The 57,671-nt window shown below is 29.9% G+C and carries 56 protein-coding genes (2 of these 56 cut by a window edge); 6 read left to right on the forward strand and 50 right to left on the reverse strand.

Features of this window, described 5'->3' with window-relative positions:
• The 4 genes from ACFO3N_RS14035 to lptB all read left to right on the forward strand — a co-directional run.
• A protein-coding gene (locus ACFO3N_RS14035; RefSeq protein ID WP_379798662.1) for a KpsF/GutQ family sugar-phosphate isomerase crosses the window boundary here: on the forward strand, positions 1-709 show its 3' portion. Its footprint begins 257 nt before the window's first position; only the last 709 of its 966 coding nucleotides appear in the window; its start codon lies off the left edge, out of view; the stop codon is at positions 707-709.
• Positions 709-1,524 (forward strand): twin-arginine translocase subunit TatC, encoded by an 816-nt coding sequence (tatC, locus tag ACFO3N_RS14040; protein ID WP_095929369.1) that lies wholly within the window; start codon positions 709-711, stop codon positions 1,522-1,524. Before ACFO3N_RS14035 ends, tatC begins: the two co-directional genes overlap by 1 nt.
• Positions 1,517-1,867, forward strand: coding sequence for a carboxymuconolactone decarboxylase family protein (locus ACFO3N_RS14045; RefSeq protein ID WP_223708414.1), 351 nt, complete (start codon positions 1,517-1,519; stop codon positions 1,865-1,867). The genes tatC and ACFO3N_RS14045 overlap by 8 nt, the downstream gene beginning before the upstream one ends.
• 160 nt (positions 1,868-2,027) lie before the next feature.
• A complete protein-coding gene (gene lptB, locus ACFO3N_RS14050) occupies positions 2,028-2,768 on the forward strand; it encodes an LPS export ABC transporter ATP-binding protein (protein WP_029272155.1) in 741 nt (246 codons plus the stop codon).
• Positions 2,769-3,091: 323 nt separating this feature from the next.
• On the opposite strand, the gene ACFO3N_RS14055 is transcribed toward lptB, so the two are convergent.
• Both ACFO3N_RS14055 and ACFO3N_RS14060 read right to left on the reverse strand, forming a co-directional pair.
• Complete coding sequence (locus ACFO3N_RS14055) at positions 3,092-3,946, reverse strand: glycoside hydrolase family 25 protein (RefSeq protein ID WP_095929366.1); 855 nt, start codon at positions 3,944-3,946, stop codon at positions 3,092-3,094.
• A gap of 9 nt (positions 3,947-3,955) precedes the next feature.
• Complete coding sequence (locus tag ACFO3N_RS14060; protein ID WP_095929365.1) at positions 3,956-4,672, reverse strand: CDP-alcohol phosphatidyltransferase family protein; 717 nt, start codon at positions 4,670-4,672, stop codon at positions 3,956-3,958.
• Between the two features lie 192 nt (positions 4,673-4,864).
• Between ACFO3N_RS14060 and ACFO3N_RS14065 the strand changes: the two genes are divergently transcribed.
• Entirely contained in the window at positions 4,865-5,932 is a 1,068-nt protein-coding gene (locus ACFO3N_RS14065) for a putative type IX sorting system protein PorV2 (RefSeq protein WP_465254289.1), read from the forward strand.
• A gap of 35 nt (positions 5,933-5,967) precedes the next feature.
• A complete protein-coding gene (locus ACFO3N_RS14070; RefSeq protein WP_379798665.1) occupies positions 5,968-7,104 on the forward strand; it encodes a lipoprotein N-acyltransferase Lnb domain-containing protein in 1,137 nt (378 codons plus the stop codon).
• Between the two features lie 6 nt (positions 7,105-7,110).
• Here ACFO3N_RS14070 and ACFO3N_RS14075 read toward each other — a convergent pair whose 3' ends face one another.
• From ACFO3N_RS14075 to hisF, 48 genes are all read right to left on the reverse strand, one after another.
• Positions 7,111-8,505 carry a sugar transferase gene (locus tag ACFO3N_RS14075; RefSeq protein WP_379798926.1) on the reverse strand — a complete coding sequence of 465 codons (1,395 nt, stop codon included), beginning with the start codon at positions 8,503-8,505 and terminating at the stop codon, positions 7,111-7,113.
• Between the two features lie 64 nt (positions 8,506-8,569).
• Positions 8,570-9,910 carry an O-antigen ligase family protein gene (locus ACFO3N_RS14080; protein ID WP_379798667.1) on the reverse strand — a complete coding sequence of 447 codons (1,341 nt, stop codon included), beginning with the start codon at positions 9,908-9,910 and terminating at the stop codon, positions 8,570-8,572.
• A 10-nt stretch (positions 9,911-9,920) separates the two neighbouring features.
• Positions 9,921-11,009: a glycosyltransferase gene (locus ACFO3N_RS14085; RefSeq protein WP_379798669.1), complete on the reverse strand. Its 1,089-nt coding sequence runs from the start codon at positions 11,007-11,009 to the stop codon at positions 9,921-9,923.
• Entirely contained in the window at positions 11,006-12,124 is a 1,119-nt protein-coding gene (locus tag ACFO3N_RS14090) for a glycosyltransferase (protein ID WP_379798671.1), read from the reverse strand. Before ACFO3N_RS14090 ends, ACFO3N_RS14085 begins: the two co-directional genes overlap by 4 nt.
• Before the next feature lie 15 nt (positions 12,125-12,139).
• Positions 12,140-12,937: a hypothetical protein gene (locus ACFO3N_RS14095; RefSeq protein ID WP_379798673.1), complete on the reverse strand. Its 798-nt coding sequence runs from the start codon at positions 12,935-12,937 to the stop codon at positions 12,140-12,142.
• A gap of 5 nt (positions 12,938-12,942) precedes the next feature.
• On the reverse strand, positions 12,943-13,947 hold the full coding sequence (locus tag ACFO3N_RS14100) for a glycosyltransferase family 2 protein (RefSeq protein WP_379798675.1): 1,005 nt from the start codon (positions 13,945-13,947) through the stop codon (positions 12,943-12,945).
• Positions 13,944-15,488: a glycosyltransferase family 2 protein gene (locus tag ACFO3N_RS14105; protein WP_379798677.1), complete on the reverse strand. Its 1,545-nt coding sequence runs from the start codon at positions 15,486-15,488 to the stop codon at positions 13,944-13,946. The genes ACFO3N_RS14100 and ACFO3N_RS14105 overlap by 4 nt, the downstream gene beginning before the upstream one ends.
• On the reverse strand, positions 15,485-16,648 hold the full coding sequence (locus ACFO3N_RS14110; RefSeq protein WP_379798679.1) for a glycosyltransferase family 4 protein: 1,164 nt from the start codon (positions 16,646-16,648) through the stop codon (positions 15,485-15,487). The genes ACFO3N_RS14105 and ACFO3N_RS14110 overlap by 4 nt, the downstream gene beginning before the upstream one ends.
• Before the next feature lie 2 nt (positions 16,649-16,650).
• The gene (locus ACFO3N_RS14115) at positions 16,651-17,532 is read right to left on the reverse strand and encodes a hypothetical protein (protein ID WP_379798681.1); all 882 of its coding nucleotides are present in this window, start codon (positions 17,530-17,532) and stop codon (positions 16,651-16,653) included.
• Complete coding sequence (locus tag ACFO3N_RS14120) at positions 17,532-18,965, reverse strand: MBOAT family O-acyltransferase (protein ID WP_379798683.1); 1,434 nt, start codon at positions 18,963-18,965, stop codon at positions 17,532-17,534. The genes ACFO3N_RS14115 and ACFO3N_RS14120 overlap by 1 nt, the downstream gene beginning before the upstream one ends.
• A 24-nt stretch (positions 18,966-18,989) precedes the next feature.
• Complete coding sequence (locus ACFO3N_RS14125; protein ID WP_379798685.1) at positions 18,990-20,387, reverse strand: UDP-glycosyltransferase; 1,398 nt, start codon at positions 20,385-20,387, stop codon at positions 18,990-18,992.
• 185 nt (positions 20,388-20,572) lie between these two features.
• Positions 20,573-21,535 (reverse strand): NAD(P)-dependent oxidoreductase, encoded by a 963-nt coding sequence (locus tag ACFO3N_RS14130; RefSeq protein ID WP_379798687.1) that lies wholly within the window; start codon positions 21,533-21,535, stop codon positions 20,573-20,575.
• Positions 21,501-22,199: an acylneuraminate cytidylyltransferase family protein gene (locus ACFO3N_RS14135; RefSeq protein ID WP_379798689.1), complete on the reverse strand. Its 699-nt coding sequence runs from the start codon at positions 22,197-22,199 to the stop codon at positions 21,501-21,503. Before ACFO3N_RS14135 ends, ACFO3N_RS14130 begins: the two co-directional genes overlap by 35 nt.
• Position 22,200: 1 nt before the next feature.
• A complete protein-coding gene (neuC, locus tag ACFO3N_RS14140) occupies positions 22,201-23,358 on the reverse strand; it encodes a UDP-N-acetylglucosamine 2-epimerase (RefSeq protein ID WP_379798691.1) in 1,158 nt (385 codons plus the stop codon).
• A 74-nt stretch (positions 23,359-23,432) separates the two neighbouring features.
• On the reverse strand, positions 23,433-24,476 hold the full coding sequence (locus ACFO3N_RS14145) for an N-acetylneuraminate synthase family protein (RefSeq protein WP_379798693.1): 1,044 nt from the start codon (positions 24,474-24,476) through the stop codon (positions 23,433-23,435).
• A 4-nt stretch (positions 24,477-24,480) separates the two neighbouring features.
• Positions 24,481-25,575, reverse strand: coding sequence for a glycosyltransferase family 4 protein (locus tag ACFO3N_RS14150; RefSeq protein ID WP_379798695.1), 1,095 nt, complete (start codon positions 25,573-25,575; stop codon positions 24,481-24,483).
• A gap of 20 nt (positions 25,576-25,595) precedes the next feature.
• The gene (locus ACFO3N_RS14155) at positions 25,596-26,672 is read right to left on the reverse strand and encodes a glycosyltransferase family 2 protein (protein WP_379798697.1); all 1,077 of its coding nucleotides are present in this window, start codon (positions 26,670-26,672) and stop codon (positions 25,596-25,598) included.
• Between the two features lie 3 nt (positions 26,673-26,675).
• Positions 26,676-27,548, reverse strand: coding sequence for a beta-1,6-N-acetylglucosaminyltransferase (locus ACFO3N_RS14160; RefSeq protein ID WP_379798699.1), 873 nt, complete (start codon positions 27,546-27,548; stop codon positions 26,676-26,678).
• Position 27,549: 1 nt separating this feature from the next.
• On the reverse strand, positions 27,550-28,572 hold the full coding sequence (locus ACFO3N_RS14165; RefSeq protein ID WP_379798701.1) for a glycosyltransferase family A protein: 1,023 nt from the start codon (positions 28,570-28,572) through the stop codon (positions 27,550-27,552).
• 151 nt (positions 28,573-28,723) lie between these two features.
• Complete coding sequence (locus tag ACFO3N_RS14170) at positions 28,724-29,707, reverse strand: glycosyltransferase family 2 protein (protein ID WP_379798703.1); 984 nt, start codon at positions 29,705-29,707, stop codon at positions 28,724-28,726.
• On the reverse strand, positions 29,708-30,628 hold the full coding sequence (locus ACFO3N_RS14175) for a glycosyltransferase family 2 protein (RefSeq protein ID WP_379798705.1): 921 nt from the start codon (positions 30,626-30,628) through the stop codon (positions 29,708-29,710).
• Positions 30,625-31,515, reverse strand: a complete 891-nt coding sequence (locus tag ACFO3N_RS14180) for a glycosyltransferase (protein WP_379798707.1) — start codon at positions 31,513-31,515, stop codon at positions 30,625-30,627. Before ACFO3N_RS14180 ends, ACFO3N_RS14175 begins: the two co-directional genes overlap by 4 nt.
• Positions 31,516-31,616: 101 nt before the next feature.
• The gene (locus tag ACFO3N_RS14185) at positions 31,617-32,459 is read right to left on the reverse strand and encodes a glycosyltransferase family 2 protein (protein WP_379798709.1); all 843 of its coding nucleotides are present in this window, start codon (positions 32,457-32,459) and stop codon (positions 31,617-31,619) included.
• A 19-nt stretch (positions 32,460-32,478) separates the two neighbouring features.
• Complete coding sequence (locus ACFO3N_RS14190) at positions 32,479-33,597, reverse strand: glycosyltransferase (protein ID WP_379798711.1); 1,119 nt, start codon at positions 33,595-33,597, stop codon at positions 32,479-32,481.
• The gene (locus ACFO3N_RS14195; protein WP_379798713.1) at positions 33,578-34,285 is read right to left on the reverse strand and encodes a class I SAM-dependent methyltransferase; all 708 of its coding nucleotides are present in this window, start codon (positions 34,283-34,285) and stop codon (positions 33,578-33,580) included. The genes ACFO3N_RS14190 and ACFO3N_RS14195 overlap by 20 nt, the downstream gene beginning before the upstream one ends.
• Positions 34,282-35,049 (reverse strand): TylF/MycF/NovP-related O-methyltransferase, encoded by a 768-nt coding sequence (locus ACFO3N_RS14200; protein ID WP_172426948.1) that lies wholly within the window; start codon positions 35,047-35,049, stop codon positions 34,282-34,284. The genes ACFO3N_RS14195 and ACFO3N_RS14200 overlap by 4 nt, the downstream gene beginning before the upstream one ends.
• A gap of 2 nt (positions 35,050-35,051) precedes the next feature.
• Complete coding sequence (locus ACFO3N_RS14205; RefSeq protein ID WP_379798715.1) at positions 35,052-36,317, reverse strand: ABC transporter ATP-binding protein; 1,266 nt, start codon at positions 36,315-36,317, stop codon at positions 35,052-35,054.
• On the reverse strand, positions 36,318-37,181 hold the full coding sequence (locus tag ACFO3N_RS14210) for an ABC transporter permease (RefSeq protein ID WP_379798717.1): 864 nt from the start codon (positions 37,179-37,181) through the stop codon (positions 36,318-36,320).
• A gap of 130 nt (positions 37,182-37,311) precedes the next feature.
• Entirely contained in the window at positions 37,312-39,279 is a 1,968-nt protein-coding gene (locus tag ACFO3N_RS14215; protein ID WP_379798719.1) for a polysaccharide biosynthesis protein, read from the reverse strand.
• 84 nt (positions 39,280-39,363) lie between these two features.
• A complete protein-coding gene (gene rfbA / locus ACFO3N_RS14220) occupies positions 39,364-40,248 on the reverse strand; it encodes a glucose-1-phosphate thymidylyltransferase RfbA (protein ID WP_379798721.1) in 885 nt (294 codons plus the stop codon).
• Between the two features lie 78 nt (positions 40,249-40,326).
• Entirely contained in the window at positions 40,327-41,172 is an 846-nt protein-coding gene (gene rfbD, locus ACFO3N_RS14225) for a dTDP-4-dehydrorhamnose reductase (protein WP_379798723.1), read from the reverse strand.
• Positions 41,172-41,720, reverse strand: coding sequence for a dTDP-4-dehydrorhamnose 3,5-epimerase (gene rfbC / locus ACFO3N_RS14230; protein WP_379798725.1), 549 nt, complete (start codon positions 41,718-41,720; stop codon positions 41,172-41,174). The genes rfbD and rfbC overlap by 1 nt, the downstream gene beginning before the upstream one ends.
• 14 nt (positions 41,721-41,734) lie before the next feature.
• On the reverse strand, positions 41,735-42,862 hold the full coding sequence (locus tag ACFO3N_RS14235; RefSeq protein WP_379798928.1) for a DegT/DnrJ/EryC1/StrS family aminotransferase: 1,128 nt from the start codon (positions 42,860-42,862) through the stop codon (positions 41,735-41,737).
• Positions 42,852-43,280 carry a hypothetical protein gene (locus ACFO3N_RS14240; RefSeq protein WP_379798727.1) on the reverse strand — a complete coding sequence of 143 codons (429 nt, stop codon included), beginning with the start codon at positions 43,278-43,280 and terminating at the stop codon, positions 42,852-42,854. Before ACFO3N_RS14240 ends, ACFO3N_RS14235 begins: the two co-directional genes overlap by 11 nt.
• Positions 43,270-44,241 carry an MraY family glycosyltransferase gene (locus ACFO3N_RS14245; RefSeq protein WP_379798729.1) on the reverse strand — a complete coding sequence of 324 codons (972 nt, stop codon included), beginning with the start codon at positions 44,239-44,241 and terminating at the stop codon, positions 43,270-43,272. The genes ACFO3N_RS14240 and ACFO3N_RS14245 overlap by 11 nt, the downstream gene beginning before the upstream one ends.
• Complete coding sequence (locus ACFO3N_RS14250) at positions 44,242-45,141, reverse strand: NAD-dependent epimerase/dehydratase family protein (RefSeq protein WP_379798731.1); 900 nt, start codon at positions 45,139-45,141, stop codon at positions 44,242-44,244.
• 14 nt (positions 45,142-45,155) lie between these two features.
• Complete coding sequence (locus ACFO3N_RS14255; protein WP_379798733.1) at positions 45,156-46,310, reverse strand: glycosyltransferase; 1,155 nt, start codon at positions 46,308-46,310, stop codon at positions 45,156-45,158.
• A gap of 1 nt (position 46,311) precedes the next feature.
• On the reverse strand, positions 46,312-47,262 hold the full coding sequence (locus ACFO3N_RS14260) for an NAD-dependent epimerase/dehydratase family protein (RefSeq protein WP_379798735.1): 951 nt from the start codon (positions 47,260-47,262) through the stop codon (positions 46,312-46,314).
• Between the two features lie 37 nt (positions 47,263-47,299).
• On the reverse strand, positions 47,300-48,178 hold the full coding sequence (locus ACFO3N_RS14265) for a glycosyltransferase family 2 protein (protein ID WP_379798740.1): 879 nt from the start codon (positions 48,176-48,178) through the stop codon (positions 47,300-47,302).
• Positions 48,179-48,271: 93 nt separating this feature from the next.
• Entirely contained in the window at positions 48,272-49,237 is a 966-nt protein-coding gene (locus tag ACFO3N_RS14270; protein WP_379798742.1) for a WaaS/CpsH family glycosyltransferase, read from the reverse strand.
• A gap of 66 nt (positions 49,238-49,303) precedes the next feature.
• Positions 49,304-50,548, reverse strand: a complete 1,245-nt coding sequence (locus ACFO3N_RS14275; RefSeq protein WP_379798744.1) for a hypothetical protein — start codon at positions 50,546-50,548, stop codon at positions 49,304-49,306.
• A gap of 32 nt (positions 50,549-50,580) precedes the next feature.
• Positions 50,581-51,720 (reverse strand): NAD-dependent epimerase/dehydratase family protein, encoded by a 1,140-nt coding sequence (locus tag ACFO3N_RS14280; RefSeq protein ID WP_379798746.1) that lies wholly within the window; start codon positions 51,718-51,720, stop codon positions 50,581-50,583.
• A gap of 81 nt (positions 51,721-51,801) precedes the next feature.
• A complete protein-coding gene (locus ACFO3N_RS14285; protein WP_379798748.1) occupies positions 51,802-52,812 on the reverse strand; it encodes an SGNH/GDSL hydrolase family protein in 1,011 nt (336 codons plus the stop codon).
• A 103-nt stretch (positions 52,813-52,915) separates the two neighbouring features.
• A complete protein-coding gene (locus ACFO3N_RS14290) occupies positions 52,916-53,521 on the reverse strand; it encodes an acyltransferase (protein ID WP_379798750.1) in 606 nt (201 codons plus the stop codon).
• A gap of 56 nt (positions 53,522-53,577) precedes the next feature.
• Positions 53,578-54,714, reverse strand: coding sequence for an MATE family efflux transporter (locus ACFO3N_RS14295; RefSeq protein WP_379798752.1), 1,137 nt, complete (start codon positions 54,712-54,714; stop codon positions 53,578-53,580).
• A gap of 80 nt (positions 54,715-54,794) precedes the next feature.
• On the reverse strand, positions 54,795-56,150 hold the full coding sequence (locus ACFO3N_RS14300; protein WP_379798754.1) for a capsular polysaccharide export protein, LipB/KpsS family: 1,356 nt from the start codon (positions 56,148-56,150) through the stop codon (positions 54,795-54,797).
• 33 nt (positions 56,151-56,183) lie between these two features.
• Entirely contained in the window at positions 56,184-57,425 is a 1,242-nt protein-coding gene (locus ACFO3N_RS14305) for an N-acetyl sugar amidotransferase (protein WP_379798756.1), read from the reverse strand.
• Positions 57,422-57,671: the end of an imidazole glycerol phosphate synthase subunit HisF gene (gene hisF / locus ACFO3N_RS14310; RefSeq protein ID WP_379798758.1), read on the reverse strand. It continues 617 nt past the right edge of the window; the window shows 250 of its 867 coding nt (coding positions 618-867); its start codon lies off the right edge, out of view; its stop codon occupies positions 57,422-57,424. The genes ACFO3N_RS14305 and hisF overlap by 4 nt, the downstream gene beginning before the upstream one ends.

Raw genomic sequence — 57,671 nt, forward strand, 5'->3', positions numbered from 1 at the left:
AGGAATGATTCAAAATGACGACATTATTATCTGCATTTCTAAAAGCGGAAATAGTCCCGAAATCAAAGTCCTTGTTCCTTTATTAAAAAGATTTGGGAATACTTTGATTGCCATTACTGGAAATGTAACTTCATTTTTAGCAAAAGGTTCAGATTTTGTTTTAAATACAACTGTTGACACAGAGGCCTGCCCTATCAATTTAGCTCCGACAAATAGCACAACAGCACAGCTTGTAATGGGTGATGCTTTAGCCGTTTGTCTAATGGAAATGCGTGATTTTAAACCAGAAGATTTTGCAGTTTATCATCCAGGAGGTGCTTTAGGAAAAAAACTATTGCTTCGCGTAAAAGATATGATAGAAAACTCACTAAAACCAGCTGTAGCTCCTGATACATCTGTCAAAAAAGTGATTTTTGAAATCTCTGAAAAAAGATTAGGAGTTACTGCAGTAATTGAAGACAATAAAATTGTTGGAATTATTACCGATGGAGACATCCGAAGAATGCTAAACGACGTAGATACTATTGCGGACTTAACTGCAAGGGATATTATGTCTAAAAATCCAAAAGTAGTTTCGTCTGAAACTATGGCTGTCGATGCTTTAAATATTTTAGAAGACTACTCTATTACACAGCTAATTGTTTCTGACGAAGGAACGTACAAAGGCGTTTTACATTTACATGACATTTTAAAAGAAGGAATCGTATAATGGCAAAAAAAAATCTTGGCGAAATGTCATTTTTGGATCATCTTGAAGAACTAAGATGGTTATTGGTTAGAAGTACACTTGCAACATGCATCATGGCATTTGTTACTTATTTTATTAGTGATTATTTATTTGATCAAATTATTTTAGGTCCGATAAGACCAACATTCTTTACCTATGTTTGGTTTTGCGACTTATCGCATCAGCTAGGTTTTGCTGACAGCATTTGCATCACAGAACTGAATTTTATTATTCAGAATACCGAAATGGAAGGTCAGGTTAACATCTTTGTATGGATGTGTCTTCTGGCTGGTTTCATATTGAGTTTCCCTTATATTTTATGGGAAATCTGGAAGTTCATCAGTCCGGCTCTTTATGAGAAAGAAAGAAAGAATGCAAAATTATTCATTTTTGTCTCTTCATTACTTTTCTTTTTAGGAGTATTATTTGGCTATTTTGTTGTAATTCCGATGTCGGTAAACTTCGTTGCAACTTTCTCTATAAGTGATGTTGTAAAAAACCAATTTACTCTAGAATCTTATATGGGAATGGTTAAAACGAGTATTCTTGGAAGCGCAATCTTTTTTGAACTTCCAATTGCTATTTATTTCTTAACAAAATTAGGATTAGTAACTCCTGAATTCTTAAGAAAGTATTGGAAATATGCTGTAGTCCTTATTTTGGTTATCGCAGCTATTGTTACACCTCCAGATGTAGTAAGTCAAACCATTGTAGCAATTCCGATGTTGATTATTTACGAAGTAAGTATTTTGATTTCGAAAGTTGTTTACAGAAATAAATTAAAAGAAAATGTCTGATATAATTCAAGAATTTAACGATTATCGTTCTAAAATGAACGAAAAACTGCTTGCTGACAATAACAAAATTGTAAAGCGAATTTTTAATCTTGACACTAATGCTTATGCTGAAGGCGCTCTTGATGTAAAAACAAAAGAACTTTTGGGTCTAGTAGCATCAACTGTTTTAAGATGTGACGACTGTGTAAAATACCATTTAGAAACCAGCTATAAAGAAGGCGTTTCTAAAGAAGAAATGATGGAAGCAATGGGAATCGCAACTCTAGTTGGAGGAACAATTGTGATTCCTCATTTAAGAAGAGCTTATGAATTCTGGGAAGCTCTTGAAGAGCAAGGCAAATAATTAGAGAATGAGATAATTAGTCCATTAGATAATTTTCATATGATATGTTAATTCGTTTAATTGATTAATTTATTTTATTTTATTTTGCCAACAGAGATAATAATTATCTCATTATCAAATTGACACATTATCTAATTAAGATATTATCTAATTAAAAAAAATGAAGCTAAGAGCCGATAATTTAATCAAAACCTATAAAGGACGTAGTGTTGTAAAAGGGATTTCTGTTGAAGTAAATCAAGGAGAAATCGTGGGGCTTTTGGGTCCGAATGGAGCTGGAAAAACAACTTCTTTTTACATGATTGTGGGATTGGTAAAACCAAATCAAGGAAACATCTATCTTGACGATTTGAACATTACTGATTACCCAATGTACAAACGTGCACAGCAAGGAATTGGTTATTTGGCACAAGAAGCTTCCGTATTTAGAAAATTAAGCATTGAAGATAATATCTTGAGCGTTTTACAATTGACTAAACTTTCTAAAGAAGAACAGATTGCTAAAATGGAAAGTTTAATCGAAGAATTCAGTTTAGAACACATTCGCACCAACCGAGGCGATTTACTTTCTGGAGGTGAGCGTCGTCGTACAGAGATTGCCCGTGCATTGGCAACCGATCCTAAATTTATTTTATTGGATGAACCTTTTGCAGGAGTTGACCCAGTTGCAGTTGAAGATATTCAGCGAATTGTAGCGCAATTGAAAAACAAAAACATCGGAATCTTAATTACCGATCACAACGTTCAGGAAACATTAGCGATTACCGACAAAACATACTTAATGTTTGAAGGAGGAATTCTTAAAGCAGGAGTTCCAGAAGAATTGGTAGAAGACGAAATGGTTCGTAGAGTTTATCTTGGACAAAACTTCGAGCTTCGTAAAAAGAAATTAGAATTTTAAGAAAAGTGATCAGTGTTCAGATTTTTAGTAATCAGTTCACAAAAATAATTTAGAATCAGTTTTTTAGTATTCAGTTTTGAACTGAGACTAAAAAACTGATTTTTTTTGATAAAGACTGAATACTAAAAACCTAAACTTTTGTAATAATTGTTATTTTAGTTTTTGAAATAAATTTAAAAAAGTGTTCAGTATTCAGATTTTTAGTAATCAGTTCACAAAAATAACTTAGAATCAGTTTTTTAGTATTCAGTTTTGAACTGAGACTAAAAAACTGTTTTTTTTTGATAACGACTGAATACTAAAAATCTGAAAACTGATCACTATTACTCAACTGTAATAAAATGCAATTGCTCTAAATCGCCATTGTAGATATTAACATCAACTCGGTGTTTGATTCCTGGCAGAGAAGCTTTTTCTGTAAACTGCCAAAACAGCCAATCATCTTCAATTTTTTCTCTGTAGAAATTATAATTGGCAATCCAGAAAAGATATTCGCTAAACTCTTCTTTTAAAAAATCTGAATAATATCGTTCTCCAGAATAAATTATTGGACGAACTTGGTAGTGTTTTTCGACTTTATTCAACCAACGTTTCAGCCCTTTTTTCAAACTATCTAAAGGCTGATTTTTAGGTAATTTTTCGATATCTAAAACTGGCGGAAGATCTCCCTTTTGTAATTTTACTGTTTTGATAAAAAGATCTGCTTGTTCTATAGAATTTTCGTTAGGACGATAATAATGATATGCGCCACGCATGATTTTATTTTCTTTTGCTCCTTCCCAATTTCTTTTGAATTGTCTATCTACACGATCATTCCCTGCAGTTGCACGAATAAAAACAAATTGAACTGGGTATTTTTCATCTAAAATTTCGACTTCTTCCCAATCGACTTTTCCCTGAAATTCGGACACGTCGATTCCAATTACTTTTCCTTTATGATTTTCAAGAACTCGAATATTTCGAACATCAGAAAGGTGCTTGTCAACCGCATCTTCATCTAAAACCTTTTCTGTTTTAAAACCTAAATAATAAGCAAGCCCTTTGCGATAATGATAAATTATCCCAATGAATAAAAGTCCGAAAAAAATCAATAAAAGTCCTCGAAAAAGTCTGCTCAGAAAAGATCTTCCAGCTGGTTTTCTTGAATATGTTTTACGATAAGTCGTTTTTCTTGCCATTAAACAGAATTACTTTTTCAGAAATAGATTATTGATAATAGACAGTAAAACGTAGAAAACAATAATCAGCGGAATTGCGATGTAGTGAAGTAATACCCCTAACAATACTGAAACAATCAAAAATACGATTTGAAGTGCATTGTCTTTTAAGCTGAATTTTTTAATTTTTAAAGAAAATAATGGAATTTCAGCATTCATAATGTAAGCGCTACCCAAAGTAACAAGTAATAAAACCCACTGATTTGTCAATAATTCAAGAATTACAAGAGACGAATCTGCATACATATCCAGAACTATTTGCAAACTAATAATAAAAATGGCATTTGCAGGAGTTGGCAAACCAATAAACGAATCTGTCTGACGAGTATCGATATTAAAGTTGGCTAATCTGTAGCAGGCACCTAAAGTTATAATAAATCCTAAAAAGGGAACAATTGCTTGATTTCCTAGTTGATCACCGCCTCTAGCAAACATACTGTACATGACGTAACCTGGTACAACGCCACTTGTTACCATATCTGCCAAAGAATCCAACTGTAACCCAAGCGGACTTGAAACTTTAAATAATCTGGCAAAAAAACCATCGAAGAAATCAAAAAAAATTCCTAAGCAAACCATGTAAAAAGCCATTAAAAAATCTCCTTTAGAGACAAAAACAACTGCGACACAGCCACAGAAAAGATTGATTAATGTAATTAGATTTGGTATATGCTTTTTAATATTCATAGTTTAAAGTTTTGATAATGGAAGAGAACAAATTTAGTATAATAACTCGATGCAAAACGAGTTTTTTCGAGAGTTTTTTATTTCAAAGTATGACTTTCGGAATATTTAGCTAAAGGAACTTATTAGATGAGTAAAATATTATATTTTTGATAAAAATTTAAAAACAGGCCTCGATCTGCAAAAACATATACGTTGAAGAAATATTTAGTGTTTTTATTACTTTGGAGTTGTACTTTTCAGTATGCACAAACTGTTCGAAAATATTCGAATGAATTTATGAATATTGGTGTCGATGCCGCGGCTCTTGGAATGGCAAGTGCTGTAACTGCTTCTAGCAATGATGTAAATGCTGTTTACTGGAATCCTGCAGGTTTAACGCATCTTGAAGATCATCAAATAGCTTTAATGCACGCCAGCTACTTTGCTAATATTGCGCAATACGATTACATAGGCTACGCAAGCCCCATTGACGACAGAAGTGCTTGGGGAATTTCGATGATTCGTTTTGGAGTAGACGATATCATGGATACCACACAATTGATCGATAATCAAGGAAATATAGATTATAATAGAATCAGTCTTTTCTCTACTGCAGATTATGGTTTTACTTTTTCTTATGCTCGAAAACTGCCTGTTGATGGATTTCAATATGGTGTAAATGCAAAAGTAATTCGAAGAGTAATTGGAAAATTTGCTAATTCTTGGGGATTTGGATTTGATATTGGACTTCAATTTGAAAGAAACGATTGGAAATTTGGTTTAATGCTTCGAGACATTACCACAACTTACAACATTTGGAATATTGATGAAGAAGAATATGCCAAAATCGCTAATGCAATTCCAGGAGAAAATAACGAATTGCCAGAAAGCACAGAAATAACACTGCCAAAAGCACAATTAGGAGTTTCAAAAAGGTTTGATTTTCATAACGAATGCAGTCTAGTGACATCTGCAAATCTAAATATGCGATTTGAACAGACAAATGATATCATTTCTTCAAAACCCATAAGTATAGACCCAGCTCTAGGGTTTGAGTTTGGGTATACCGATTTGGTTTTCGTTCGAGCCGGTGCAGGAAATTTTCAGAATGTAACACAATTGGACAATACTGAAAAAGTAAACTTCCAGCCTAATATCGGTTTAGGATTTCGATATAAAGGCATACAAATTGATTATGCCTTAACTGATTTAGGAAATCAAAGCACCGCGTTGTATTCTAATATTTTTTCGCTGAAAGTAGATTTAGGTATCTTTAGATAATAATTAGAAACCAAAAAACATTAAAATTTTAAATCATGAAAACTGTCATGTCCAAAAAAGCACTTTTTATTTTATTATTCTTATCCAGTTTTATTGGTTTCAGCCAAAGTTTAGCTTTATCTAAAGACGCTAAAATTAGCATTCTGACTTGTGGCCTTGGAAACGAAACGTATTCTTATTTCGGACACACAGGAATTAGAGTTTTAGATCCTGGAAACAATTTTGACGTTGTTTACAATTACGGAACTTTTGATTTTAGAACTCCAAATTTTGTTCTAAAGTTCGCAAAAGGAGATCTTCAATATTTTGCAACAGTACACTCTTATGCAGATTTTTTTAATGAATACACTTATGAAAAAAGAAGTATTTATGAGCAGGAATTACTGATTTCTCAAGATTTAAAACAAAAACTTTTCGACCAATTAAATGCAGTTTTAGCTTCTGACGAGCGTTATTATACTTACAAATTTATCGATAAAAACTGCACTTCGATGGTTGTTGATGTGGTAAATAAAACTTTAGGTGGAAATGTAATTGCCAAAACAGAAGATACAGACCAAACCTATCGCTCTATTCTGTTTCCTTACTTTGATGGTCATTTCTACGATCAGTTGGGAACAAGCATTATTTTTGGAACGAAAGTAGATCAAATGGGAACAAGAATTTTTCTTCCATTTGAATTGAAAAACAGTTTAGACAAAACTACTTTCCAAAATAAACCTTTAGCAGCAAAAAGCAAAACGTTGTTAGAATTTACAAAAGAGACTCCAAAATCTTTGTGGAATAATATTTACACGTATCTTTTTATTTTACTTTTTGTAATCTTCGCCAGAAACAAAACAGTCGATAAAATCTACTTTTTGATTTTATCTCTTATTGGAATATTCTTTGTTATTATGGGATTTTATTCTTTTCACCAAGAACTAGCAATGAATTATAATGTATTATTATTCAGTCCGCTTTTATTGCTTTTAGTATTCTTTTCAATTTTCAAAAACAAATTATGGACGTATCGATTTTCGTTAATCAATTTTGTCCTTTTAGTAATTTACTTTTTGTTTTTGATTAACAAAGCGCATTTCTTTATCACTTTACCACTAATCATTACAAGCGGAGTGGTTTTAGTGCGAACAGCTATTCGCAACAAAAAACCAATTCCGATTATAATCTAAAAAATATTATTGACCTCTGTAGAACAAAACCGTAGTAATGGTTTTGAAAGTGATACTCAAATCAAGAAAAACACTTCTGTGCTTGATGTAGTATAGATCATATTGAAGTTTAATCAAACTCTCATCTATAGATTCTCCATAAGAATAATTAACCTGTGCCCATCCTGTAAGTCCAGGCTTAATTACATGACGCGTTTCATAAAAAGGCATTACAGCTGCGATTTCTTCAACAAAGAAAGGACGCTCAGGCCTAGGGCCAATTACGCCCATATCTCCTTTTAAAACATTAATAAATTGAGGCAGTTCATCGATTCTTGACTTTCGCATAAATTTACCAAACGGAGTAACCCTTTTATCATTATGAACAGCAAAAACAGCTCCATTGGTTTCTGAATTCTCTGTCATAGTTCTAAACTTATAAATCTTAAAAACATCTCCATTTTTCCCTACTCTTTCTTGAGTATAAAAAAGGCTTCCTTTATTTGCAAAGATATTGCACAGAAAAATTATTGGTATAAAAACTAGAGATATTAATAACCCCAAAATAGAGAACATGATTTCTATAAGCCGAACAAAAGACAAATAAAGTTTATTACTATTACTTCTGCTGAAAGGAAAAAATCTATAAAAATCTTTTTCTATATGATGAACCGGGATTCGTTGTGTTTTACTCTCGAAAACCTGGGTATATTCTCTTATAATGATTCCTTTTTCTAATAAATGAAGCAATTGCTGATATAAATCTGGAGTGATACCATCTGTATTTTGAGAAGCGATAATGATTTCTGAAACATGATGTGTCGATACAAAATGTTTTAAAGCATCCTTCTTTAATTCTTTTACATAATGAAAATCCAGATTTTCTTCAGCTGTGGAATCGGAGTTTACAAAAGCAATAATTTTATAATGAGGATCAACCTTCTCTAATTCTAAAACTAATTCTTCAACTTCGCTTTGGTCACAAATCAAAACTACACTTTGAGAAAAACGATGAGAGGCTAGAAAGTAGCAGTAAAATAAACGCCATATCAACAGGGTAATTAATATTGTAAAGTAAAATATTAGTATAACGAGTCTCTGTTTAGGCAATACAGGAGAAAGAATTGGTGTAAACAAATAAGCCAGAACAGTAGCACTTACAGTAAAAACGACATTCTGCAGAATCTGAAGCTGATTGCTTGCCACTTGTAAATTATAAATTTCAAAAATTACTCCGAAACTATAGAGATAGGCAATTAGTAAAAGAATACTTAACGAGCTGTGAATATCAAATTCAAAATAATTATAGTCGAATATTGCGCTTAATAGATATAACGCGGATAAAATAAAAATAGCATCGAAAGAAAGAAGCAATATTTTCCTTTCTGAAATTTCAAAATGCATTTTCTTTTTTGAGAACATCATTTGTAGGTTTTAATTGGGTTAGGGCAAAGCAAATGTATCGCAAAAAATTATAACTAATCTATTAATTTTCTGTTTCTTCAGGAATTTTCACTTGCACAAAAAGAAGCGATAATGCATATACAAATGCAGGGGCTGCTGTTCGCATTGCCGCGTGATTAATTGTTAGGAGCCAAAAAAAATAAAATGATAAAAAATATAAATGCTGTTTATTTTCAATATAAAATACAAAGGGAGTAACTCCAATTATTAACAATGCGAAAATACCCATTAATCCATGTTCAGAAAAAAGTCTAGTTACTTCGTTATGTGAAGCAATTGCTATTCCAAGCTGATCTGCTCTTTTTTCTTTACTAAGCCCAACACCTACCCCTACAATGGGATTTTCTAAAAAAAGCACAATATCAGCATCCATTATTTCTTCTCTACCTCCTAGCCTATCTTTCTTTTCTCTTCCTATCGCATCTTTATTAGCATATCTTTTCTCTATAAGACCTCTTGTTTGAAAAGAACTATATACCCAAACACCTATTCCTAAAGTAATTGTTAAAACAAAAACTAGAGCAAATTTACTTCTACCTTTTGCATTTGAAAAATAATACAATAAAAATAACAGGCAAATAATCATAACTACACCAGTAATAATTCCTCCTCTAGAAAAGGTGACAATCCCTCTATAACTTATGAAAACTAATAATCCTCCATTTATTAATAATTCTATTTTAGATTTTGAAAACAAAATTACTTGCGTAAAGAAAATAAACATTCCCAATCCCAATATTGTAGACACCTGATTTGGCCCAAAACCTCCAGAGGTCTCAAAATTTGATTGAGTTCCCGTTACAACATCTTGTATATTGGGAGTATAAAGAAACAAATATACAGTTGTCGAAATGATAGGAAATCCCATAACTAATAATAACTTTTGAATATTATCAAAAGTTATTTTTCTCCCAAATGCGTATATTGAGCACATTGCTAAACAAACTGGTCCAGATAAATTAAAAAATAAAACTTTTTTAACATCTGTTCCTGCATCCTGATAATTAGCAGTAATAAGAATAGAAGGAACCAGCAGTATGAAAAAAAACAAATAAATTAATGCACTTTTTGAAAAATTGCTATATATCATACCAAGGAACATAAAACCAATAACACAAAATTTCGCATATTCATTGTTAAAATTTCCTCCTGTCATTCGAAGGAAAACCTCAGCTCCCACCAGATATGCACTAACAAAAAGCACCTCATTGTTCCTGTTTTTGTTTCTAATGATTAAAATAACGCCTATTAAAACAATTAACAAAGCATATATTTTTGAAAAAAAAGGAATAACAAAAATAATTAATGCTAATAATGCATGAAAAATGATTATGGCTAAATAACTAAGTTTTGTGTTTTTCATTGTAAAGTATTTACTTTCTAATAGCAGTTAAAGATTTTAACCATATTAGGTACTCTTTTAAAATTGATTCTTCACCAAAATTTTCATTTACATAAAAATTTAACTGGTTTCCTAATGATCTACGAATGTGTTGATTCTCAATCAATATTTGAATTGAATCTACAAATTGACTTAAATTATCAGAATCTATTATCACCCCTTCTTTAGAGGAAGGAATAACTTTTGAAATTTCACCAACATTGGTTGCTACAACAGGTAAATTAGCTAGTCCATATTCTAAAACAGCCAAAGGAAGTCCTTCTGAAAGGGAAGTTAAAACTGCTATTTCGCTTTGTTTTAACAATTGCTGGACGTTATTTACTGCTCCATAAAAAAATACATTTTCAGAAAGCCCTTTTTCTTTAACCAGTTCTAATAAATTAGCACTATAGGAATCATTAAAATCCTTTCCCACTAAATGAAATGTCCATTCTGGAAATTTTTCATGAATTTCCTTTGCTCCTTTAATCAATAACTCATGATTCTTTTGAGGGCGTAAATTTGCAACACAGATTATTCTTTTGCCGTCTATTCCTTTTAACTGAAAACTATCAAAAAAAACAGTTGGTTTGATTATAAAGTTTGGAAAATAAATAAGGTTTTTACAATTCAAATAATTCTGAGCCCATTTTTGTAGAGAATCGTTTACAGAGATAATTCCTAAAAAGAGAAAAGATGAAAATTTTAATGTCAAATTTTTTCGTAATGAAAGATTTTGCGAAATTCCATAATGGTCATGCCAGATTATTTTAATCCATGGCATTGTTATTTTTACTAAAACTGCAATAAAAAAAGAAGAACTATGCGCATGAATAAAACCAACTTTATTTCTTTTGACATAATTTCTTAATCTAAAAATTGCTCTTAAATCTATAGCAGATTTTTTTTTCAAGAATAAATATTTAACTTTTGGATCCACATGCTCTAAAAGTAAACCTTCATTTCGTGTTGATATTAATCCTGAAAACTCTATTTTATTAGCAAGTGAATTTGCATAATTTACAGCCATACGTTCTGCACCACCAACCTCTAAAGAATCTATAATCTGTACAATTCTCATTTTATCATCAATTTAGCAATTTCATTTTCAAAAACATCTGTAGTAAAACTGCGAGACCATTCTGTAGCTAGTTGGCTTTTCTTTAAAAAGGAATTTTGATTAATTATTAAATTCTCTATCTGTTCTATATCTTTATTCAAATCCATTTCAAGTAAAACCCCGCGTTTATCGGAATCTAGCATATATGGAACACACGAAACTTTTGTAGCAATTGGAACGCACCCCCAGAACATTCCTTCTGCAATGGCTTTTGGCCATCCTTCACTTTTTGAAGGTAAAATTACAAAATGACTCTTTTGATAAGCTGCTTTCAACGTTTCTTTGTTCTGATTCCCTTTTAAAATGACATACTTCTCCAATTTATTCCTCTGAATATAATTTTCTAGAGAATCTCTTTCTAAACCCTCACCATACAAATCTAATGTTACATTATGTCCATTCTTTAGCAATGCCATAATTAATTTAACAGCATATAATGGTTTTTTACCAGCCACTAAACTTCCAACAAAAACAAACTTTATTCCGTTCTTAAAATCAGCTTTGTCAAAGCTGATTTTTTCAGATTCTGAATAAGTAGCTGTAAAAAATGACTTTATATTCTTTGATTGATTTCCCCAATCTCCATACACTAAAACCTGCATATTTCTTGTTAGAAATGTATTACTAAGTATCCATTTTTGCAAACGATAGCTCCAAGACTGTTTACTTTTAGAATCCCAGTTCCCAGCATATTTAGCTGTTTTAATTTTATTTGGAAAAAGAACCTGAACAAAGCAACCAATTAGACCCATGTTTCCTGGGCATCTTAAATGAATATGATCTGCTGTTTTCATTGCCCAAAAGATCTTCCAAAAAATTAATGGTAGCTTTAATATCGTTAAAACAACTTCTCCCACACCTGTTAAATTAAAGCTTAGAGTCTTTTTAAAACTAATATTAAAATGAGTGTAGGCAAGATCTATAGCTGTTGGGTCTCCTTCCGATAAAGGAGCAACTACTATAATTTTATCTGCATATTTCAGCCAAATGTTCATTTCGCGAACATATGGGGCATAACCGAAATATTTATTATTATTTTTTAAATGCCTAACATGGCTAATTATGACAAACTTCATTTAAATCTAGAAAAACTAATCTAATTGCTTTGACTTAAAAGTCATAAAATTAGATTCATTATTAATTTTCATCTCTTTAAGGTACAAGTTGCTAAGAAATTCACTCACAATTTTTTTATTTCCCTCTCCTTTTATACTTTTTCCAATAAAAGCACTTTTGTTGTAATATTGATCTCCTCCTTCTCCCATGTCAAATCCATAAACTTCGAGCGGTTTATTTGCTTTAAAAGCCAAAACAGAAGCAATTAGCAATGTATTAAAACCAGAGTTAATACTTTTATATGTAAAATCAAATTCTTTTTGAAGAGTTAAAAGGAGCTCTTCATTAAGTGATTCGGAACTTTTACAAAAATTGAAATTTGTGATTAAAAATTCTCTTTTTAAGCGAGATTTATTAGTTATATAATTATAAACTTTTTTAAATGAAATATAGTTCGTTTGCGAATTATTGTTGAAAATCCAAAATATTGTTCCTTTCCATTTTTCAGTTCCTTTAAAAGATTTCAAATATTTAACTAGATAAAAATTATCATGCACTATATAAATGTGTGGTTTTGAGTTCACAATATTTATAGAATCGTTACAACAAAAATAAAGAGTCTCATCATCTAAATTTAATTTCGTGGCACTTGGTCCACTTGCAACAACAGCAATTTTTTTATACTGCTCGATTTGAAAGTAATCACAAATAGAAGTTAAGGAATCGTAATTATCATATTCGCTCTTTCTTTTGATAACCGAACTTGTGTAAGGTTTAACAATATGATAGAAATAAATATAATTTCTCTTTCGAAAAAGTGAGAATAAATTCATAAATATTATTTTTTTTCTTTAGGAGGATTAATTATAATTGAAAACCAACCATATATTCTTCCTAATGTTTCTGTAATAGCTTCTTTCTTTTTCTTTGTGCTAACAATATTACTTGCTCTAATTATAATTAATAGCCAAGCTATCAAATTCCATTCTATTCTAGATTTAAATCTTGGCTTTGGAAAAGCAACTCGCCAAACATACCATCCATTTCTCAGAACCATTTTTCCATATTCAAATTTATTTGGTCGTCCAGCCTCATCATGATAATGGTAGAGTTTTGCGCTTGTATTAACATATATATTTCCTAATTTAGAAAGTCTGAATGTGAAATCAGTATCTTCATAAAGACCATAACCTTCGAAATATTCTGAAAATTTAATTTTATCTAAAATTTCCTTTCTAAAAGATGAAACACCTCCAGAAAAAGATTCCGTTGGATAGATTTTGTTAGTTGGAGGAAAAAAACTCAAAGCTTTAGCATTACCTGACTCAGGCATAAATCCTGGAGGGCAATCGTCTAACAATCCCATTTTTTTTCGCAATACATACCTTTGAGAATACTTTCGTTTCCAACCATCATAATAAAAATGATTATATTGAAGAGGTTCGTTTTCTAAATTTAAACTCCACGCGGCATTATTATTTATGATATATCCTGCAGCTCCAAGTGCAGAAGGAAAAAGGTTGTAGGTATTTAATAAATTTTCAAAGTAATCCGTTTCTAAGACAATATCATCATCTAAAAAACAAACAATTTCAGAATCACTTGCGACCTTAGAAATACCAAAATTGCGTTGTCTTGTTAAGCCCCTATCTCTATCAGAAACTAAAAAATATTTTAAATTCTTAAAATTATTTTTGTCTAGAGCTATTTTTGTTTCTTTATTTAATGAGCCATCAATGATTAAAATTTCATCTGGATATTTACTTTGGATATTTACTGAGTTTAATAGCTTAACTAATGGCTCAGGACGCATATATGTACAAATAATCAGTGAAAATTTCATTTTTCAACATTTAATTTATTAGCCCAATATTGGCTTTTTGACCATTGCTTTTTGTAACTAGAATAATATCGCAATGGGTTTCTAATTTTTTGAACTTTATAATATTTAAAGAATAAAATCGTTCGATACCCCTCAATCTGTTCTTTAGTAAGATTTAAAATCTTATTTAGCATTACTGTCGGAGAAGGTTTTGGCTGAATTTTCTCATCTGCCCAAGCCAAAATATGTTTTGTTCTAAAACCACCGATTGGCGCCTTTAGATGAAGAATTTCTGGTTTTGGAGAATAGAGAATATCATGACCTAAATTTCTTAGTTGCATTCCAAAATCACTGTCTTCTCCATAACCAAATTCAAAACTCAAATTATAAGAAAGCGTTTTTATATTATTTGCTTTTACGATACTACAACCTGAACCAAAACTGCCCCATTGAAATTTCTGTTTTATTTTTTTATCTAAGGGGTAATCTGGTTGATAGCATCCTAAAGTAATTTGTTCGATTCCTTCTTTTTTAATTACCTGAAATGTTTCTTCCAAAAAGTCAGCTTCTATTCGAATATCATCATCTGCCATAAATACCCATTCGCTTTTCACTTCTTTCAGGGCCAAATTTCTTGCATTACATGCTCCAGTTTGCTGCGTAAAAATATGTTTAATTTGGAATGGCCAATCTTCACTCAAAATATAGTCAAGTTCTGTAATGCTGTCTTGAACAGGATTTTGCTCCACAATAACAATGTTTGCAGGCAAAAATGTTTGCAAAGAAAGATCTATTAGAGTATCATATAAATATTTTTTTCGTCCAATTGTTGGAATGATTACGTCTAAAGTTCCTTCTTCAATTACTTTATTTTTAGATTCGGTTTCAATTTCATGAAATGTATCTATTTTCAAACCTCTTTTCTTGTAAAAAAAAGACATTAAAAAGGGAAAAACAGCCAATGTTCTTTTATAAAGAAACAGATCTAAAAAAAGTAAAAATATCCAACGTGTTTTATAATGTTGTTTTACAAATCTAAAAAGAAGGCTTTTATTTTCTTTATACTTTGGGAAAATTTGTGAGCAGTCTTTTAATAATTTAGGAACAGAATAACATAATAGCCCTTTTGATATTCCTAATCTTGCTATTGAGTTTAAAAAATAGTCAAAATCTGCATCTACCTTTATCTGATTCTTTAAGAGCAATAAAATAGAAGCATGAATTCCTCCTACATTGCTGCTCATCCTCCAAGTAGGGTAACTTACTTCTTTATTTATTTTTAAAAAAGGCGACGAATCTACATATCCAATAGTATCAGAAATAAAACTATTTGGAGATAAATTATAGGAAGCCATTATCTTTTCTTGATGAAAAATCTCATCAATTTTCTCAACATTCAGATTCGATTCTAACGAGATATGACACCAAATAATTAAATCTTGCGGAAATCGCTCTGCAATTTCAATTAGATTTTCAGCAATACTTTTGTTTTCAGAGAAAACATTTTTCGTTTTTGCTCCAACTTTAACTATTTTGTTATTTTGATGATAAACAATGATCACGTTGTCTTTTTATTGGAGTTTATAATATTTTGATAAAAACTAATGTTTTCAATAGCAAGCTTATTTATATTAAATTTTTCTTCAGCTCGTTCTCTAGCTTTTTTTCCTAATTGTAAGACCAAAGAATCATTTTCAAATAATTGCGCAATTCTTTCGGCATACAAATCGTGATTTGAAGGATGCACAAGATAACCGCTTTCCTCGTCTGTTATAAGTTCTTGAGACCAGCCAATATTGCTGTTTACAATTGCTTTCTGCATAGCCATAGCTTCTATTGTAACCATACCTAAAGTCTCTGCATAAGTTGGAAACACGCATACATTTGCTTTTTTTATATGCTCTTGAATCTCATTGTACGGAATTTTCCCTAAATATTCTACATTATTTAAATCATCCTCAGTAAACAAATTTTTCATTAATTCCCAAGTTGATTTAGAATTGGTTTTTATATCGAAGGAATCACTTCCTATTAGACGAAGTTTTGCTTCTGGCAAAACATTACGTACTCTATTAAAAATTTCTGGCAATTCTAAAACACCTTTTTTTCTAATTAAAGTGCCAATGTAAAGAATGGTGTATTTTTCAAATTTTTCTGGTTGCTTATTTTCAAACTCATTAATATCTAAACCATTATGAATGGTCTGGATTTCTTTTCCATTTATTTTAAAAAGACTTTTTGAAACTTCTCCAGCAAAAGTTGTTGGTGCTATAAATGCCTCAGCTTTATTTATTGCCAATTTTTCAAACCAGAAATTTTTAAGTTTTTGTTTCCTATTCTCTAAGTGACAAAAATAGGTATCGCTTCCATGAAAACGAATTACTAAAGGAATTTTAAAATTCATAAATGCCGTAATTCCAGTCCAATCTGCAGCTTCAATTACTTCAATATTCTCTTGTTTTATGATTTGATTACAGAATTTCTCAATGTATTTACGATACAAATACCATCCTAAAAATTTATATTTTACTTTTTTAATACGATAAATTTTAATTCCGTTGTCATCTATAATCTCTTGTACAGGCTGATTATAAATAAAAACAGTAATGGCATTTCCAGAATTATGCAATGAAGTTGCCAGATTTCTAATGCTTGTTCCTATTCCTGCTGATTGTGCAATCTTAGGGTGAGAATATTCTGAAGTCAAAAATGCTATATGCATAATTATTTATTAAAAAAATCTTTAATAATTTTTGCTGTAAACAATCTTGCTCCTTCACCTGTCATATGCCCACATGAAGAAAAGTATTTGTTTTCAATAACTGTATTTTCGTAATTGTAAATTTCTGGATATGTCTTTTTTACTTTGTCAAAATAATTCATCCCAACAACATTCTCACACATTGGGGTCATAACTGCAATAAAATTAATGTTATTCTTTTTACATATATCTTTAATCTCTTCGTAGTATTTATTATGTGGCAGTGGATTTAAATTGACAATATTATTTTTCATATTGCCATTTTTATGTTTTTCTAATGGATGGTATCCTAAATTTTCTAAGGAATTTGTTTTCTTGTGTATTGCTGTAAAAAATGTTTCCCTCCAACCAATTTTACTATCATATTTTATATATCTATAAAATGGTATATAGTATAATTCATTGAAATTACTTTCATTTCTATAACGTTCTTTGATTATTTCTGAATTATGAATATATGGCAGAAACAAAGCCGCAATTCCTTCGGCTTGATGATCACTGGCTAAATTCAAATCTGCTTCTAGAATCACATTTTTGATTTCATATTTTCTTTCTATCATCAATTTTAACATTAATGAAGCTTCAAACAAATGTCCGCCACTCATTCCGTAGTTGAAGGTTTTTAACCCTTTGTCTTCAAACATTTGCGACACAAAATGATTATTTGCTCTTGAAGAACCCAAAATCACGACATCGTATTTTTTTGCTGTAGAGTTAAAAACGGTTTCAATTTTTCCGCGGTTTCTTGACTGCATAAAAACATAAGTATACAATCTGTCCAAAATAGTTGCTACAGAAACTGTTAAAATAAAAATTCCTAATATGTATAATAAAAACTTCTTCATTAAAATTGGAAATAAATAAATTCTTTGTAATCTGAATAAGTTCCGAAAGCGATAATAGCCATAATAGCTAAAGCCATTTTAATCATACTCCTTTTTCCAGAAATTGGCTCTACTTTGGTTTTATTATTCCATTCAACCAAAACGAACAAGCCAATCATTAGCAATAATTCATAATTGTATCGTTCATTATCTAAATACTGAGCACTAAACTCTCCATTCGTAAATATTTTTTTTAGATATAAAAAGGCATCGGTGATTGTTTTTGCTCTAAAAAACACCCAAGCTACACAAGTCAATAAAAAAGTGGTTAAAATGCTAAATAATACTCGAATAGAATCAAAATTCCATTTTAAAGTAATAGAATCCATGTTGTTTCTATTACTATTGGACAATAATAAAGGAAGGAAATAAAGAGCATTTATAAATCCCCAAACAATGTATGTCCAGTTTGCACCATGCCAAAAACCACTGATAATAAAGATGATAAATGTATTTCTAATTTTCATCCAAAGGCCACCTTTGCTTCCTCCTAAAGGAATATATAAATAATCTCGAAACCAAGAAGAAAGCGAAATATGCCAACGACGCCAAAACTCTGCAATGTCTCTTGAAAAATAAGGGTAATTAAAATTCCTCAATAACTCTAAACCAAATAATTTAGAAACTCCCAGTGCTATGTCTGAATATCCAGAAAAATCTCCATAGATCTGAAAAGCAAAATAAACTGCTCCTAAAATCAATGAAAAAGAATTCATTGACGGATAATGATCAAAAATGGCGTTTGCATAAACGGCACAGGTATCTGCAATAACTACTTTTTTGACTAATCCCCAAACAATTTGACAAACTCCTTCTTTTGCTTTTTCAAAATTAAACTCACGCTTTTCTTTTAACTCAGGCAATAAATGCGTTGCTCTTTCTATTGGTCCTGCTACCAAAAGAGGAAAATAGCTCACGAAAAGCGAATAGTCTACAAAATTATATTCTGCTTTTATTCTTTTATAGTAAATATCAATCACATACGATAATCCGTGGAAAGTGTAAAATGAAATCCCGACCGGTAAAATTACATTCAATAACATTGGACTTACGTTAAAGCCAAAAGAAGTAAACATTTCTGCAAATGAAGCTGCAAAGAAGTTATAGTATTTAAAAATTCCTAAAAACCCCAAATTCACCAAAACACTAAGCCAAAACCAAAATTTTCGCCCCTTTTCTGAGTTGCTTTTTTCTATTTGAATTCCTGTGAAATAATCTAAAAATGTAGAAAAAACTAGCAAAAATAAAAATCTCCAATCCCAGCAAGAATAAAAATAATAACTGGCAACAATCAACAAAGCATTTTGTGTGCTTTTCGTTTTATTAAAAACAAACCAATAAAGAAAAAAAACAATTGGCAAAAACATGGCAAAAGCCAAAGAGTTAAAAAACATAACTTAGAATGATTTTATAATAAATTAGTCAGCAATTAATTCTATTGCTTCCCATATTCTATCTGAGGCTTCTTTAGGAGAGCTTTGGTTTATAATTTCAAACCATTGTTGAGCATGTTCAATTGTTTCATTGTTGCCTTCTAGTCCTAATCTAATTTTGTCTGCAATTTCATCAGCAGAATTCAGCCAAATAACTGCTTTTTTACTTGGCATCGAACGAAAATGCATATAGTTATAAATTTTTGAAACCGACCATTTTTCGTTAACCCTATTCGATACATCATAATTTATGTAAGCACATGGTTTTTTAAAACACACATAATCAAACACCATTGAAGAACCAAGGTTAACCACCATCTCTGTATGAAAAATTGTGCTTGCATGCAATTCAACATCTTCTTTCGTTGGTAAGATAGTATTCCATTGTTCGCCTATTTTTTTCCAAATAGGACTAATTGGAACTATTAGATCTTTATTTCTGGCCAAAACCTCATCAAATCTGTTTGAAAAATCTACAGGACAACGTCTAAATATTAATCCAAGTGATTTATTATCTTGCTCATTGATCTTTCTTACTGCATCTGCTACATCAGATAGGTATTGCGGATCATCTGGACAAGTTGTGATATCATCTCCTGAATAGCAGATATATTTTTTATTTAAATCTAATCCATAATCATTGAAAAACTGGACTTTATCAATAAGATTTTTTTCATCAAAATGGCTCTCAAATTGAGGTGTTCCTACGACAAAAATCTGTTTTTCCTTTATATCTGGATAGTATTTAAGGAGTTCTGATTTCATGTGTTCACTCCACACAAAATAGTAATCAGTTTCAACCACCATTGTTGCTTTAGGCAAATTATCCCAAGAAAAGATAAATGTTCCCGTTGGAATTTTTAGCTCTTTTGCTGCTAATAATGGTGCAATAGCCAATACTGGTCTTTGATTTGTACAGAAAACAAAGTTTGGTCGTTCTCTTTCGAGCGTCTGCACACATTGTTTATAGAAATCGGTTTTCTTTTCTATAGTTTTCATTTTTGATTTAACTTTCATTAACCCTTTGTCTGAGTTGTACAATGAAATCAAAAACCTGGCAAAATAACTTTTAAAAGCACCCTTTACATTTTTGTATGCAAAAGGAAATCGATATGTATCATAAACTTTATCGTTCTCTCTTCTTATATTGAGATTTAGCTCTATATGTTTTCTAGCGTTTTTATAACTATCAGTTAAAGGGTGTGATTTAGCATTATTTATTTTAATCTCCTTAAAACCTAAACTATGTAAATCAAATGGAGTATTATTCCAGTATGTAATATCAAATTTCTTTTCTAATCCTATTTTATAAAAATTAGAGAATGCAAAATTGCGGAGTCCAACTCCATCTGGAAGAAGAATAAAAATCTTTTTAGTAGGCATTAATTGTGTCTAAAGTGTTTTTGGGTAAATGAGCGGCCAAATATCCGATTTTTGCTCGCAACTAAAAAATAATTCTGTGTTATTTCTTTTTTGTAAAACAATCGTTTACTTTTTGATTCATAAGATTTTAAAAAAGAAAGTTTGTTTGGCATTTCTTATTCGCAATGCATAACATTTTTGAAGAATTAAAGTAAAATGCCTCTCTTCGAGATCAGTTTTTTCGCTACAAACTCTTCCGTCATTTCCATTGATTCTTTAGTAGCTCCGGCAATATGGGGTGTTATTATTACATTATAGCTTTGCCTAGCTAAATCAACTAAAGGATTCAATTCTATTGTTTCTCCATTTAATTCGTTTTCCAAAACATCTGTTGCAATACCACTAAAATTACCATTGACGATTAATCTAGCAATTTCATTTTCATCCCAAACACCACCTCTTGATGTATTAATTAGTACTGTTCCATTTTTTACAAACGATAACAATTCTTTACCAATAAATTTTTCGTTTTCTACAGAAAATGGGATATGTATTGTAATGATGTCTGCCCATTTGAATAACTCTTCAGGACTATTAAATCTCAAAAATTGACTCTCTACATTTTTAACATCAAAAAAACCAATTTCCATTCCGAAGGCCTTTGCAAAGTCAGCTACTTGAGTTCCTACTCTTCCTAGACCTAAAATGCCAATTTTTTTTTCTTTCAGATTTGTGTTAATAAACAAATTTCTATTCCATCCTCCATTTTTAACATGATCAAAGGAAGTTGGAATTTTTTTTAATAAAGCGAGCAACAATGCCCAAGTATGTTCTGCAGTTGATGGTATGCTTTTTAAAAAATCTACTTCACCTTTAAGAGAAATCACTTCACCTCCTAGACTTTTAAAGTAATCAACATCAATATGATCCAATCCAGTTGTTGCAGTCAGTATGAATTTTAAGTTACTTGCTTTGTCTAGAATTTCTTTATCAATTACAAATCCTAGTCTTATAAAAATTGCATCAACACTAGAAATCTCTAATTTCAATTCCTCTCGATCTTTTATTTTTATAGACTTTACATCAAAAGCTTCGCTTAAAATTGCTAATGCTTTTTGACTAAAATTATTAGGCTCAGTTATTAGTAATTTCTTTTTTCCAGTCTTCATATAATAGTGTTGCTAATTTAAAATCTCTCATTGTATCAATATTGACTAACCAATCCGGATTCATCACATAAGCTATTTTTTTTTCGACCATGAAACTTTTTTGGCTTATAAAAGCTTTAGTTCTTACTGCATAAAAACACCCATTTCTATAATAGACAGGAGTTAAATCTTGCCTCCTCATGCTTTCTCCGCTATCAATTAATGGACTCAATTCATCATGCTCCATTAGATTATACATTCTTGCTGGATGTGTATCATTCATTGGAACCACACTAATTACACCGTCAATTTCTGTTTTATCAATTAACAGATTAACAATATGATCTAAATCGGAATAGGTTCTTAATGGTGAAGTTGGCTGTAATAAAACTATAAGGTCAAAATCTTCATTATATTCTTTAATCACATGTTCTACCGTTTCTACAACACTACTATTGTCTTCTGCTAAATAAGCAGGTCTTTTCAAGACATCAATATCATATTGCCTACCAATAGTGGCAATTTTCTCATCATCAGTTGATAGTACAATTTTAGACACATAGGTAGATTGAATTGCACATTCTATTGCATGAGCCACTAACGGCTTATCTCCTAATACTTTAATATTTTTTTCCGGCACTCCTTTAGAGCCTCCACGAGCTGGAATTACTGCTAGAACTTTCATATTAGTACATTATTGTTTTGTGAAATTGTAAAGGAACTTCGGCTAATAATTCTGCTATTTTGATTCCTGCTTTTCCATCACCATAAATAGAAGACGAAACAATTTTATCATTCTTAACAATTGCTGTAATTGCTTCTTCTATTTCTTTTTGTGAGTAATCAACATCTACGCTATTTCCTCCTCGGTCTCTTCTATTCTGACGAGAACCAATATTTACAACAGGAACTCCTAAGTATGCACATTCGCGAATTCCTACACTAGAATTACCTATCAGGCATTCGCTATGCTTTAATAATTGTAAAAAATCTTTACCTTCCATATTCTTAAAAAAGTGAACATTAGGCAAATTATGCTGTTCTCTAAAAGCTCGAATCCCTGTTGAAGTTCCGTCTGCTCCAGCATCTACATTAGGCCAAAACCATAATGTAGGTTTATTTAATTTATATATTGCTTCAAGTGTAGCCTCTACATGTTTTCTTGAATCTTTATATTCTGTTGTTACGGGATGTTGCATCACAACCAAATATCCATTAGACAAATCAGGTTTTGCTCCTACACCTCCATATTTTTCATAGGGATCAAATGGAAGTGTCTTACTATTTCTAATTTCTAAAGCTAAGTCGATAGAAGGACATCCTGTATTGAAGACCATTTTAGAATCTTCTCCCAACTTTATAACTCTTTCTTGAGCACTTTCGGAAGCAACAAAATGATAATCTGCTAATTTTGTAATTGCGTGACGCACTTTTTCATCTATATTTCCTGTCACTTCACCACCTTGAATATGCGCAAGAGGGATATTCATATAAGAAGCAGCAATAGCTGTTGCCATGGTTTCAAATCGATCAGCAACGGTTATAACAATATCTGGTTTCAGATTATCAAAAACGGTTGAAAGTTCCAAAATGCCAATTCCTGTAGTCTTTGCTGCCGCAGTAAGATTTTCTCCTTCTAGTACATTAAAAACTTTGGCTGTAATGATAAAGCCATCTTTTTCTATATAATTTACTGCAGACCCATAACGATCTAATAATGCCGAGGCAGCAACTACTAATTGCAATTCTAAATCTGGATGTTCCTGAATTGCAGATAACACTGTTTTTATACGACTATAAGAAGGACGTGCTGTAACTACAACAGCTATTTTTCTTTTTGGCATTTTGAAATTATTATATATTTAAATAAATTGGAGTAAGGAAAATTAAGAAGCTTAAATCAATTAACATGTCTTTTTTAGGAAAGATCATTTTCTGTTAAAAAGTCCCATTGTTTTAAATCTTTATTTAAAGCTTTTCCAATTATTTCCTGAAATCGTAAGGCATCTATTCCAAACCCTTTTGGCTTTTTTGATTCTAAATCCTCAAAAGTCAAAATATGATCTTTAGGCAAATCTTTATTTATTGCTAATGATTTTTCAAAAATTTGCTTTAGAGAAGAAAAAGCTTCATTATTATTTTTATTTATAGGATTAGATAATGCGGTTTTTATATTTCTAACAGCTCCTACAAGCTCTTTGGTTTCTAAAATAGTTAATGAGGATTTTGAATCTGGCCCAAACATTTGTCTGTCAAATACCACATGAAATTCTAAAATATCAGCACCTAAAGCTGTTGCGGCAACACAAGTCTCAATTTTTGCAGAATGATCAGAAAACCCTACAGGAACATTAAAACGATTTTTTAATTCCTGAATAACGTTTAAACCAAATTGCTCTGGCTGAGTTGGATATGCAGTTGTACACTGTAAAATAGAAAATTCAACATTTCTTTCTTTTAAAAATTCAACTGTTTTTTGTAATTCTTCATATGAACTCATTCCTGATGACAAAATCACTGGTTTTCCCGTGCGGGCGATTTTTTCTAAAATTAAGAAATTATTGACCTCTCCAGAACCTATTTTATATTGTTCTACTCCTAGCTCTTCTAGCCAATCAACTGCCAAATTACTAAAAGGAGAGCAAATAAATTTTAAACCTACCTCATCACAATGGTTTTTAATACCCCTCCATTGGTCGAGAGAAAACCCCATTCGCTTCCAGTAATCGAATCTTGTTTCGTCTTCTAATGAAAATTTCACTCGAAATGGCTCATATTCACTACTTTCTGCTTCTGCAATATGCATTTGAAATTTTACCGCATCTACACCTGTTTGAGCAAGAGCATCAATATAGGAGTGCAAAACTCCAAGACTGCCTTCATGGGCTTGTCCAACTTCGGCAATAATAAATACCGAATTCGATTCATTTTTTTTATTAGTTGTTTTCAAAAGCGGATTCATAACCTTAAATTAGATTTTTCTTTGCATTGTTAATTATTACATTCATTCCATCGTTCCAATTTTCCATCGAATATAAAGTTTCTGGAATATTAACATAATGCGTTTCATCACCTTCTAAAAATGAATTTATAGCATCACACCATTCTTCTATAAAGTTTGGATTCTCTATAAGTTTTCCGTGTTTTCCATACTGTAAAACTTCCGGAACGCCTCCATTTTCAGAAGCAATACAATAACAGCCACAATGCAAAGCTTCGATTAAACTTAATCCAAAACCTTCATGCCAAAGCGTAGGAAACAAATAACAGTCTGCAATTTGATAGTATTTTGGTAAATCATTATTTGGTATTTTTCCTAAAAAAAACACCCCATCAATTTTTATATCTCGTTTTGCACCAATTACTAAAAGAATTGCATCATTCTCTTTTTTATCTACTCTTTTCCATACATCAATAATAAAATCTAATCCTTTTTTAGGACGATCCTGAGAACACCAAATAAATACTTTCTTATTTGTTATTTCTAATTGTTTCTTTAAATTTTCTTTTTCTTCAATACTTACTTTATGAAACTTCGAAGTATCGATTCCGTTATGTAATACTGAAAATTTTGTTGGCAGAATTGTATAATATGCTTTATGCGCTTTGTATGAATCTTTGGTTAATAGAACCATTTCGTCTATACCTTCAAAAAACCATCGCCCTGAAAAATTTTCAAAATATGGAGAGAAACCATGATAAAAGAACTGCAAGTAACATTTGTCTTGTTTATTTTTTAATTTTAAAAAATCAATTAAAGGTTCTACAATTCCAAAATTATCAATTATTTGGATTATAACTTTATCCTCCTTTTCTAGAATTTTTTCTAGCGCTTTAAAATATTCTTTATACTTATTTTTTGAGAATTTGTTTTGAAACTTTTGTAGATTGGCACTAGCAACTATGCTATATTCTATTTCGGCATATAGATTTTCAGGCTCTTCACAAACAATATAATCAATGGAATGATTTTTACTCAGATAATTATGATATAAAGTTGTCCAGCTCCCAATATGAGAGTAAGGTAAAGGAATTTGAGAAATCAGAATTACTTTTGGCATGTTGTGTGATTTGAATCTTTTTATTTTTTTATTTTAAATGTAATGCTATTTAAATCATTACTAACTTCATAAAAATAAGGATGTGTGTGATAAAAAGAAATAATATGTAGTAACAGTAAATCATTAATTTCTTTTAAAGAATAATATTTAGGAACGTTTTTACCCAGAAATTTCTTTAGCCTATATTTTAATGAGGTTTGAAAAGGATCTTTTACAAAATGAATATTTAAAATTCCATTTTTAAAATTTGGCAATTCACAAAATAGAAAATGCGTTACAACTTCCTTTTTATTAAACATTAGTTTCTCTTGTCCGTAATTTTTTAAATTTTCAAAATCATTTTCTAAAAAACCTGCTCCCCAATTTAAATTATTAATCTTTATTTCTTTGCTTCTAGTATTGGCAAGTAATTTTTGTTGATTCATTTTCACAACATCTGTCAGTTGCAAGTCTGTTGTAAGCACTTTTTTTTCTGATTTCCTATAACTAGCATGCCATTGATGAAGCATTAAAATTTCTTCTGAATAAAAAATGCTTTCAATTTGATTTTTTTCTAACCGATTGTGCACATCAATATCTTCGGCTCCCCAAAAATGTAAAAATTCATCATAACCTGTAATCTCTTTCAAGCTATTAAGATAGAATAATGATAATCCTTGCGCTCCAATTTCTGTACTAAAATCAATTAAATAATTCTCAAATTTCTTATTCGCTTTAGATTCTTTTTCATTAAGAAAACCAACTTTAAAATAATAGGCCTTAAATGGACTTTTTAATTTATGAAGTTTAGCAACAAAATTCGGGCTAAAAATCATATCGACATCCGCTGTAAAAATATATTCTGAGGTAACATTTTTCAGTCCAATATTAATTGCTTTAGCTCTCGACCAAGGCTGAAATCCTGAATAATTGTAGAGATATTTTGCAAATTTATAATTGGAAACCAAATCTTTAATAATAGATGCAGAGGATAAATTTGAGCCATAATCAACCAAAAGCACTTCAAAATCAGAATTTGTTTGTTCTTTCAACGAATCTAAAGAACGTTTCACTCGCTCAGATTCTCTATTTCTATATGGATAAATTATAGTTATCATAAGTTACACCCTCAAATTATTGTCAATATATTGCAAAATATCTGAGCTTTCATTTTTAAATTTTCTTGCAAAAAATGCACAATTATCTCCATATTCATTATTAACAATATCATTTTCAAAAATTGAAAGATGCTTTTCCGAAACAAAAGCTGGTCCAGGAGCAACTGTCCAGTCAACATACGTAAGGTTTCCTTTCAAATTTTTAATATTTGAATTTCCAATAATCGTTGGTATTAGAATCTCTTCACTACAGAATGAATTTTTAAAAAATCTTTCATATTTTGGATTAGCTTCTAAAAAATCAAGAATATAATTAACCGTCGAATGTGTTAAAATCCACCAAGTCGGACCAAAAAAAATTCTCTCGAATGGGTATTTCTTTTTAGGAAAATAAAAACTAATTTTTTTCTCCAAACGTAATAAAATTTTAATCCAAATTGGCTTGTTGGGTTTTCTACGATAAAACAGATCAAAATAGAAATTAGTTATCCAATTCTTTTTAAATTCTGCAGAAAATCCTTCTTTTATGCTTATAAATTCTCCTCCTTGATTTAATAATGAATATAAAAAATCGTTCTTCTTTATAGGGTAATCGCTTCCGCTAATTAAGGAATAATAGTCAAAATTTCCTTTAACCGCTTCTGCCATTAAATTAAGAATTGCTTTTTGATGCGACCAACCCGCCCACCAAACTTTATGTCTTTTAATAAATTTAATATTTTCAAATTCATCTAAATTTGTTGGCATTAAAGATTTTTTATCAATATGAATAAAAAAACAAATGTTAGTGTCATTTAAAGTTAATATCAATTTCTTTAGATGTTCATAATCATGATAAGCTGTTATGAGGTAAGCTACTTTAATTTGCATATTCATTTTAAATCAAATAGTTACTAGCTTCCTCTTTTGAAAGTCCTTTCCATATTAAGAAGTACTTCATTATTTTTTTATTTAAAATAAATTTTCCAAAAAATCTAGTTTTTATAATGAAAAGCCATTTAGAATTATCTTGTACTGGTTTTATACTTATATCAACTTCTGAATTATTTTGCCCTAATTTTGAAACTTCATCGTACATCCAATCTTCAACAACATTTCCCATATGATACGTGTAGTTATCTTCTGTAGATAAACGCCAAAAGCCTTTTTTAACTACTGGAATATCTAGAATTTCATTTTCGCTATTCCCTCCTAATTTATAATTAGAGTACTTTACTTTCAGACTATTAAAAATATCACCTCTATATGTCCCTACAAAATGTCCAGCTCCAACAACTGCTTTTTCATTTTTATTTGACACTGTCAAGTAACTTTCTAAATGAGTCTCATTGTAAAAATCTGGATTTCCAACACTAACTGCAAATTTTTTCAAAGCCAAAGGATTTTTAACCTTTGAAAAAGCCAGCGTTTTTGAAAAAAAACTGTCCCAGTATATATTAGAAGTATAAGTTCTTAAGGAGCGAGATGACGGTGTAGGACAAACAACTCCTGCTTTAGGGAAATTTTCAAAAATAGAATAGGAAGCTTTTTGCCAGTCATCTAGAAATAATACATCTGAATCTGTGATTGTTATTAATCGAAACTTATGCCCAACTATACCTTTTAAAATCGCATTTAGTTTCCCTATATTGTTTGTTTCCAACACTTCATGAATCTTATTCTCCAAATACAATTCATGTAAATAATTTGTCACTTCCTGACAACTTCCATTATTTACTATAGTTATGAATGTTTTTTTATGACTTGTACGAAACAATGAATTCAAGCATAGCTTAAGAATTGCCAGACTATCTTTAAAATAATCGTTTTGATTTGGAATATAAACTGGAATAATAATTTGATGATAATAGATTACACTAGCATTTTCTTGATTTTTATTTGGATTAAAACCTATTCTCATCTCATTATAGTTTTACATTTCATTAACTGTCAATTTATTTTTTCGAAACAACCTAATTTTTAAATAAAAATTTAAAAACTACTTTTAAAATATTTTCTCTAATCTTTTCAAGGGATTTTGAATTTTGAATTAAAAGCGTATTCCTGTTTTTTTACTTTTTTCTTAAATCAAACTTTTTAAGTATAATTAAAGAATAGCCTTTATTAAATAACAACAATATTGAAAACCCTAACTGTATTCTAATAAATGAGCCAATTCCTAAATACAGACCGTATTTAAAAATTGTTTTTTGAAAGTGATAATATTTTAATCTTGCTATTAAATTTTTCTCTCTAGAAACTACAATATATATTTGTCCTAAAATCCTAAATATTAAATATTTTTGAAGTATTGATTTTTCTTCAAATGTTTTTTGATGAACAATGTTGAATGCATTTTCAAAATAATGTAATACAGATAATTGTTTTTTTAAATCTGCTGAAGTAGATTCAATACTTTCATGCCCTCTCCTTACTTTATATAAAAAATCTGCATGAGCAACATATTTTGGGGAAAAAGATAGCATTCTAAAATGGAAATCAGCTTCTTGACTTCGAAACAAATTCACATCAAACAAGTTCTTATTAGCTAAGAATGTTCTGTTCCACAATGGAGATGGTGTCGCAAAAACATGCCAATCAAGAAGATAAGCATATAATGGATGGCTTTCTGGATTTAAATTAATGTAAATTTTAGCTATTTTTCCATCTTCATAAAAATACTCCCATTGACATGTACAGAAATCCAATAATTTATTATTTGTTAAAATAGAAACTTGAGTCTGTAAAAACTCAGGATACATAATATCATCACTATCAAACCACTTAACATATTCTCCGTTACTAACTTCAAATCCGTAGTTTCGTGCTGCATTCCCTCCAGGCTGTCTGTCAGATGGACGATAGTATAACTTAAAACGTTTGTCTTTTTCTATATACTTATTAACAACCTCTACAGTGTTATCAGTTGATCCGTCATCAACGATGATACATTCCCAGTTCTGATAGGTTTGTGTTAAAATACTGCCAAGTGTTTCACCGATCAAATGTGCTCTGTTGAAAGTTGGTATTATTATGGAAACTAATGGATTAATCATTTAATTTAAAAAAGATGATGCTATTTTTTTACTTTCATTATTGTTTTTTAAGATATTTTCTTTATCCAACTGATTTAAAATTTTAATTTTTAAAATATTCTTTTTCATATCTCCTATTTTCAAAAAAACAATAGCTTTTGCAAGAGCCATATAGTTTTTTTTATATTCATTTTGAAAACTGCAATTATTATACGGATTTGAAAATTTTAAAACTGAAAGCCTTTTATATGATACCATTTCATCTTCAAAATATATGTTCTTATGCAAGATAGTCTCTCTATCATGAAAAATATTGCAAGTAGGCAATATTCCTAACTTAAAAGAATGAAATTTTATCCTTTGTATATAATTATCATCCTCTCCATAATGAAAAAAAGAAGGATTAAACCCTCCCACTTTTTCTATACAATTTCTTGAAATCAACCAAGCGGCCGCATTAATAAAGTCTACTTCGTAAATAGTGTTTTTTATTTTATTTAAATAAATATCCGAATACATATTCTTACAGCTAGAAGGATGTATATATAACGAAAATTTATAATCTAAAGCATCTCCTTTGCCATTTAAATGCATTGGGCTGACGATTCCATACTGAGGCTCTTTCTGATGTGCTATGATAAGATTTGCTATGGTATCTTGTTCGATCCAAGCATCTTGATTTAGCAAAAAAACATAGTCTGCCCCTTCATTGAAAGCTTTTTTTATGCCAATATTATTGCCATTCCCAAATCCTTTATTTTCTTTTTCTTCAATAAGTTTTACTTCAGGAAAATCATTTTTAATTATAGCAGGAGATCCATCTGTAGATTTATTATCAACCACAATTGTACTTAAATCAATTGTGCTATTCTTTAGGCTACTTAAACATTTGTGCAACCATTTTTTTGGATTATGAGTTACAATGACAACTACGATTTTCATTTTACTTTCATTTTGACATTGAATAAAAACTTCAATTTTCGGATTATTTTTGAAACAAGAGAGTATTTATGTTTCAATCTTAACTTATCTTCTTCACCCAATAAATTTAGATATTCTTTAAATAAAATTTTGTCATAGATATTATAATCATTTATATGCCTTTTGTTATTCTCGTTTGTTGTTTGATCCTGATGAATTCGAAATTTCACTAGAGGCTTATTAATTATGAGAATTGGTTGCTGTTTTAAAATTCTATACCAAAATTCATAATCCAGAATTTGTCTTAAATCTGTTCTAAAATACCCAATTTTATTTACAATATCTTTCCTAAAAAGAACCGCACTAGGTTCTCCAATTTTATTAAATGGTGGTTTTCTAAAATCGTTTCTTTTAAAAACAAGTTTATCCAATATCAGTACATTATTTTTTTTCTGGGTTAGTCCGCTTTGTAAATCCTCATATTTTTTTATCCAGTTATTAGTGTTTTCTCCAACAGCATTTTGTTCAATAATAAAAGATCGTTTACTTGCGATTAAGCCAACCGCTGGATTCTCATCATATATTGAAATCATTTCTTCGATGCAATTCTCTTCCATTACATCATCTTGAAATAAAAATTTGATAAATTCTCCATTGGCTTTTTTTATACAATTATTCCAATTTGCACCAATTCCTTTTGGTTTGTGATGATAGAGAAAAACAGGGAATTTACTTTGGGGTTTAAATTTTTCAATAATATCTAGGGTTTTATCCATTGATTTATCATCACTAACAATCACTTCGATATTAGAATATGTTTGTTCTTGAATACTATTTAATGTTTCTTGTAGATATTTTCCTCCATTAAACGTGGGTATGCATATCGAAACCAAAGGAAGGCTGTTCATTTTACTATTCTTAGGATATTAGTTTGCGCTTTAGTGACTTATTTATCTCTCAAGATTTTTTTTTGGAACAATCACAGAAATTAGAAGTTAATTTGTTTGTATCAATTCTTCAATTTTAGATAACGTACTAAAATTTTTATTTTATATCGTACACTTTGCTTAAACTTGATACCAAATTGTTTTAAAAAATCTGATTTAAAAAAATACAATCCAAAAATTTGATAATGATATTTTGGAATAAAATACCAAAAAAAAGTTTTAAAAAAAACAAACTTATTAATACTATTTTTCTCAATATCGTTTTTATTTCCTAAATCGCCTTGATTGTTTATTTGGACATAAACTTGATTTATCCATTTTTGTTTGGGAATGATCTTTGACAAAGAATTTATAAATCTATAATCGGAGACTTTCCATCCATCCCACCTAACCTTGTTTTTATATTTTGAATGAAACAAAAAACATGCAGTATCAATATTGTAGATTTCAATTATCTCCTTCTTAACTCTTCTATTATCTGGCAAAATAACTTTATCTGGAAATCTAATTTGCCAAAAAAACATAGTATCATTATCATTCTTTTTAATATGCCTTATAATTTCTTCAAATATTTTATTATGGAAAAGATTTACATCATCATCCAGAAAAACTATCCATCCATCTGCCACCTTATCCAGCAATTCATTACAATATAAATTGTAGTATGCAGGTGTAAAACCATCTGGATGATTTTTTTCTTCTCTTAAGTCATTATTTACCTTAACTTTCTCAACATCGTATTGGTTAAGATAATTTAAATCAACATCATTATCATAAGAAACAATATGCCTTATTCTATTATAAGTCTGATTATTTAAAGAATATTTTAATTTTTGAAATCCAATAGGACGATTTGAAGTACGGGTAAGTACATTAATTACTATATTATCTTCTAATTTTTTCATAAATGATCAATAAAACACTTTATGCTGTCTCAATAGCTTTATCGACTAAATCATTAAGAATTTTTAAATGTCTTTCTTGCGAGAAATTAGATTTTATATTTTCCTTTCCCTTTTTTCCCAGCTGAATTGCATACTCTTTATTCTGAAGCAACATTATCATCTTTTGAGCCATTGCATCCACATCATGCTCATTTATCAACAATCCTGTTTTTTCGTTAATAATAACATCAGGAATTCCTGCATGGAAAGTAGCAATAATCGGCAATCCAGCAGCACTGGCTTCTAAAATTGCAACTGGAGTTCCTTCCTGATCACCATTTATAGCAGTTATAGAATGTTGTACAAAGGCAAGAGAATTTTCTAAATAACCAACAAAATCTTCTTTAGAAAGTACTCCTGGTAAAAAAACATTATTTTCAAGTTTTAAGTAATAAACTAAGTTTTTACAAACTTCAAATAAATTTCCATCTCCGCCAATAACTAACTTAGCATTTGGAAATTTATCCAAGACCTTACTAAAGGCCAAAATAGTATAATATGGAGCTTTTTTCTCTACAAAACGCCCTATGGCTATAAAAGTATCATCGGTAAATTTAGGAACCAAATTAATAAAACTTTCATTTGGTCCATAAGTACTATAAATTAGTTTCTCATCTGGACAGCCCAATCTTAATAGATTTTGCTTCATAGCGATAGAAACTGCTACAACAAATGTACTGTAATTAAAAGCCTCCGAATAATTGTGACACTCTTCAATTGCAGAATAAACGGATGCGTCATAACCATGAAAATGAGTAATAAGAGGAATATCCAAATACTTACTAATCTTTGCCAAACGATTTCCTACCGGACCATACTGTGCAAAAATTAATTGTATTTTATTTTTCTTTAAAGATCTAATAAATGCTAATTCTTCTGGCTTAAAATTAGTAGGCCTAATCTTTTCTAATATTTTATAGAATAATAAATCTTTTGTTTTTAACAGTTTTCCAAATTTCTCTAAGTATAGCGGAAGACTTCCTCCGTAATAGTAAAAGACTTCTGCATTCATTCCTGTCTTCTGAACTTGAATAAATGTTTCAGAATACGTATTAAATGATGGTGATACCATCGCTATTCTATTTTTTTGCGATACCATATAGTCCTGTTATCATTTGTCCTTCTTTAAAATTTATTGTGAAATTTTTATCTTTTTTTATTAAAAAAAGAATAAGTGGTTTTAAAACCGAGGAAAGTATTTTTCTTTTTTTAGCACTCATAGGAGCTCTTCTTACCCACAGTCCTAACATTTGCGCCAATGAAGCATGCCATCCGCCCAAAGCTTTTATTTCAATATCTTTAAATCCTGAATTCTCAAGATGTCGCTGTAATGAAAAAGGCGTATATCTATACTCATCATGAGGCACTTCGTGGAGATTCCATAAAAAAGGAACAGTAAAGAAAAATATAGCTTCTTCTTTTAAAACCCTATGAAGCTCTTTTAAGATTATTTCTGGCTCGGGACAATGTTCTAAGACTTCTGTTCCAAATGCACAGTCAAAAGAGTTATTTTCAAACGGCATATTGATTCCATTCCAAGTAAAATCTGGTTTTACTTCCGAATCATAAACCAAAGCATCTTCGATATCAAGACCTGTATATTTTGTCGCATTACTATTTTTAAGAATATAATCTTTGTATGGCATTTTACCACAACCTATATCTAGTATTTCACCACTAAATCTTTTAAGATTTTCATTAAGTGCATTTAGAATCGACGTTCTAATGTAATATCTGTCTAAATTTTCTTTACAGTAAGGTACATCCGTGAAATTATTTAGCTTCATGGTTTTATCATAATTCTTCCAGTATAATCGATTCGGCCTAGAAAAGGTTTAAAAGGTAGTGAATTAAAATATTCATCAACAGCTCTTCGACAGCCGTCCCAATGTCCATAGTCGTCAATAATTAAAACACCGCCTGAAACAAGTTTTGGATATAAAATTTCTAATTCTATTTTTGTTGACTCATACCAATCTGTGTCCAATCTTAGCAAAGAAATTTTTTCTGGCAATTCATGAGACAATAAAGTTTCCTCAACCATACCTTTTATGAAATTAACATTTTCACTTGGATAATTATATTTACTTATATTCTCTTTAACATTATCTAATTCGGCTTTAGCCCATAATCTTGACGTTTCCTCATCTTCTATTTCCATTCGATCAGATGCTAGATCTCCATTTATGTCCAAATCAAAATCTGTTGGTTCATTCATTCCTTCAAATGTATCGAACAGCCAGATTTTAGTATTATTTTTGTTTAGCTTATTCAAAGTCAGCATACACGTTCCTATACTACCTCCTTTCCAAACTCCACATTCAATTATATCTCCCTCGATATTATTTGTAGCTATATATTCGACAGCATGTATTAAAGAAACTATTCTCTCTGCTGATGTCATCGTATAATCTTTAACCTGACTAATTACTGAATTTTCAAAATCTGTAAAATCATTTGTTCGAGAGTCCGTTTTTAGAGTAGAGCTCTCTTTAACATTATGATTCAAGTATTTACTAATTTTCTTTTTAATTCTATATAATCTACTCATAGCTATTGTTTTGTTACTTCCCATTTTGAATCTTCTATATACTTACAGGTTCCTCCTTGCCATTTATAGTCTCCTCTTACATTTTTCATCATTTCAACTTTAAAATTACAAGTTGAATCGATAAAATCAAATCTTTCCTTAGTTTTAGATTCCGATAAATACACTCTGATAGAAAAGACCCCCATATAAAGCCTTAGCTTTTCATAAGTGCAACTAAAAGTATATATTCCTTTTTCTCTATTTATCTTAAACTCAGAATCAATTTGCCATGTATGCAAAATTGGATTTTGAAATTCATCAATTACTTGAAATGATAATGCTAAATTCTCAACACGGATAGGGCAATTAACTGTAAACTCAATTTTTAACTCTTTACCAAATTCATGAATTTTACCTGGCAGACTGGTAAATAGCTCTATTTTAGTAATTTTTGGGATATGCTCATCTGCATTAGCTATATAAGTAGATTCGCTTGAACCGTCATTTAAATATCTCTTTATTCCTTCATCTGTGTTTCCTTCAAAATAAACACCTCCGTTTCTCAAAACAATCACTTTATTTGTCAATGTAGAAATAGCATTCATATCATGGCTTACAAATAATACTGTCCTCCCCCCTTCAGTCGAAATCTCTTGCATTTTTCCGATCGCCTTTTTTTGAAATTCAGCATCTCCCACTGCTAAAACCTCATCGACTACTAAAACTTCAGGTTCTAAAAAAGCAGCTACTGCAAATGCCAAACGAACTGTCATTCCAGAACTATATCTTTTCACTGGGGTATCAATATAACGTTCACAGCCAGAAAATTCAATAATTTCATCAAGTTTTGAAGCAATTTCTTTTTTGGTCATTCCTAAAATGGCTCCATTAAGAAATATATTTTCTCGTCCTGTCATCTCTCCATTAAAACCTGTTCCAACTTCTAATAAAGACGCAATACGTCCTTTAGATTTTATACTACCTGTTGTTGGCGCTGTAACCTTTGAAAGAATTTTTAAAAGGGTAGATTTTCCTGCTCCGTTCTTTCCAATAATTCCTAAAACTTCACCTCTTTCTACCTCAAAATTTATATCCTGTAAGGCCCAAACATAATCTGAAGTTCCTTTTGTAGAACGATCGTTGGTATCACCAATTTTTAGATATGGATTTTCCTTTCCTCTAATTTTGTGCCACCATCGATTTAAATCATGGCTTAAAGTTCCTGTTCCAACCTGCCCTAAACGATATTGCTTAGAGATATTTTCAGCTTTTAATATGATGTCTTTCATTTATACAGTATCTATAAAGCTTTTTTCTGTTCTATTAAAAATTAATAACCCAATGAAGAAAACTACAATTGTAACTATCATTGTATATACTAAACCTAAAATTGAAATACTTCCAATATTTAAAAGCATATAGCGAGAAGTTTCTATAACATAAGCCAATGGGTTGTATTCTACAATCCAACCAAATTTAGGAAGCTTTTCTTTTATTAATTCCATAGGATACATTACCGCAGATATATACATTAGTAGCTGTACTCCAAAACCGACTAAATTATTTAAATCTCTATATTTTGTAACCATTGAAGAAATCATCATCCCCAAACCTAACCCCAAAATCCCCATAAATAAAATTAAGATTGGGAAAAATAATATTGATCCATTTAGACTTAAATCTGTTCCTTGAAAACAAAAGAAAATGTAAAAGAAAATAAATATCCCAAATTGAATTCCGAATTTTATTAAGTTCGAAGTCACTATGGATAAAGGAGTAATAATTCTAGGGAAATATACTTTTCCAAATATTCCTGCATTGGATTTAAAAGTATCTGAAGTCCCATTTAAGCAAGCAGTAAAATAATTCCAAACCATAATTCCGGCGAGATTAAATAAGAATGGCGGAATGGATCCTGTCTTAATTCCTGCTACATTATTGAATATGATGGTAAAGGTTATAGAAGTAAATAAAGGCTGTATTAAATACCATAAAGGACCTAAAACAGTTTGCTTATAAACTGTGATAATATCTCTTTTTACAAAGAGCATTAGTAAATCTCGGTATTGCCAAATTTCTTTAAAATTAAGCGAGAAGAATTTATTCTTGGGTGTTATTTCAAACAGCCATTCGTTGGTATTTTTAGAATCCATTTAAAGGGGCTTAAAAATCTAAATTAAAAAAATTTAACAAGATTTTTAACATTTTAAAAATTGTTTAAAAATGTCAAAAGGCGTTTAAAAAACACCTCTTGACTATATTTGAATTTATTTTCGTTTGATCTTATTTGTCTAAAACTTCAAAAGTTGAATTCATGCTTTTGAATTCTGGAACTATCTTTTTCATTTTTGAAACAATATCATCATTTTCGTAAAAATCAGCAATTCCGATCAATTCATCAACCTCATTATGAAGATTTTCGTATTCATCTTGAATTTCTTGCGCTATCATAATCTTATTATGATGTGTTGGAAGAGTCTTAGAAGTATCATTTAATAATTCTTCGTAAAGTTTTTCTCCAGGCCTTAAACCAACAATCTTAATTTTAATTTCTTTATCAGGAATGAAACCAGCCAACTTAATCATTTTTCGTGCCAAATCAATAATTCTAACCGGTTTACCCATGTCAAAAATATAGATTTCACCACCATTACCCATAGCTCCAGCTTCTAATACAAGTTGACATGCCTCAGGGATTGTCATAAAATAACGAATAATATCCTGATGTGTAATTGTTACTGGTCCTCCTTCTGCTATTTGTTTAGTAAATAAGGGGACAACAGATCCATTTGAACCTAAAACATTTCCGAAACGAGTAGTAATAAATTTTGTACCGCCTTCAACCTTTTCTCTTTGGTTTTTTAAGAATAAAGACTGCACATATTTTTCTGCAATACGTTTACTAGCTCCCATTACATTACTTGGGTTAACAGCTTTATCTGTAGAAACCATTACAAATTTCTTAACCTGATATTTACAAGCTAAATCGGCAAGGTTTTTAGTTCCTTTAATATTAGTTTGAATTGCTTGAGACGGATTTTCTTCCATCAAAGGCACATGCTTGTAAGCTGCCGCATGAAAAACAACATGAGGATGGTAATTTTTAAAAACTTTTTCCAAAGCTTTTTTGCTTCTTACATCAGCAATTACTGCAACAATTTTCGTGCTGGAATTCATTGCCTGAGTTTCTAAACATAAATTGTGTAACGGTGTCTCTGCGTGATCTAAAACAATTACATTTTTTGGATTAAAATTCAGAACCTGTCTAACAATCTCGCTTCCAATTGAACCAGCCGCACCTGTTATTAAGATTGTTTTATCTTTTAATTGTTTCGAAATTGATTTACTATCTAAGACTATCGGTTTTCTTTCTAATAAATCTTCAATCTGTATGTTTTTTACTTTCTGAGAAATTTCTTTTTGATTTTCCCAATCTGAAATTAATGGTACAGTATATACTCTGTAATTAAATTCTAAACACTGGTCAACAATAATAAGTTGTTCATCTTTAGTCAAGCTTTTATCAGCAATAATCACACCTTCAGCAGCAACGGATCTCATTAACGCTGGAAGTTTTTTTCTTAAAATTAAGATTGGTAGATCCAGCATTCGCTTAGATGCGTTCTGATTATTCTTATCGACAAATCCAACAATTTTAAATCGTGATGGCGTTTCAAACTTTAAGGCGTTCGCAACCGAAATTGCATTTGCATCTGTTCCATAAATAACTGTTCTAACAAGCTTGGTTGTCGCTTTTTCAGAAAAGTACATCTCAAATGTTTGTTTTACAATAACACGATACAAAAACAAACCGCAAAACGATAAAACTAAATTGATAAAAAGAGCTGTATTTAAAAATGCTTTATGCCCAGTATATAATTCAAATATTAGATTTATAAATAGAAAGAAAACCAAAACTGACATTTGAGAGAAAAGCAGTTTTATTGCATCAATATATGACGAGTGCCTAATAATTCCTGAATAGGTTCTAAAGAGCCAAAAGAAAAATATATTAACTGTTATTAATCCGGCTACAAAATAAAAATCATGAGAAGTTATAATGTACCCGATTGCAGTTCCATCAAAAAGCAAATAAGTAAAGGAAAATGAAAAAAACAAAACCATTACATCGATAGCAACAATAATCCATCTGGGCAAATAACTCAAATTATTGATATTTGCTCTAAGGTTTCTTGGCGAAAAGGATCTATATAGAAAAGAGGCTATATTATTTGGTTTTTCTGTATTCAATTTAGCATTTTTTAAGTCAGTAAAATTTGAACTTTATACAAAAATACAAATTAAAGGTTTTAAATAATTACTTAGTGGTGCAAATTAAATTTTAACACCTTTTTTCTTTTGCTTTAAAAATTCCAAAAGATAAGTTCCATAACCAGATTTAAGTAATGGCTGGGCTAACTCTTCCAGTCTTGCATCATCAATAAAACCTTGCCTCCATGCAATTTCTTCAATGCAGCCTACCTTTAATCCTTGCCTTTCTTCTAGAACTTGCACAAATTGTCCTGCTTGCATTAAACTATTAAAAGTTCCTGTATCTAACCAAGCTGTTCCTCTACTTAAGATACCTACTTTTAATTTACCTTTTTCAAGATACACTTTATTTACATCTGTAATTTCATATTCACCACGGGCACTTGGTTCAATATTTTTAGCAATCTCCACAACTGAATTATCATAAAAATATAAACCTGGAACAGCATAGTTAGATTTTGGTTCCAAAGGCTTCTCTTCAATAGAAATAGCATTTTTATTTTCATCAAATTCAACTACTCCATATCTTTCAGGATCCGAAACATGGTAAGCAAAAACAACTCCTCCTTCAGGATCAGCATTGTCTTTTAAAAGTTGTTGCATATTGGTGCCGAAGAAAATATTATCTCCTAAAACTAAAGCTACTTTGTCATTACCTATAAATTCAGCTCCGATTACAAAAGCTTGAGCCAATCCATTTGGATTTGGTTGTTCTGCATAACTAAACTTACAACCAATTGTACTCCCGTCTCCTAAAAGTTTTTTAAAATGTGGTAAATCGTGAGGAGTGGATATGATTAAAATTTCATTTATTCCTGCCATCATTAATGTTGATAACGGATAATAAATCATCGGTTTATCATAAACTGGCATTAACTGTTTACTTACAGCTAATGTCAATGGATGCAATCTTGTGCCAGAACCTCCAGCTAATATAATTCCTTTCATAATATTTTAGATTTTGGATTTTAGATTTTAGATTTCTTTTTGAAATCCTGTGTTATAAATCTTCAAATCATTTTTAATTTAAGCAAACATTTTTCTTAAACTGTCTTTATAATTTGGAACTTCTAAATTATAAACCGTTTTTATCTTTTTCTTATTTAACAGTGAGTAACTTGGTCTTTTAGCAGGGGTTGGATAATCTGATGAAGGAATTCCACTAATTTTACAGTTATAGCCTCCAAGCTCATTAATGCCTAAAGCAAATTCATGCCAGCTTATTTCACCTTCATTCGAATAATTGTAAATTCCTGGGATCCACTTTGAGGATTCGATAATATCAATCATTGCTTTAGCCAAATCAGCAGCGTAAGTGGGAGAACCTATTTGATCATTTACGACATTAATTTCATCTCTTTCCTGCATTAATCGCTGCATTGTTTTGACAAAATTATTCCCAAACTTGCTATAGACCCAAGAAGTTCTAATTATAAGAGATTTTGGGTTTTCTTTCAAACAAGCAATTTCACCGGCCAATTTACTTTCTCCATAAACATTTATAGGATTAGTTTCAGCCTCCTCATCTAAAGCAATTGATGAAGAACCATCGAATACGTAATCTGTCGAAATATGAATCAATTTAGCTTTATTCTCTCCAGTAAATCTTGCAATTAATTCTATTGCTAAGTGGTTCACTCTAAAAGCTAAATCTTTTTCTGATTCAGCTCTATCAACAGCTGTATAAGCTCCACAATTAAATATAATATCAGGACAAATTGTCTCTAATTGGGATTGAAGCATTTCCAAGTTATCTAATGTAATTTGAGTTCTATCTGCAAATACCCATTCATATTGAGGATAAGAAGGCGCTAAAACTGAAAGTTCAGATCCTAATTGTCCTGTTGAACCAGTTACTAAAATTTTTTTCATCAAAATAAACTATTACAATTTTCAATAAAAGGGAGAATTTGATCTTTTTCTGAAACTATGGCTTCATCTAAATTCATTCCCCAATCTATATTTAAAGATGGATCATCGTATCTAATTCCTCCTTCTGAAGCTTTATTATAAAATTGATCACATTTATACATCACCGAAGCAGTTTCGCTTATAACAGAAAATCCGTGTGCAAATCCTTGCGGGACTAACAACTGTTTTTTATTCTCTGCTGACAATAAAACGCTAAATGATTTTCCGAAAGTTGGAGAATCTTTTCTCAAATCTACCGCAACATCAATAATTTCACCTTCTAGAACACGCACTAATTTAGTTTGTGCAAAGGGAGGATTTTGATAATGCAATCCTCTTAAAGTTCCCTTTTTTGAAAATGATTGATTGTCTTGAACAAATTCAATATTAATTCCTAAATCTTCAAATTTAGTTTTACTATAGGACTCAAAAAAATACCCTCTTTCGTCACCAAATACTGTTGGTTCAACAATTATCAAGTCTTTTATAAATGTTTCTTTGATTTTCATTTTTTATTTTATATTCATTTAAAGAAATTAATGATAACTTCTTTGATTCTGCTTTTATCTTTTTTACTTAAATTTGACCCTGACGGCAAACATAATCCTTTTTCAAATAATTTTTCACTAACTGTATTTCCGTAATATGGATATTTTTCAAAAAGTGGCTGTAGATGCATTGGCTTCCATAATGGACGGCTCTCTATATTAGCATTATCAAAAGCGACTCTTAACTTTTCTCTGAATTCTTTTGTTTCCAGCAATATAGCATTTAACCAATAATTAGAAAAAAAATCTTCATTCAAATTATCAAAAAGTTCTGCGTTTTTTATTTCTTTAAATATGTCCTTATAAAAGAAATGATTACTTCTCCTAGAAGTAATATTTTCTTCTAATATTTTCATTTGTCCAAGACCTATCCCTCCGCAAATATTACTCATTCTATAATTATATCCTACTTTGCTATGCTGATAGTGAATTGCTTTGTCTTTTGAGTGAGTGGCATAGAAAATGGCTTTGTCTTTTACTTCTTTATAATTACTCACCAATGCGCCTCCACTTGAAGTCGTAATAATTTTATTTCCGTTAAAGGATAATATGCCAATGGAGCCCAAACTACCGCATTTCTCTCCTTTATATTTACTCCCAAGAGCTTCAGCACTGTCTTCAATAATTGGTATCCCATAATTATCCGCAATTGCATGAATTTCATTTACTTTATAAGGCATTCCATATAAATGAACTGCAATTATTGCTTTGGGCTTTTTACCTTTTCGTATTCTATCTTTTATGGCTATTTCTAGACTCTCTGGACAAATATTCCAAGTTTCTTCTTCACTATCTATAAAAACTGGTGTTGCTTTTTGATACAAAATCGGGTTTGCTGATGCTGCAAAAGTCAGACTTTGACAAATAACTTCATCATCTTCCTCAACACCTAATACAATCAATGCAAGATGTATGGCTGATGTTCCAGAATTTAGTGCTGTAACATATGTTTTTTTATCAAAATAATCTTGAAGTACATTTTCAAATTCATTTACATTTGGACCTCCTGAAGTAATCCAATTCGTTTTTAAAGAATTTTGAATATATTCTGCTTCAAAACCACTTTCTTGGGATAATGACAAATATATTCTATTATCTTCCATTAATTGGCCAATAATCCGACGGATATCTAACATCATCATCACTTAAATCTTTCAATTGAAGTGTAGAAAATGAAATTAATTTTGAGTTTTCTTCCAAAGATTCTATTGCATTTGCATAACCTGCTGGTACATGAATAATTTTACTATCTGATTCTGAAACAGTGATCGTTTCAACCAGTAAATCTTTTGAAGGTTTCTCCCAATTATCGATTTTCACCATGTGAATTTTGAAAGCCCCTGAAAGACAGTAAAAATTTTTAGCATCTAATTTGTGTCCTTGCCAAGCCCGAATAGGATGTTGCAAAGAATTGCTTATTATATAAAACCTTTCAACTTTAGTAAAACTAAAATCGTTTACGTATGAAATACTACCGCGATAATCTGTAAATATTCCCCCTTGAATTATTTTATGCTCCATGATTTAATCGCAAATTATTCCTACCTAACAAATAGAACTTTACAGAGTAAAGACTAATCAAAGGCAAAATTATAATTAAAAATATAATTGTATCATTAACTTTTTGATATAGTGAAATAACTATAAAAGAAATTCCAATCTGACCTAAAGCATAGAAAAGGGACACTATTCTATGCTGTATTTTATATTCATTACTTAAAACTTGATAAAAATGTAATCGATGGGCTTCAAAAATATTCTGTTTTAGATAAAGTCTATGTAGAATGGTACAAACAGCATCGACTCCATATATTGCTAAAAAAAGCAACCAAATTAAGGAGTCGGTAATAAGAACCAATTTTAAAACTAAGTAAATTATCCAAAATGCAATTGCAATACTCCCTACATCACCAGCAAAACATTTTGCTTTTTTTCTATAGTTAAAAAAAAGAAAAACTGAACTCGCAATCATAGCATATTTTATAAAACTACCATCTATAAAAACTTGCACATTTATATTTACATATAATAATGATCCCATTACAGCTAAAGTGTAAAGCCCTGTTATGCCATTGATTCCATCCATAAAATTATAGGCATTAATTAAACCAATAGCTAAAACATAAGCAGCTATTGAACCCCAGATTGGGATTAGGTTAAACAAATTTAGATTGTAAAAAATTAGAGTTATTGAAAGAAAATGAATTGAAATTCGAATCTTATTCGATAAGCTTTGAATATCATCCCAAAAACTCACCAAACTTACCATAGTTATACCTGCAAAGAAAAAAAGATTAGTTTGGCTGTGCTGCAAAAAATATATTAAAGCTGAAAACCAAAAAATAATTCCTCCTCCTCTTAAAGTTATTTCAGTATGCGAACTTCTTTGATTGGGTTTATCTATTATATTAAATCTATCTGCTACTCTAAAATAAAGCAACAATAAAATCATTAATAAAAATCCTAGTATTGTATATTCCATCTATTTAATAATAAAACTTTTTATTGTTTTTTTTAATCCTTCTTCAACCGAAACTGGTAGTTTATTAATTCCAATAACTGATTTAATTTTTTCATTGGAAACCACATAGTTCTCCGTCAATTTTTGAATACTTTCTGAATTTAATGGAAAATTAATTATATCTCCTATTTTAGCAATTCCATTTATAATTGGTTTTGGAATAGAAATCAACCTATTCTTTCTTTTTAAAGTTGAAGAAATAATTTTTACTAAATCATTTGTAGACAATGCTTCGTCATCTGCAAAATTGTAAACCCCAGAAGGAATATTTTTATTATCTAAAATTTCCTTGATCAAATAATTTAAGTTGTCTATCGTTAAAAATGATCTCTTATTCTCAAAAGCGGCTAAAGGATATGGAATTCCTTTTTTTACTACATTATAAAGTAAATTTAAATTTCCTTTGTTTCCTGGACCATGAATCATACATGGTCGTATTATAAAAACTCTTTTACCATCGGTTAAGCTTTTAGACAAAATATACTCTTCTGCTTGCAATTTAGATATCCCATATGGTGTTTTAGGATTTCCTGTAACCTCTTCATTTAAAACATTGGGAACCTCATCTGCAACAGCTTTTACACTGCTGAAATAAATAAAATCTTTAATATTACTTTGTAAAAAAGCATCAAAGAGTTCTTTAGTTAAATCTGTATTTATCTTAAAATATTCAGAAGCATCACTTGTTTTTTTAGTATCATGAGCCTTGCCTGCTAAATGTATAATTGCATCACCATCTAAACCTTCTTTCCAAGTCGAATTTCTTAAAGAAACAGCATTTATATTAAACTTTTTTTCAGATAAATAACTAGAAAGGTTCTGCCCTACAAAACCCGAAATTCCTGTAATTATAACTTTCATTATAGTGAGTTAAATTATTTCAATAAAGATTTATAAAATTGATTTTGTAAAGAGTATATCACATCTGCCGAGAAATATTTTATCACTCTTTCTCGCGCATAACTTTTTAGTTTCTGAAGATATTCTTTGTCTTCGTAAAGCTTAATCATAGCTTCAGAAAATTTATCTGTATCTTTTAATGGAACTAGAATTCCTGAATATCCATTTTCTATTGAATCTGATAAACCAACAATATCGAATCCTATTGAAGGTACTTCTAATGCAGCTGCCTCGATAACAATTGTTCCAAATCCCTCACTGCTACTTGGCAAGCATAAAATATCACTAACAGCAAGATATTTTTCATGGTTTTTCACAATATCTAAATTGATAATTTTATCGCTTATCCCTTGATTTTCTGCCAATAATATATCCAAGAAACCATCTGATTCATCTGGACCTATGAAAAGTAGTTTTACGTTAGGTAAATGAGAAACTTTTGCAAAACTTTCTATTAATTCTTTAATTCCTTTTACAATAGATTTTCTAGCTAAAAATACATACACAAAATCATTTTCATCGATTCCAAGTTCAGATCGCAATACATTTCTTTTTTTAACAAGATCAATATCAAATACATCTAGATTTACTCCTGACAAAGATCCTTTACCTAAATATTCTATAGGCCTTCCTTTTACTAAAAAACCATTATCTGCTAAGAAATTGGATTGAGATGCACTATCTGTAAGACAAGAAGTTGCCGTCTTAAAAATTAATTTATCGATGAATTTATAAAACTTTCTAGAAAACCCCTCCTTTGTTGCCCACACTTGTCCCGTAAAAGTATGAATACGAATTGGAACAAATGAAAACAATCCAGCTACAGGAGCCAACAATCCAGCTTTGGGCATTATAGAGTGAATAATTTCAGGTCTGACTCTAAAACAAATAAATATTAGTTTTATTAATGCTTTTATATCATAAAAAACAGAAGTTTTTCTAACAATTTCGTTATCTATAAAATTGACATATGGGTATTGATCTTTAAATCTGCTGACTTCGTTGCCCACAATAAACAATTCATAATCATTTTTTGATCTCTCGATAAAATTATTTAAATGCCAAGGTACTACTTCTGCTTGTGTTACAACCCTTAATAATTTAATCTTTCGATTAAAATTACTCTCCATATTATAAATGTTTTTTATTATTTTTTACAAAACGGACTAACTTTTCAATTGTTTCTTCAACAGTTGCCACAGGTTTGTAATTAAGTTCTTTTTCAACTTTTCCAGTATCATAAATTGCTCTATTACTAAGTGCGTCAACACGAGCAACTGTTAATGGATTTTTGGGTATGAATGAAGTTAGTCTGGCTAAAAACTTAACAAGCCCAATTGGTATTCTTAATTTTGGTGTTTTTTTGTTTAATGCTTTTGCTATAGTATCTATAAAATTTTCAATTGTTGTCCAACTAGAAATAATATAAATTTGATTCTTACTTGCAGGATTGATTGCCGTTAGGTATAAAACTTCTATCACATTTTCTACCGGAACATAATTGGCAGATGATCCTTTTGAACCAACAAAAAAATAGAGTCCTTTCTCAATACTTTTTACTAATTGAAATATTGATTGATTGCTCATCTGATAACCAAAAACATTAGATGGTCTTACTAAAGTATAGGCAAAAAATTCTTTTTTTCCTGCTTCTAAAACTAATTCATCTGAGATTAGTTTGGTTCTTTCATATTCATTTATAGGATTATATACCTGATCTTCTTTTATCGTTCCAGTACGAACTGGACCATATACTCCTGTGCTACTAAGTTGGATCCAGTGTTTAATTTTATGTTTAGAAACATCTATTAAATTTTTTGTTCCTTCAACATTGGTTACAGACATCAAAGACTCATCTTTAATTTCTGCTGCACAATGGTAAAGAACATCTACGTTATCAACAAAACTTAACAATGTTTCTCTATCGTTTAAATCACCTTTAAAAACTTGAATTTTATCAAGATCTTCTATTTCAAGATTTTCCTTTCTTGATAATATACGAACTTCATTTCCTGAATCAAGATGTTTCTTAATTAATAATTTACCAATAAAACCTGTAGCACCTGTGATTGCAACCTTCATAATAATAAGAGTTCTGATTATTAATTAAAATTTATATTTATTGGGTTACCGAGTTCCTTATTTGACTGATTATTCTAGTCAAATCATTTCGTTCTTCTTCCGTTAGTGGGTTATTTCTTCGTCCCGTAATATAATCCTGAATATTAAAAAATCCTGCAACTTTTATTACAGAAACCTTCAGGTAGGTTTTAAAAAGTTCTTTTTTAAGTTCTTTTTTTGAAAAAATTGTTGGTCCATAAATTTTTAAAATTTTCCTTACAGTTTTAACACTTTGGACATAATTTCTAATATTTACTTTCCCTTCTCTAACAATATATAAAGGTTCTTTCACTCTCGCAAATTTAGAATTCTTGTATGTTCTAAGCCACAATTCCCTATCTTCAGCACGAACGAAGATTTCATTATATTGATTATTCAGAAACCATTCTTTTTTTCCAATAATACTTGCATGCAAAAGCATAGCATTATTAATGATGAATTTTTCATCATATTGTATAGGCACAAGGCCTCTAATTCCTGCAGGTTCCCCTTCTTCATTTATTGAGTATGCTCCTGTATCAACTAAATCTAACTTTTCGTCATTTAAAAACAATGACATTTGCTTTTCAATTCGTTGTGGATGCATTAAGTCGTCTGCATCCATTCTTACGATATAGTTACTTTGAACTAACAATGGAGATTGATTTAATCGATAAACCAAACCTTTATTAACTCCGTCACTTACTATTCTTACTTTAGAACCACTAAAGCTTTTTGCTATTTCTAAACTTTTATCTTTCGAACCATCATCTAGAAGTATAAGTTCCCAATTTCTATAAGTTTGAGCATAAACTGATTTTACAGCATCTAATAATGTGTCCTCATTATTATAAAAAGGTATTACAATACTAACTAAAGGTGTGTTATCTATATTCATTTTTTTAATCTTTTTTAATAGCTGAATAACATCTACAATAATCTCTTAACTTAATCTCGCATTAGTCTAAAGAAATTTTAATATCATGGAACTTTATTCTGAAATTTGAAACATTTTCTTTAGCCATTCGTCAATACAATATAATCCATCTAAACTTTCAGTTTTAGAAGTCATAAAATCCTTATTTACATGAGGATTAAAGTCATCAAAAAAGTTTATCATATTCTCATTAAAATAAGACTCTTCAACAATATTTTTATTAGTTGTTAGAAGTTTAGTCTTTGATGCCAAAGTCTCAATAACCCTCATAGCTAATCCAGTTTGAGTTGGACTACTTACATCTATCACAATTTTTGATTTCTTTAAAGTGTCTAAATATTTCTCTCTTTTCATACTGATAAATGAAACATTTGATGGATTAAGAAATTTTCCTCTCATTGCCTCCTTTATGAATGTTGTAAATGATATATACAAAAATGATTTAATTGTAAGATTGTTTTCTTTAGCGTAAGCATTAAATTTCAACATTGCTTGATATCGATTATACAAATATGATCCCATAAAGAAAAAGTCATATTCGGGCTTTGATTTATCATCAATTATGCTTTTTACATCTTGAGAGTAAAACAATCGTAAATACTCCAAATTAAATAGCTTACAGTCAACAATATCAAAAGAATAAACCCTATCAAATAAATGCGCCACATGTGTAAATTCATTATTTTTTTGTGAATCCCATTGATACATTATTAAGGTCGCATTTGGATTATTATCTCTAAAACCTTTAAGAAATTCTTCAGAAATTTTATATCCCCTTATTACAAAAAGATAATCATATTCTTTCTCAGATGATTCATTTAGCATTTTCAAATAATGCTTATTTTGATATTCATCTAATTTTCTATGAAAATAATTATTTATAATTTTAAACTGCCATCCATAAGATCTTTCAGGATAAAAATCTACTTCTGCTCCAAAATCTTCCAAAGTTGATTTTATAGCATTTTGATAATCATGAAATATTGGAGCGATAAAGAATATCTTCTTTTTTTTGAGCATAAATGATATGTAAATATGGGATAGTGATTCTTGTTATTTTTTTAGAAATAAAGTACTTTATTTAACTCAATCAACTAACAATCGATTATTATCAGTTCCAACATGATAATATTCGAATTTGTAGCTAGAGCTTAAAAAAAGTAGCATAAAAAAGTTACCTAAAATCAAAGGTTCAGACATACATGATATTACAACAATTAGGAAAAACAACTTCTTCTTGTTATTAATTATTCTCTGCTTATATAGCCTGTAAATGCAAAAGAGAGCAATTGGAACACCTAAACTAACAACAAGCATTAATAATGAATTTGTATTACCTCTTAGTCCAACAGTACTTGACACGTCAAAAGTAAAATCAGGCATATTGGTTATAGCGATTTTGGATTGTTGATCCGTGTAATTTTTCACATCTAGACCTATTCCTGATAAAGGGAAATGAGTTATATAAGTAAAAGCTGTTAACAGGTCGAACAACCTCAAGTCAAAAGATATTACTGAATCTCCAGATATTTTATCTAATAAATTTTGATATAAAAAATAAATTAGACTGGGTAAACTAAAGACTAAAATAAAAATTTTAAGTCCCAAATTAAGTTGAAATATCTTCTTTTGATAATAAACTAAAATCTGAATAACCAATAAAAGTAGTCCAGTTGTTGAGAATGTACTTATAATTAAAAAAACAGAAAGCCATCTGTAAAAACTTGAATTACGTACAAAGGTTGTAATAAAAAACAGTACATTAAGGTATATCTGAAGAATTCCTGGTTCCCAAAAAATTCCTTGATTTCTGTAAATATCAATCCCCAAAACATTAAATGAAGATGCATAATTAAATATAAATCCTAATGTCCGAATGAATATCCTATCAGTTGATACAAGAAAAGACAATTCGCTAAAAATAGGAGAAAACAAAAAGTTAATCAGTGATAGCAATGCTACAAACTTTAAGACTCGAAATAACTGATCTAAAACATTGTAATTGTAATTTAATAAAAAAAAAAGAAAGATATGAGTTGACAAAAGCCTTAAATAAGTATTGATATAAAAGACTGGCTCATTATAAAAAGGAGCAAAATAATAATTACAAAATAAAGCTATAATAACAAATGTTTGAATTATTATTGTTTGCTTAATTAGGCTTTTCTGATATTTTTTATCAGAAACTGCAAAAAATATCAATAAAACAAAATAAAATAGAGGGCTTAAAATATTACCATAAATCTGGTGCAATAAACCTCCAGTACTTAAAATAAGTAGAAAAAATAAGATATCTATTAACGCAATCTTTACGTTTTGTTTATTGCTCATTTAATTATTTTAAAGCATTCTTACAAGAATAATTATTTATAAAGACCTTTTTCTTTCATTTCTGAAATTGATTCGTCATATTTACTTTCAATTACATCTTGAGTTAGCACCCATTCCGTGAATTTCTTTATTCCTGTCTCAAAATTATAACGAGGACTAAACCCTAATGTGTTTTTAATTTTATTCAAGTCAGCAAAATTATGACGTATATCTCCCAAGCGATAATTACCTGAAATATTAATTTTAGTATCTGCTTTATAATTTTTAATTAATTCATTTGCTACAGTTATAACATCAGTAGCTTCTCCTGTTCCTACATTAAAAATCCCGTAATTTGCTTCATTTTTTTCTATACCTCGAATGGTTGCATCAACAACATCATCAATGTATACAAAATCTCTTGATTCTTTTCCATCTTCAAATATATTAATATCCTTACCGTTTCTTATTAATGTAGAAAATATTGATAAAATACCTGTGTAAGGATTCGATAAAGATTGACCTGGTCCATAAACGTTCTGATACCTAAAAGCGACTGGAGCAATACCAATAGTTGGACAGACAGTCATGATCATCTGTTCTTGATTTTGTTTTGTAATTCCGTAAACAGAAGATGGATGAATTTTCGAGTTTTCATCGGTTGCTAATAATTTTAAAGGTTGTGATAAACCATCATATTTTACTTCAAAATCACCCTTTACCATAAATTCATCTGTACGATGTTTAGGATAAACTTCACTACCAAGCTCGTCAGACCAATATTTGCCTTCTCCATATATTGATCTGGAAGAAGCTATCACCACTTTTTTTATGGAATGAGGATTGTTAGCTAACAAATCGAGCATTATTGCAGTACCTCCTACATTAACTTTCGTATATTGTTCAATTTGATACATCGATTGACCAGTTCCAGTTTCTGCTGCTAAGTGAACAATAATATCTTGGTTAGAAACAGCTTTTTGCCAATCTTCCTTAGAGGTAACGCATCCTTTAATAAACTTAACTTTATTTTTTATTTTTGAAAACAAAAAAGAATTTTCCTCAGCATTCTGACCATGAATTTGTTCCGATAAATTATCTAAAACTGTAACATTATATCCTTTTTCGATCAATGTTAACGCCAAATTAGATCCTATAAATCCTGCTCCACCTGTGATTAATATATTTTGCATGAAAAGTTATATTTTTATTTTAATTATTTCTATTTTGTTACCCAGTAATTCTAGTTAATAAAGTCGTAATTCTGCATCTACCTAATTTACCAAATTATATATAAAGCCATCGTTAACATCCTCCTTTAGAAAAGCTGGAATTATTGTTTTATAATATAGCAAATGTCCAAATGAAGTTGGGTGGTGCATAAAATCCCCACAAAAATCTTGATTTATTTTAGGTTGACTATATTTTGAAAACTCTTTGTTTACATCTGCAAAATAGCAATTGTATTTTTTACTTACGTTAGATAATGATTGATTATATTCTATTGTAGAATTTATAAATTCTAGATCCCAAGATTGATTTTGCTGAAAAAAGCCAACCATTATTACATCAATGCCATGAGTTTTAAATCTATCTACTGAATTAGACATAGTTAATTCAAAATTTGGTAAATTTGATTTCCACCATGAATAAATGTGATCATTCATTCCAAATTCGATAAACATTAAATCATTATTATCCTTTAAAGCAGTGGGAAAAACATCCCCAAGATAATCTATAGAACTTCCATTTTGGGAGTAATTAGTTATTACAACCTCATTTCTGTATAATTTTTCTATTGCTTTTTTTATTAAATAAGGATAGGAATCTTTGTCTGAGTTATGATAAAATTGCTCTAAAGTATGTGCCCCTGCTGTTATTGAAGTTCCAATTACACCAATTTTTATTTTCTCTCTTTTTGCAATCTTATTTTTCAACTTTTCTGACAAAAATGATTTATCCAAATTTCCATATATTGAATCAAAATCAGAAAAATCATAGTCTGCATAAAGTTGAAACGGAATTGTAAGTGGAGGGTTTCTTGGAAAGGAATTAAAAGTAAAAGTTCCATCATCATTATAAACTACTACATGTTCATCAAAATTTGGAATTTTAGAATTTTTTGTCCTGCGCAATTTGTTTCCCTCAATTATATAATCTACTTTCTCTGTAAAAAAATGCTTTACTCTTACACTATCAATAGAATAAACTTTAAGATTACTTACATTTTCTTTAATTAAATTATTACTATCATTACCTTTAAGCACAAACGTTTCTCCAATCATTCTACCAGTTGTAGCTTTATCAGAATTGCTCGTGTCAGAAGAACAACTAAAAAAAGTATTTAAAATTATTAAAAGAAAACAACGAAAAATATTCATATTCATTTTACACTTGAAGAAAAGCTCCATTACTATCAGTTTTTTTCCATTTATCAGTATCTAAACAATACCTTTTAATTATTTTCGCTGGTGAACCAACTGCAATACAATAATCAGGAACGTCTTTAGTTACTACAGAATTAGCACCGATTACACAATTTTTACCGATTTTAGCGCCTATAATACAAACATTTTCTCCCAACCAAGAACCATCTCCTATAGATACAGTTGAAATTTGCTTTATTGGCTGTTTCATAATTGGTAAAGATATATTTTCATAATTGTGAAGATTATCCGAAATATAAACCTTATCTGCAGTTAAAACATTATTTCCAATAATAATCGATTTTGTTGCATAAATATGATTAAAGTGCCCTATTCGTGAACCATCACCTATTATTAACTCACATTTTTCGGATCCTGTATGAGGAACAGCTGCCAACCAAGTTTTATACTCTATTATTACATCATTTCCAATAGTGATGTTTGCTATACCATTGATTGCTAAGGGATGTAATAAAAATGATTTACTCCCAAATTTATTAAACTTCCTTTTATAAAATAAATTGAAGAAAAATCGAAAAATAAAATTTGTAATTCTTTTGTATAGCATTTACTAATATTGATATATCTAACACTTGAGCGTCTAAACTAAAATCACATTTTTTCCTATTTATAAACAAAATCTTTCGAACCTTTCCTTACAAAATAAAGTACGTATCCCATTGACATTGTTACATAGAAAATGACATTGACATATGAATAATTCACTAATGACCCTAATTTATTAAAGTACAAAAAGGAATAGGACACAATAGAAACTGCTAAAGCGATTATATAGATAGAAAGTAATTGTTTGTAATGAAGTTTAGCATTTATTATATAGCTTATAGGATCCGTCAAGGTAAAAATTACTAATCCATAAAAAACTATTTGAACATATTGAACTCCATTAATATGGGCGGGTAAAAAGATTTCAATCAGTTTAGGCATTATAAAAAAAGTGCCTACACCAATTAATATTAAGTATAAAATTATTTCAATGAAATAAACTTTAAATATTTCTAATAATCCCTTTTTATTATCCTTTTGACTAAGTGATTTCATGAATTTAGGAAAGTTCAAAGCCCCCAATGCTGCTGGAATTACAGCAAAAAGATTTACATATAAAAATACCAAATAATATTCACCAAGAGCAGCAATTCCAAGGTCGAAACCTATAATCCATCTTTCTATTTGCAGATTGACATAATGCATAACTCCAGTTAGAAAAGGTATAAATCCTAATTTTAGGATTAGCCTAAAATACAATTTGTTTTTAAAATCAATTTTAAATCCAAAATCTTTATTTAAAATGTAAGAAAATAAAACTAAAAAAATAGGCTGTAAAGCAATTAATGCGACCGCTCCTATAATTGGATGAGTATAAAGAAGTGGTACTGCAGTAAAGGACAGTATAATACTTATTAAGGTTATAAAGCTTAATTTATTTGTCCTTCCTAATGCTATATGCATATTTGAAATCCAATTACCCCACAGAGATAATAATCCAACTACCAAACCAGCTGTCCAAAACCAATTAATTGGAAAGAAAAAATTTACAATTAGAATAGATGCTGAAAAAAATAAAAAAAGAAAGAATAAATAGGATATTATTATATCATTTGCTTTCTTCTGACGCAATAATGAGAATGATATAAGTCTATATCCACCATAGATAACACCTATTTGAAAAAAACTGACAATTAAAATCATGGATTGAAACAAGGCAACATATCCCAACTCCTTTTTTGATAACAAATCCATGAAAAAATAACTTTTTACAAATGTAACTAAGGAGCTTAAAATAGTAACTGCTAAGTATTTGTACCTTTCAACATGACTTTTCATTTAATTACTTCGCTTTCAATGGCGTACCTAACATCTTCAACATTTTTCTCGCTATATAGTTCAGCATGTGGCCAAGGATTACCTGTATTTTGCATAGCAATCAATTTTGCTAAGTAAGTTACCAGATTTACACTTTTATTAAATGGTTCATATCCTCTTAATAACTTATAAACCTCTTCAAAAGTGGAACAATAATTAATACCATCAAAAACATCGAAATATATTTTACCTAATACAATAACAGGCTTTCCTAATATAACCGCCTCAAAACCAGCTGTACTAACTAATGTAACAACTGCTTTTGATCTTAAAATAATCTCTTTAGATGATACCTCAGCTTTAATAAGTCTAATGTTAGGAAATCTTTTTTTAAGATTTCTCCAGTTCTTTTGCATTAAAAATCCTGCTTGCGCGGGATGTTCTTTAATAACTAAAAACTGATCTTCAGGTAGGCATTTCAAAATATTTTCGACTAACGCCAACTGGTTATCGTAATATGTTGACATATAAAATAATGTTGCTTCTGGTTCAAAGTGTAAAGGATAAAATACACATTCTTCCTCTTTTTTTAAACTTGACAATTTATCATATGAAGAATTTCGAATCATATATTTAAAGTAATACCCTATTTCGTTCATGAAATAGTTGATTGCACTTCCATAACAAATCTGTCTTATAATCTTACGTTTTACTGAAAATCTGATGTAAAGATTTCTAATGAGCTGAATTAATAAAATTTTTAATCTCCCAAGATCTTTTCCAAGCTTATATTCTTTAATAAAGGGATTGTCTATTGGTCCAGAATTAACTTTATCAATGTAAGCCTGTGCGTCTTTAAAATCTTCTTCTGTCGGCTCAATATTACTTATTCTTTCTGCCATAGAGCTATGGAAGGGATTAACATGCCAATAAAAAGATTTTTTAACAGGAAAAGCTCCAAATGCAAGATATTTGATATTTCTCTTTCTTGCTTCAATATACATTATTTCTGAAACTTCTAATGCTACAACTTCATTAACAATAAATCCTGGATTGTACTTATCATAAATATCCGACCAAAATGTTACAATTTTTTTTAAAATTCTCAATCTTTCCTCAGTCGAATATCCTGTAATAAATCTATCTGAACCCACCGAGTGATCCAAATAGGGAAATTTAATGTCTGCTTCTTTTAGATCGTCATATAATTCTTCTAGACAGCCAACTACCTTTCCTCCACGACTTTCAACATTTCTTTTCTCTTTTTTATTTAATGTGACATGGATCGAATCATAAACATCAGATACCAAAACTGGAAAAAATTCTGATTGATAATCACGAGAAAAAAATAAAACTATTGGTTTTTTACTCATTTTGTTTATTCATATTTGTTTTTTTGAAATGGCTTAAATATAGCCTTTCCCTATTAGTATATATTCGTTTTTACTATCTGTTGAATTGTAGACATCAGTATTAATAAAATCCGAAAATTCTTCAACCTGTGACAATCTATTTACAATATTATTTTCATTTAGTAAATAATCCTCATTAAGTACCCACTCCCAATTCTCGTTTCTTGACCAGATTTTTTTATTTCTATGTTGGTCAATTAAATAATTAAAACTATTTAATGAAATTCCGATCCATTCAAGAAATTTCTCTAAATTTTCTGGCTTTTTTAGAGCATATTTTTTAATCATTTCTAGACCTTGCTCACGAGTCATTCTTCTCAACCTTATTTCTCTAGAAGCATGATCTGTAACCTTGCCATAACCATGTTTTAGAAACTTTATATAATCATGAACGTCTGAGTAATTATAACAGTCAACATCATTATAAGAATCAAATGTTCTTGTTTGTTCATGACTTTCGTAATTATACAATTTTATCATTTCTTCGTGCTGAGCTTTAGTATCCCATCTAATAAAATTGTTTAAGTAAATACCTCGAACTCCAATTCTTTCAATCTCTTTATCATCAGGATATTTATACTGTACTATATCTTGCTCGGTAATCCCGTCAAATTCTCCAATAAAATCCTCTGCTTCGACTCCCATCAAATCGTGTTCTTTTCTATATTTTCGAGTCATTTCAACCTCGTCAAGATGAGAAAACATACCTACTTGATCTACACCTTGATGAGCACCCCAAATAATAAGTGGAATTTTAAACTTTACTGCCACCTGGACTGGATAAACAGTTTGTCCTGCTAGGCAGTGCCAATAAATACTTCCCATTTTACGAATACTTGCCCGTGTTATTTTTTTAACTGATTCGGGATTAACTGTTAATGTCATAATATCGCAATCAAACTCCATACGAAGTTTGGCTAAATTTCTCACACCTACGTCAGTATTATAATGTTTATTATATGTTACCAAAAGTGGATTCATTCCCAAAACATTTTTAACTGTATGAACAATAAAAAATGAATCGCGAGCTCCGCTTACAGGTATAATACAATCATAATTATTTTTTGAAGTATTTTTATAATTTTTTAAAATATTCTTAAGCTTTGTTAAACGTTCATTCCAGTCTAACGTATCTTTTTCTTCATGAACAACACACCCACTGCATACACCATCTTCATTAAATACAATATTTAAAGGATGATTTTCGGGATATAGACAACGCGTACAATATCTCATATAATATCTTTTTCTATTCTAATAAATAACATGTTCTCTAAAACTTCATCTGTTTTTTTATTAAGACGCAAATTCTCATCATAACTAGAATCACTATAATCTGCATAGGTTTCTAATCTAATATCCATATCTTTTTTGACTATAGACTTTGTAATATTTACGCTGTGCTCTGCAAAATGAAAAAAATTGGCAGCAGAGGCAGCAGAAACATTTGTCTCATTAAAAACTTTAATAAAGTCTTTTGCA

The sequence above is a fragment of the Flavobacterium chungangensis genome, from assembly GCF_042654045.1.
Lineage (GTDB): Bacteria > Bacteroidota > Bacteroidia > Flavobacteriales > Flavobacteriaceae > Flavobacterium > Flavobacterium chungangensis.

Excerpts from the sequence above, each read along its gene's own strand:
- ACFO3N_RS14285 (WP_379798748.1), bottom strand. The coding sequence starts at position 52,812 with ATGATTGGAGAAACGTTTGTGCTTAAAGGTAATGATAGTAATAATTTA.
- ACFO3N_RS14290 (WP_379798750.1), bottom strand. The coding sequence starts at position 53,521 with ATGCTATACAAAAGAATTACAAATTTTATTTTTCGATTTTTCTTCAAT.
- ACFO3N_RS14160 (WP_379798699.1), bottom strand. The coding sequence starts at position 27,548 with ATGAATATGCAAATTAAAGTAGCTTACCTCATAACAGCTTATCATGAT.
- ACFO3N_RS14280 (WP_379798746.1), bottom strand. The coding sequence starts at position 51,720 with ATGCAAAATATATTAATCACAGGTGGAGCAGGATTTATAGGATCTAAT.
- ACFO3N_RS14300 (WP_379798754.1), bottom strand. The coding sequence starts at position 56,150 with ATGAGTAAAAAACCAATAGTTTTATTTTTTTCTCGTGATTATCAATCA.
- ACFO3N_RS14185 (WP_379798709.1), bottom strand. The coding sequence starts at position 32,459 with ATGAAAAAATTAGAAGATAATATAGTAATTAATGTACTTACCCGTACT.
- ACFO3N_RS14175 (WP_379798705.1), bottom strand. The coding sequence starts at position 30,628 with ATGAAAATCGTAGTTGTCATTGTAACTCATAATCCAAAAAAATGGTTG.
- ACFO3N_RS14245 (WP_379798729.1), bottom strand. The coding sequence starts at position 44,241 with ATGGAATATACAATACTAGGATTTTTATTAATGATTTTATTGTTGCTT.
- ACFO3N_RS14180 (WP_379798707.1), bottom strand. The coding sequence starts at position 31,515 with ATGAACAGCCTTCCTTTGGTTTCGATATGCATACCCACGTTTAATGGA.
- ACFO3N_RS14125 (WP_379798685.1), bottom strand. The coding sequence starts at position 20,387 with ATGCCTACTAAAAAGATTTTTATTCTTCTTCCAGATGGAGTTGGACTC.
- ACFO3N_RS14205 (WP_379798715.1), bottom strand. The coding sequence starts at position 36,317 with ATGAAAGACATCATATTAAAAGCTGAAAATATCTCTAAGCAATATCGT.
- rfbD (WP_379798723.1), bottom strand. The coding sequence starts at position 41,172 with ATGAAAAAAATTTTAGTAACTGGTTCAACAGGACAATTAGGATCTGAA.
- ACFO3N_RS14100 (WP_379798675.1), bottom strand. The coding sequence starts at position 13,947 with ATGAAATTTTCACTGATTATTTGTACATATATGCGTCCTGAGCCATTA.
- ACFO3N_RS14135 (WP_379798689.1), bottom strand. The coding sequence starts at position 22,199 with ATGAAAGTTCTAGCAGTAATTCCAGCTCGTGGAGGCTCTAAAGGAGTG.
- lptB (WP_029272155.1), top strand. The coding sequence starts at position 2,028 with ATGAAGCTAAGAGCCGATAATTTAATCAAAACCTATAAAGGACGTAGT.
- ACFO3N_RS14240 (WP_379798727.1), bottom strand. The coding sequence starts at position 43,280 with ATGGAGCATAAAATAATTCAAGGGGGAATATTTACAGATTATCGCGGT.
- ACFO3N_RS14190 (WP_379798711.1), bottom strand. The coding sequence starts at position 33,597 with ATGGTATCGCAAAAAAATAGAATAGCGATGGTATCACCATCATTTAAT.
- ACFO3N_RS14120 (WP_379798683.1), bottom strand. The coding sequence starts at position 18,965 with ATGTTTTTTAACTCTTTGGCTTTTGCCATGTTTTTGCCAATTGTTTTT.
- ACFO3N_RS14275 (WP_379798744.1), bottom strand. The coding sequence starts at position 50,548 with ATGAGCAATAAACAAAACGTAAAGATTGCGTTAATAGATATCTTATTT.
- ACFO3N_RS14130 (WP_379798687.1), bottom strand. The coding sequence starts at position 21,535 with ATGAAGACTGGAAAAAAGAAATTACTAATAACTGAGCCTAATAATTTT.
- ACFO3N_RS14165 (WP_379798701.1), bottom strand. The coding sequence starts at position 28,572 with ATGAGAATAGGTTTTAATCCAAATAAAAATCAAGAAAATGCTAGTGTA.
- ACFO3N_RS14155 (WP_379798697.1), bottom strand. The coding sequence starts at position 26,672 with ATGATAACTATAATTTATCCATATAGAAATAGAGAATCTGAGCGAGTG.
- ACFO3N_RS14070 (WP_379798665.1), top strand. The coding sequence starts at position 5,968 with ATGAAAACTGTCATGTCCAAAAAAGCACTTTTTATTTTATTATTCTTA.
- ACFO3N_RS14075 (WP_379798926.1), bottom strand. The coding sequence starts at position 8,505 with ATGTTCTCAAAAAAGAAAATGCATTTTGAAATTTCAGAAAGGAAAATA.
- ACFO3N_RS14115 (WP_379798681.1), bottom strand. The coding sequence starts at position 17,532 with ATGAAGAAGTTTTTATTATACATATTAGGAATTTTTATTTTAACAGTT.
- ACFO3N_RS14260 (WP_379798735.1), bottom strand. The coding sequence starts at position 47,262 with ATGAAGGTTGCAATCACAGGTGCTACAGGTTTTATTGGTAAATTATTA.
- ACFO3N_RS14235 (WP_379798928.1), bottom strand. The coding sequence starts at position 42,862 with ATGGAAGATAATAGAATATATTTGTCATTATCCCAAGAAAGTGGTTTT.
- ACFO3N_RS14150 (WP_379798695.1), bottom strand. The coding sequence starts at position 25,575 with ATGCCAAAAGTAATTCTGATTTCTCAAATTCCTTTACCTTACTCTCAT.
- ACFO3N_RS14110 (WP_379798679.1), bottom strand. The coding sequence starts at position 16,648 with ATGCATATAGCATTTTTGACTTCAGAATATTCTCACCCTAAGATTGCA.
- ACFO3N_RS14195 (WP_379798713.1), bottom strand. The coding sequence starts at position 34,285 with ATGAAGCTAAATAATTTCACGGATGTACCTTACTGTAAAGAAAATTTA.
- ACFO3N_RS14085 (WP_379798669.1), bottom strand. The coding sequence starts at position 11,009 with ATGAGAATTGTACAGATTATAGATTCTTTAGAGGTTGGTGGTGCAGAA.
- ACFO3N_RS14265 (WP_379798740.1), bottom strand. The coding sequence starts at position 48,178 with ATGAATATAGATAACACACCTTTAGTTAGTATTGTAATACCTTTTTAT.
- ACFO3N_RS14055 (WP_095929366.1), bottom strand. The coding sequence starts at position 3,946 with ATGGCAAGAAAAACGACTTATCGTAAAACATATTCAAGAAAACCAGCT.
- ACFO3N_RS14200 (WP_172426948.1), bottom strand. The coding sequence starts at position 35,049 with ATGAGTAGATTATATAGAATTAAAAAGAAAATTAGTAAATACTTGAAT.
- ACFO3N_RS14080 (WP_379798667.1), bottom strand. The coding sequence starts at position 9,910 with ATGAAAAACACAAAACTTAGTTATTTAGCCATAATCATTTTTCATGCA.
- rfbA (WP_379798721.1), bottom strand. The coding sequence starts at position 40,248 with ATGAAAGGAATTATATTAGCTGGAGGTTCTGGCACAAGATTGCATCCA.
- ACFO3N_RS14255 (WP_379798733.1), bottom strand. The coding sequence starts at position 46,310 with ATGGAGAGTAATTTTAATCGAAAGATTAAATTATTAAGGGTTGTAACA.
- ACFO3N_RS14145 (WP_379798693.1), bottom strand. The coding sequence starts at position 24,476 with ATGAATCCGCTTTTGAAAACAACTAATAAAAAAAATGAATCGAATTCG.
- ACFO3N_RS14170 (WP_379798703.1), bottom strand. The coding sequence starts at position 29,707 with ATGATTAATCCATTAGTTTCCATAATAATACCAACTTTCAACAGAGCA.
- ACFO3N_RS14295 (WP_379798752.1), bottom strand. The coding sequence starts at position 54,714 with ATGGATTTGTTATCAAAAAAGGAGTTGGGATATGTTGCCTTGTTTCAA.
- ACFO3N_RS14045 (WP_223708414.1), top strand. The coding sequence starts at position 1,517 with ATGTCTGATATAATTCAAGAATTTAACGATTATCGTTCTAAAATGAAC.
- ACFO3N_RS14210 (WP_379798717.1), bottom strand. The coding sequence starts at position 37,181 with ATGGATTCTAAAAATACCAACGAATGGCTGTTTGAAATAACACCCAAG.
- tatC (WP_095929369.1), top strand. The coding sequence starts at position 709 with ATGGCAAAAAAAAATCTTGGCGAAATGTCATTTTTGGATCATCTTGAA.
- ACFO3N_RS14090 (WP_379798671.1), bottom strand. The coding sequence starts at position 12,124 with ATGAAGTTTGTCATAATTAGCCATGTTAGGCATTTAAAAAATAATAAT.
- neuC (WP_379798691.1), bottom strand. The coding sequence starts at position 23,358 with ATGCCAAAAAGAAAAATAGCTGTTGTAGTTACAGCACGTCCTTCTTAT.
- ACFO3N_RS14270 (WP_379798742.1), bottom strand. The coding sequence starts at position 49,237 with ATGCTCAAAAAAAAGAAGATATTCTTTATCGCTCCAATATTTCATGAT.
- rfbC (WP_379798725.1), bottom strand. The coding sequence starts at position 41,720 with ATGAAAATCAAAGAAACATTTATAAAAGACTTGATAATTGTTGAACCA.
- ACFO3N_RS14305 (WP_379798756.1), bottom strand. The coding sequence starts at position 57,425 with ATGAGATATTGTACGCGTTGTCTATATCCCGAAAATCATCCTTTAAAT.
- ACFO3N_RS14095 (WP_379798673.1), bottom strand. The coding sequence starts at position 12,937 with ATGAATTTATTCTCACTTTTTCGAAAGAGAAATTATATTTATTTCTAT.
- ACFO3N_RS14250 (WP_379798731.1), bottom strand. The coding sequence starts at position 45,141 with ATGAAAGTTATAATTACAGGAATTTCGGGTTTTGTAGGGCAGAACCTT.
- ACFO3N_RS14060 (WP_095929365.1), bottom strand. The coding sequence starts at position 4,672 with ATGAATATTAAAAAGCATATACCAAATCTAATTACATTAATCAATCTT.